Here is a 55,749-nt window from a genome sequence, read left to right on the forward strand (position 1 = left end):
GCGGCGTGGGCGCCGTCCCATGCAGCGCCTCGAACCGGCTTTCGACAGCGCTCTCACGAAACACTTGATAGGGATGGATCGGCTCCGGAAAGCCTTTCACCTCGACGGCGCCAAGATCGCGATATTCGAAAAGATTGCCGACCAGCTGCCGTGTCTGCGGCCCGATCACGACTGCGCCGGGTTCGGCAAGAGCTTGCAGGCGGGCGGCGAGGTTCGGCGTCTCGCCCACGACGCCGCGCTCTTGACCTTCGCCGGCGGTGATCAGATCGCCAACGACGACCTGTCCGGTGCCGATGCCGATACGAACCCGCAATGGCTCGGGCCCTGGGAGTCGCCTAACGGCATCGACGAGAGCAAGGCCAGCGCGCACCGCCTGCTCGGCGGCGTTCTCGTGCGCCTGCGGGTAGCCGAAATACACCAAAACTCCGTCGCCCATATACTTGGCGACAAAGCCGCCCAAGTGGGCGACCGTATCGGCGACACAGCGGTGATACGCTCCGATGATCTCACGCAGGTCCTCGGGATCCAGACGCGTCGCCAGCGCCGTCGAGCCGACGAGATCCACGAACATGACGGTCAGCTGTCGACGCTCCGCGCTTAGCTCCCGGGTGCGGCTCTGAGCCGCGAAGTCGTCGGTGTTCGCGTCGGGATGGCTTGACGACGGCCCGGGCCCCACTACCGCCTTGCGGAATCGCTTGCGATGACCGAGGAGCATACCGAGCTTCTCGAGGTCGGCATCGGTCAGTTCCGGCAGGACTTCCGCGTCGATCGCGTTGTCGCGAAATGCCTGCTCGTATTGCTGGAGACCGAGGCCTCGCAACCAAGCGGCAACGTCCACACAGCCCTCCCAAGGCTGAATTCGGGTCCCTCAGCCACAATATTAACCCAGATGCCAGGGAAATGATGTAGTCAGGTTACCGCAGCGGTGACAGCTTCTGGCAGCAAAGCGGACGATACGCTCCTAGTGATCAATCGTCCGCATCGGGTCAGATCGCCTCGTCCGACGACCGCGACTGAACGATCCACAAAGGGTCGAACTCGATCGGTCACAGTGATCGGGTTTCGCCCGTGGCACCTGTGATCATTGGCACCACGGTTCGCATTTGTTCGCATGCGATAGCCACGGACACGTATCCCCCTCTCCCGAAGCATCAACCAACCGTGTGGGAGCGACCGTCAGTGGGCGAGGTTCGACCGTTGCGACCATTGGGTTACTCACACGGCAGCTGTCATTGACCCGGGTAAGATCCGATCTTTCCGAATATCGCGCGCAAGATCTTTGCCCGCTTCGCGGTTATGGGAGGATCAGTGTTGTCGGACGCTTTGCGAAGCACTTCGATCCAAGACACCTCGTTCTCACTCACTACAGTTCCTAAAATCTGCTTGATCGCGACCAACGCGCTGCTCTCAAAGTATTGCTCGAGGGCCAGGAGGAAAAGTCTCGCAGGGTCGCACTCCAGCGCTTTCGCGAGACCGGGAACGCGGTCGAACGGAATCTTAATAGTGCCCGATTTCATCATTGAGAGGACGTTAACATTGGTGAACCCAGCTTGGACCGCGATGTCTTTCTGGCTCTTCCTCCCTTTTAGATGATCTATGCGACCATCTATGAATTTCGCAATTTCCGTATTCGAATTTGGACGACCCGATTTGTTATTCATACTCATCTCGCTTCTCAAAGTTATAATTTATTTATAGCGAGACGCTGACGGGATATATGTAAAGTATATCTATCCGATAATGGAACCCACCTTACTGTGCGGATAGTTCAATCCTAACCAACCTGCAGCAGTTATCCTGGCTGGTGGATTGTTACGCTAAGTACAATGGCCTTAGCGATCTCGCATTGGGGCTGGTGATGCCTCGGATAAATCACCTGACCGGCACTTCCCATCTCGACAAACAATCGGAAGACCTCCTCAGACCGGATATGGTCGAAGGTTTCCACTGTGTCATCGGCAAGGAATGGAATTGAGGGTATGCAAACTTGTGGTACCCGGCAAATCGCAGGACTAGGTAGAACTGGAACCGGGCGCCATTTGACAGCGCGTTGGAGACATTCGACTGCCCGTCGGCTAGAAAGCGCGCGACAGCGCGTCGTGATTGCCGCGGACCTTGAAAACCCTGATGCCAGGCCGATCTGCAATGCCAGAAAGCGCGCCGTCGTCATCAACGTCCATCGCCGTCATAAAGATCGCCAGCGCTGACAAGCGCATCGAGCACTCTTCAAGGCAGGTATCGACTATTGAGACAAACGCTCTGCTGCTGGCGTCTCCGACCAATTCGGCAAAAAATCGAAGTTTCGCGTCGCCACGAACGCAGCGGCGAGCCGGGATGAATATCGGCCGTGTGTATAAATCGACAAGCCGTTATTTGATGGCCTCTTATCTCGTAGGAGTGTGCATTTCGTTTGGCGCCAAAGCGGCCATGTTTGAACGACCGAAATTGGCCGGAAGCGGCATGTCGGGTTTCGGGCGTCTCGAGCAGAAATCGGACGTTGGCGCAGCTCAATCCGGCACGAACTCACGTCACGCATTGGTAGAGCCGCCTGAGGATCGGGTTGGATGCCTGAGGTGGGTAGGTGTCATACCGGTATGCTGACGGAATACCCGGCTGAAATGCCCGGCATTTTCGAAACCGCATCGGTACGCGATTTCCCCTATCTGCAAGTCGCTGTCCTCCAGCAGCGACTTCGCATAATGCACGCGCAGCGCGAGATACGCCGCCATCGGACTGACGCCCAATTCAGTCCCGAAAAGACGCTTAAGCTGGCGCCTGGAACAATTCAACCGGCCTGCGATCTCGGTGATCGAGACTTTCTCCTGGAGATTGCTTTCCATCAACAGCAGGGCCCGCTTCACCGCGCGGCTCGACGCTTCGGGAAACAGATCCCCGACGGGCTGCACGTCCCTGATGTTTCGAATGCGATCAAGGACAAGGATCTTGGCGGCTTTTTCCGCTGCTTTCTGACCGATGAATTGCGACACGAAATAGCCGGCAAGGTCAGCCGCGCCCGTGCCTCCGGCGCAAGTCGAGCGGCCACGGTCGACGGAAAACAGACTGTCGGCATGCGCGTTCACGTCAGGGAACTCAGTCCGAAAATCCTTGATGTGGAACCAGCTGACGGCGGCGCTATAGCCATCCAGCAAGCCGTAACGGGCAAGCACGAAACTTCCCGTGCAAAGCGCGGTAAGAGGCACTCCCTTCTCGGCGGCCCGCAAAAGGAATGCCTCTTTCTCTGAACTGAGGGCACGGTTGGTGTCGAGCAAGCCGCCGACCACGACGACGTTGTCAAAGTCCTCCGGATTGCCGATCTCCTTCGTCGGAAGCAATTCGACGCCGCAGCTCGCCCTGATCGGCAGGCCGCGTTCGCCAACGATCTGCCAGTCGAATTCGACCCTGCGGCTCCGGTCGCCCTCATCGCCAGCCAGGCGCAGCGTGTCAATGAAGAGCGAGAGCGGCGACAGAGTGAAATCGCGAACCAGGAGAAACGCAAAGCTCTTAGCCATTTTCCCGGGCTGTCCTTGGGCATTGCTCGATCGACAGTGGGACGAATTCGTCTGTCTCCCTCCTGACGGTCGAGCCACCGATGATCGGTCTATATATTGTGTACCAAGAAAATACAATCCGTTGACTCGCATACCAGCGCGTGCGATTCTTCCTGCTGTACAAGATGTCACTGACTATCAGAATCATTCCGAAGGTGCGCAATGAAGGGCAGCAAGGGCAGTCTCTACGACGATCTGAAGCGTCGCATCCTGACTATGGAACTTGATCCCGACGAGGATCTGGATGAGGTGGCGCTAAGCGAGCGCTACGGCCTGTCGCGGACCCCGGTCAGGGAAATCTTCCGCAGATTGGAGGGCGAAGGATACATCGAAATTCGCGCGAACAGGGGAGCCCGGGTTGTCCCGATGAACCATTCGACACTTCGGCATTTTTTCTTAGTCGCGCCCATGATCTACGCCGCCATCGGCCGATTGGCCGTCCAGAATTTCAAGCCCTCGCAGCTTTCGGATCTGAAGGACACACAGGAGCGTTTCCGCAAGGCAAGTATGTCCAGCGACGCCCTTTCCATGGTGCTCGAGAACAACAGATTTCACGAGATCATCGGCGAGATGTCCGGCAATGCCTATCTTCAGCCAAGTCTCGGCAGGCTGCTGATAGATCACGCCCGTATCGGTCACACCTTCTTCCGCCCGCGCAACGCTGACATGCGCAAGCGGCTCCAGATAGCAGTCGAACACCATGACGGCTTCATCTCTGCTATCGGCGCTCACGAAGAGGACGCCGTTGTCGACCTTGTGTTCGAGCACTGGGAACTGTCGCGCGAAAACATGGAGATGTTTATCGCGCCCCAAGGATTAAAGGCGGATGCCCTCGTTGGCGATTCTTGACCGCATCGCGGTAAGCGACCGGGCGAAAATCAGGATTAGCACCTAACCTCCGAGGTTGGGATCACACCCCTTTTTGCTCAAATCCCCTAAGAGGCCCGTCCAAGACGGGCTCGAAAAGCGCCGTGTACTTGGGCCGTCTGCCCATCAATCGGATAGTCGCGGACATACTCAGCCGAACCCAAGCGGTCCCTCGCTCGCCTTCGCGAACAGGCGGTGTGTTATCAAAATATAAAAATTGTGTACGCAGATAATACAATCCATTGACTCCCTCGCGACCGTGTGCAATTTTCCAAGCCATCAAATGCGATCGACGGGTTCGGGGCACTGAGAATTCTCGCGTGAGAAGTTCGCAGACGGCCTCGCGCGTCTTGAAAGGCGCATTCGTTCGCAACGGCCACTCCATCGACGGAGGAATGACTTGAAATTCGAGGGTATCTACACACCCGCGGTGACGCCGCTTGAGCCCGATGGGCAAATTGATCGCTCCGGCTTCGGGGCAGTCCTTGAGTCACTCATCGAAGCCGGGGTGCACGGTATCATCGTCGGCGGTTCGACGGGCGAATACTACGCGCAGAGCGCCCAGGAGCGCTTCGATCTCGCCGCCTATGCCAAGGAAGTGATTGGCACCCGGCTTCCGCTCATCATTGGAACGGGCGCTACCAGGACCGAAGACTCGGTCGAATATGCCAAGGCGGCAAAGGAGATCGGCGCTGACGCTATCCTCGTGTCGTCGCCTCCATACGCTCTGCCGACCGAACGTGAGAATGCGGTTCACGCCCTCACAGTCGACCGTGCGGCGAACCTTCCGATCATGCTCTACAACTATCCGGCCCGCATGGGCGTGACGATGCGAGAGGACTATTTCTCCCGCGTCGGCAAATCCCGCAACGTCGTCGCCATCAAGGAGAGCTCCGGGGAGATGGGCAACGTCCATCTGCTGGCGCGGAAGTTCCCCAATATCGCGCTCTCCTGCGGCTGGGACGACCAAGCTCTCGAATTCTTTGCATGGGGTGCCAGGAGCTGGGTCTGCGCCGGCTCCAATTTTCTGCCGCGCGAGCATGTCGCTCTCTACGAAGCCTGCGTCCTCGAAAGGAATTTCGACAAGGGCCGCGCCATCATGACGGCGATGCTGCCGCTCATGGATTTCCTCGAATGCGGGAAGTTCGTGCAGTCGATCAAGCATGGCTGTGAGCTGATCGGCCTCAAGGCCGGCCCTGTGCGGGCGCCGCTGCGCCCTCTCAACTCGGAAGAAAAGCGGGGTCTCCAGACCGTCGTCGCCACCTTGAAGCGCACGGTCGCCCAGATCACGTCGGGAGCAAACCATGCATGAACCTTTGACCGCCGCCGAATACAAGGCGATTGCCGCAGGCCTTCAATTTCCAACCAATGCCTTCATTGACGGGGCGTTCCGTCCGGCGAATTCGGGCAAGACATTCAAGACGACCAACCCAGCGACGGGCGAGACGCTTGCCGAGATCGCGGCGTGCGATGCTGCCGATGTTGATTTCGCCGTGGCCAAGGCCAGGCAAGCCTTCGACGACGGACGCTGGCATCTCCGCTCGCCCGGCGAGCGCAAGGCCGTGCTGATCAAGTTCGCCAAGCTCATGGAGGACAACCGCCACGAGCTTGCGGTCATGGAGAGCCTCGACAGCGGCAAGCCGGTCCGCGAATGCCAGACCGTGGATGTTCCAGATACGATCCATACCATCCGTTGGCATGCCGAACTGATCGACAAGCTCTATGACAACGTCGCTCCCGCGGGTTCGAACGCGCTGACCATGGTCGTGCGCGAGCCGGTCGGCGTCGTCGGCTGCGTCCTGCCGTGGAATTTTCCGCTGCTGATGCTGGCCTGGAAAATCGGTCCGGCGCTTGCCGCGGGATGCTCGGTGATTGTGAAACCCGCCCAAGAGACGACGCTGACCACGCTCCGTGTCGCCGAGCTGGCACATGATGCAGGTATTCCGGCGGGCGTCTTCAATGTTGTAACGGGCGGCGGCAAGGAGGTCGGCGAACCGATCGGCATGCACATGGACGTCGACATGGTGGCATTCACCGGATCGACGCCGACAGGTCGCCGTTTCCTGCACTACGCAGCGGACTCCAATCTCAAGCGCGTCGTCCTCGAATGCGGGGGCAAGAACCCGGCGGTGGTTCTGGAGGATGCCGAAGATCTCGACCTCGTCGCCGAACAGGTGGTCAACGGCGCGTTCTGGAACATGGGCGAGAACTGCTCGGCAACGTCACGGCTCATCGTCCACGCCAGCATCAAGGACGAGTTGCTGCAGCGGATCGGCGCCTACATGCGCGAATGGAAGACGGGCGATCCGCTCGATCCGGAAAATCGCATCGGCGCGCTCGTCAGCAAGTCCCATTTCGAGAAGGTGAAATCCTTCCTCGCCGACGCGAAGGGCGAAAAGCTCGCCATCGCCCATGGCGGGGCCACGCACAAGGGCATCTATATCGAGCCGACCGTCGTCGACGGAGTTACGCCCGCAAGCCGCCTGTTTCGGGAGGAGATTTTCGGACCGATCCTTTCGGTCACGACGTTCAATTCGCTTGCCGAAGCCGTGGCGCTCGCCAATGACACGAAATATGGCCTGACCGCGTCCGTCTACACCGGCAGCCTGCGCAAGGCGATCAAGCTTGCGCGCGAAATCCGGGCCGGCGTCGTCACCGTGAATTGCTTTGGCGAGGGCGACGCGACGACGCCGTTCGGCGGCTACAAGGAGTCCGGCTTCGGCGGCCGCGACAAGTCGGTCTTCGCGCATGACAACTACTGCGAATTGAAGACGGTCTGGATCGACGTCTCGGATCGTTCGGTCGACGAGACCGTCAGATGAACGAAATCGTCGTCAAGCGGCTTCCGGCGGAATCCGGAACCTCGGGCTGGGAGGCGCTCAGCAGACGCTGCTTCCCCGTCCGGACGCTCGACGGCGATGTGTCCGCCGACTGGCTGATCATCGGTGCAGGCTTCGCCGGCCTCTCCACGGCGCGGCGGCTGTCTCAGCTGCGGCCCGGCGACAGGATAGTCCTTCTGGATGCGGGAGAGATCGCCAAGGGCACCGCGGGCCGGAACTCCGGCTACATGATCGACGTCCCGCACAATATCTCGTCGGGCGAGTATTCCGTCGCCGACGAGGCCGCGACAAAGAGGGAGATCGCCCAGAACCGTTTTGCGATCTCCTTCGCCGCCGACGCTGCGGCCGAGTACGACATGTCGGTGTGGACCTTCGATCCGTCGGGCAAGATCAATGCTGCCGCGACGGAGCGCGGGATAAAACTCAACGCAAATTATGGCCGCTCGCTCGCTAGCATCGGCGAGGAGCACCGCTTTGTGGATGCGGCTGAGATGAGGGAGATCACCGGATCGTCCTACTATCTGGGAGGTCTCTACACGCCAGGCGCGGTGATGATCCAGCCCGCCGACTACATTCGCGGCTTTGCCGCCGGGCTGGCATCGAAGGTCGACATATTCGAGCACTCGCCGGTGCTCAGACTTGAGCGTGTCGGCGGGGCGTGGAAGGCCATATCGCATCGAGGCAGCATCACCGCGCCGAAAGCCATCCTCGGCGTCAACGGCCACATCGAGGACTTCGGTCATTTCCGCGGCCGCTTGATGCACATCTTCACTTACGCATCGATGACCGCGCCCTTCACCGAAAGATCGACGGGCAAGGACAGGTGGGCGTTGCTTCCGGCCGATCCAATGGGCGCGACCGTCAGGAAGATTAGCTCCGATGGAAGCTCGCGGATCGTGATCCGGACCCGGTTCACTTACGACTGGGCCGTCCAGGTCGGTGAGAAGCGCCTGGCCGGGATCGCCGCCGAGCAGCGGACTTCGCTGGACGCCAGGTTTCCCGCCCTCAGGGACGTGGCGTTCGAGCACGTCTGGGCCGGACGGCTTTGCCTCAGCCGCAACCATGTGCCCGCCTTCGGCGAAATCGAAAAGGGCCTCTACTCGGCGTGCTGCGAGAACGGCCTCGGGACCGTGAAAAGCACGCTCGCGGGCGTCATGGCTGCCGATCTGGCGACAGATACCCGCTCGGACATGCTCGACGAATTCTCGGATCAGCCGGAACCCGCGAGGCTCCCCCCGGAGCCGCTCGCATGGCTCGGCGTCAACACCGTGATCCGATTGCAGGAATTGCGTGCAGGCCGCGAGGGATGAGCCCTCGCCGCGCAATATGAGGACTGAGCCCGACTGCAAAGTCTTCAAATGAGAATGGGAACAACAATAAGGAGAGTAGAATGAAGACGTTGTGGAAAGCGGTCTGCGCTGCCGCGATGGTCGGTATGACCATGCTGTCCGCTCAGGCGGAGGAGAAGACCATTACCGTGGGCACGATGTCCTGGGAGGACCTCACCCCCATCACCGGCATTACCAAGAAGGTGCTCGAAGATTCCGGCTACACCGTGAAGGTGGTGGACTTTTCCGAGTGGGGCATTGCCTACGCCGCGCTGACCAAGGGCGACATCCAGATCCTTGCCTCGCAGACGGACTACGTCGCCCAGGACTACTGGGACAAGAACAAGAAGAAGCTGGAGAAGATCTCGCCGGTTTCGCATGGCCTGTTCCAGGGCGTCGCGGTGCCGAAATACGTGACCATCGACTCCATGGACCAGCTGAACGACAACGCCGACAAGTTCGGCGGCAAGATCGTCGGCATCGAGCCTGGTTCGGGTCTCATGCGCGATACGGCAAACTCGGTGAAGGCATACGACCTGAAACTGCAGCTCGTTGAGGGCAGCACCGCAGCCATGACCGCCGCGCTCAAGTCGGCCGTCGACCGCAAGGAATGGATCGCCGTCACCATCTGGGAGCCCTCCTGGATGATGCAGAAATATGACGTCAAGTTCCTCAAGGACCCGAAGGCGATCTTCCCGCCGCCGCAGAGCTATTACTGGATCGGCAAGAAGGGCTTCTCCGCTGACAATCCGCATGCACGCGAAGTGATCGCCAGCGTCTATGTGCCGCTTGCCGACATCACTGCGATCAACTCCGCCGTCAACGAGGGCAAGACCATGGACGAGGCCATCAAGGCCTGGACCGACAGCCATGCCGACCTCCTGAAGCGCTGGGAGAACATCAAGACCCAGTAGTCGTCGAAACGGCGGGTCGCCGACATCGGCGGCCCGTCCCGGAGCAACGAAAACATAAGGCCGCCGCCAAACCGGCCCGTGGGGAACGCGATGAACACTGCGATGAACGACTCCAGCGAAGTGCTGGTCGACTGCCAGTCGGTATGGAAGATCTTCGGCGCGCGCGCCCAGGCGGCGGTCAAGGCCATCTCCGAACATGGACTGTCCAAGAAACAGGTACTGCAGGACTTCGACTGCGTGGTCGGCGTCTCCGACGCCAGCCTGCAGGTCCGCCGCGGCGAGATCTTCTGCATCATGGGGCTGTCGGGGAGCGGCAAGTCGACGCTGATCCGCCTCCTCAACCGCCTGATCGAACCAAGCCTGGGCAAGATCACGGTAAAAGGAAAGGAGATCGCGAAGCTCAATCCGGCGGAGCTGCGCGAAATGCGCTCCCGCAACATCGGCATGGTGTTTCAAAGCGTGGCGCTTCTCCCCAACCGGACGGTTCTCGAGAACGCCGGCTTCGGTCTCGAGGTACGCGGCGTCGCGAAAGACGACCGCAACAGGACCGCCCGCGCGGCCCTCGAAAAAGTTGGACTTGGCGACTGGACCTCGCGCTATCCGAAAGAACTGTCCGGCGGCATGCAGCAGCGTGTCGGTCTCGCCCGGGCGTTGGCGGCAGACCCGGAGATCATCCTCATGGACGAGCCGTTCAGCGCCCTCGATCCGCTCATCCGGCGCCAGTTGCAGGACGAATTCCGACAGCTGACGAAGTCGCTGGGCAAGTCCGCCGTTTTCATCACCCATGATCTTGAGGAAGCCATCCGCATCGGCGACCGCATCGCCATCATGAAGGACGGTGTCATTGTCCAGGTCGGAACGGCGGAGGAGATCGTAACCAGGCCCGCCGACGACTACGTCTCAGATTTCGTAGCGGGAATATCCAGGATCCACCTGGTCAAGGCACACTCCGTCATGCGACCCGTGGCAGAGTTCAAGAGCTCGCAGCCGCAGTGTGATGTGAACGCGCTTCTTCGCACCTCGCCAGAGGCCGATATCGCCGCGCTCATCGATCTCACCATGCAGTCCGATCGCGACGCGATATCGGTCGTCGAGAACGGAGCCGTCATCGGTGTCGTGACCATTCGTGGCTTGCTCCGGGGCGTCGCCGGCACGCCAACCGCCGCCTAGGCTCGGGAGAAGCGAAATGGACATCTCGACCATCACGGATACTTTTGACAGCTGGACGGACAATGCACTTGGCTGGATCAGCGACAACGGCGAGTGGCTGTTTGACTCTGTCAGGGCCGTGCTCGAAGGCACCTATGACGGCGTCCTCTGGCTTCTTCAGCTCGCACCGTTTTACGTGATCGCGATCATTGCAGCCCTGCTTGGATGGCGCTTGATCAACGCCTTCGCGGGCATCCTGGCGGGGCTTGCTATGATCTTCTGCGCGGTCATGGGGCTTTGGAGCGAAACCATGAGCACATTGGCCCTGGTGATCACTGCCACGATCCTCGCTCTTCTTTTCGGCATCCCCATTGGAATCGTGGCTGGCTTCGTCAGGGCGTTTGACCGCTTTCTCGAGCCGATACTCGACCTGATCCAGACCATGCCGCCCTACATCTATCTTCTTCCGGCGATCGCGCTGCTCGGCTACGGGGCTGCGACAGCACTCGTCGCAACCTTCATCGTCGCGATGCCTCCCGCCATCCGGCTCACCTCTCTGGGCATCAGGATGACGCCGCACGAATTCATAGAGCTTGGCCAGGCAAGCGGCCTGACACCCTGGCAGATGTTTATCAAGATCAGGCTCCCTTTCGCCATCCCAAGCATCATGGCCGGGATCAACCAATGCCTGATGATGGCATTCGGCATGGTTGTCATTGCAGGTATCGTCGGGTCTGGCGGCCTGGGAGAGACGATCTATTCGGCGGTGCGCACGCTCGACATCGCCACGTCGATCAACGCCGCTATCGCGATCGTCATCCTGACCATGGTGCTCGACAGGCTCACGCAGAGCGTGGCGCGCCGCGCCAAGGGAGACGCATGATGAATCCTGATCTGCTCCAGTTTTCGCCGGGCGCTTACCTCGCCCCTGCCGTTGATTGGCTGAACAAGAACTTCCATCCGTTCTTCGACGCCGTGACCAAGCTGATCGAGGCGGTGCTGGGCGCCATCGAAACCGCCCTGCTTTACCCGCCGCCCTACGCGACGATCGTCGTGGCTGTCCTTCTCGCTGCGTTCTTCGTCGGCGTCAGAGTCTCGGTGGTGACGGCCATCGCGCTCACGTTCTGCCTGCTCGCGGGTTTCTGGACCGCGTCGATGCAGACGCTGGCGCTGGTGACGGTGGCGGTGATCATTTCCGTGGCGGTCGCCTTCCCGCTTGGCGTTCTAGCATCACGCTACCGCAAGTTCGAGGCCGCGATCCGACCCGTTCTGGACATCATGCAGACAGTGCCGCCATGGGTCTATCTCATTCCCGCCGTGATGATCTTCAGCCTCGGCCGCGTTCCGGCGATCATCGCCACGATCGTCTACGGCATACCGCCGATGCTGCGCCTGACAACGCTCGCCTTCAACCAGGTGCCGAAAGACCTGCTGGAGCTCGGGCAGGCCACCGGCGCCTCGCCGCGGTCGATCCTGTTCAAGATCGAGATTCCCTCGGCCACCCCGACACTCCTGGTCGGTCTGAACCAGTGCATCCTGCTGTCGCTTGCCATGGTCGTCCTGGCCGGGCTCGTCGGGGCTGGAGGTCTCGGAGCCGAGGTGACGCGGGGATTGACGCGGATGGAAATGGGCCTCGGTCTCAGGGCTGGACTGTCGATCGTCGCCGTTGCCATCCTCCTCGACAGAGTCTCCAGGGGCGTGCTGCAGCACAGCCAGGCGCCAGGCGCGGCGAAGCCCGCCTGAACCGCAAAGGAAATACCATGCGCCGCAGTTTCTTCTGCATTGATTCCCACACCTGCGGCAACCCGGTGCGCCTGGTCGCCGGAGGCGGTCCCCTGCTACCTCATATCCCGATCGCCGAGCGACGTGATCTCTTCGTACGCAATCATGACTGGATCCGGCAGGCGCTGATGTTCGAGCCGCGCGGGCACGACATCATGTCGGGCGCGATCATCTATCCGGCATACCGTGAGGACTGTGATCTCGCGGTAATCTTCATCGAAGTCAGCGGTTGTCTGCCGATGTGCGGCGCCGGCACGATGGGCCTCGTGACTGCGGCGATCGAGGAAGGCCTGGTAACGCCTCGGATTCCCGGCAGGCTGTCGATCGAAACTCCGGCTGGCAGGGTTGATATCGAATACGAAAAGCCCGGCGAGTTCGTGGACTCCGTGCGGATGTTCAACGTTGCCAGCTATCTGCATGCCGCGGACGTCGCCGTCGATGTACCCGATCTCGGCCGGCTCGTCGTCGACATCGCCTATGGCGGCAACTATTACGCCGTCGTCGAGCCGCAGGAGTCATGGCCGGGCCTCGACGGCATGTCGGCAAGCGACATCGTCGACCTCAGCCGCGATCTGCGCGAAGCGCTCAAACCTGTCTGCGATCCAGTCCATCCCGAAGACGAAAGGATACGCGGCGTGGACCAAGCCATCTGGTGCGACGGGCCCTCAAGCAGCAACGCCGACGGCCGCGGAGCGGTGTTTTACGGCGACAAGGCGATCGACCGATCGCCGGGCGGCACCGGGACGTCGGCCCGCATGGCGCAACTCGACGGTAAGGGACGACTGAAGGTCGGCGACAGCTTCCGCCAGGAAAGCCTGATCGGCACGGTGTTCGAGGGCCGTGTCGAGGCCGAGACCGACGTAGGGCTTTTCAAAGGCATCAAGCCCAGTGTCGGCGGCTGGGCGCGGATCATCGGCCACAATACGATCTTCGTCGACGACCGCGATCCGTTGGCTCACGGTTTCCAAATCCAGTAACGGGACCGGAAGTTGAAAAACTAGTCCCCGCGCTTGCGCTTTCTTATGGCCAACCTAATCTGCCTCGAGTCAACGACCGGGGTGGCCCAATCCTAAGTCCGCTTTCGGGCGGAGCCAAACTGCACCGCAATGGCCGACATGCGGCGCAAAGCGGCCAATCACCTAGTCTGCTTTCGCTCGTAGCTGGCTCTCGCTCGCCGATCGCACTCTATGATCGTCCGCGTCTCAGATCCGCGCTTGCACGCACGTGCTGTCGAAAGGAAACCGTCCCGAAATGCGCCTCAGTCCTTTGAGTTCGAGGTAATGGCCTATATGAGCTTCGGCATCCAAAATTTCTTCGGCAAATGGGCCGCAGAGTGCTCTCCACGGGAGACCAACAAGTTTGACAATTTGGGAATAAAACCAATGTTATCAATGACAAAGAACCCGCGATTTGACAACCTAACCACTTGAATTACCACGGCTGTTCCAGAACGGCTCAGCGTGGAATAGAATGCCGCCTGCGGCCGGTCGAACGGTTGCGGGCAAACGAAAAGAGCGAATGGCAACCACGGAACTGCAACAGCCGGGCAATAACGGCTTGAGCGCACGCGCCGCGCGCACGCTCAAGGCGGTGCCGCGTGCCTGGAACCGGTTCTGGCGCCTCGTTTCGCTGTATATGCCGAAGCGGCTCTATGCCCGCTCGCTGATCATCGTCATCGCGCCGATGATCCTGCTGCAATCGGTCGTCGCCTTCGTCTTCATGGAACGCCATTGGGCAACCGTGACGCAGCGTCTGTCGCAGGCCACCGTACGCGACATCGCCGCCATCATCGACATGATCGAAACCTATCCGCACGACGCCGACTACGCCAACATCATCCGGATCGCCCAGGACCGCATGCAGTTGAAGGTCGACCTCTTGCCGCCCGACCCGCTGCCCGCACCCGGGCCCAAGCCCTTCTTCTCGATCCTCGACGATGTTCTTTCGGCCGAAATCACCCGCCAGATCAACCGCCCGTTCTGGATCGACACGGTCGGCAATTCCAACATCGTCGAGGTGCGCGTCCAGCTTGAGGGCAAGGTGCTGCGCGTCTTCGTGCGCCGCAGCCAGGCCTATGCCTCGAACACCCACATCTTCTTGATCTGGATGGTCGGCACCTCGCTGGTGCTGTTGATGATCGCCATCCCCTTCCTGCGCAACCAGATCCGGCCCATCCTGACGCTCGCCGAGGCGGCCGAAAGCTTCGGCAAGGGCCGGCCGATGCCGCGCGATTTCCGGCCGCGCGGCGCCGAGGAGGTTCGCCGCGCCGGCTTTGCCTTCATCCAGATGCGCGAGCGCATCGAACGCCAAATCGAGCAACGCACCGCCATGCTGACCGGGGTCAGCCATGACCTGCGAACCATTCTCACCCGCTTCAAGCTGCAACTGGCGCTGGCCGGCGGCAAGGCCGAGACCAAGGCGGCGCTCGACCAGGACATCGACGATATGCAGTCGATGCTCGAAGGCTACCTCGCCTTTGCCCGTGGCGAGGCTTCCGAGGATGCCGGGCGGTTCGATCTCGAGGCCTATTTCCAGAAGCTTGACGAGGAAGCCGGATTGCGCAAGCGCAAGCTGTCGACGACGCTTGTTGGCGACCGTGATGTGCATGTGCGGCCGAACGCCTTTGCCCGGCTGCTGTCCAACGTCATCGGCAACGCCTTCCGCTATGCCAGGACGGTGGAGGTCAACGCCAACCATGGCCGCGGCTCGCTGCTGGTCACCATCGACGACGATGGCCCTGGTATCCCGCTCGACAGGCGCGAAGACGTCTTCAAGCCCTTCGTGCGGCTCGACGAAGCTCGCAACCTCGATGCCAGCGGCACGGGGCTCGGCCTGTCGATTGCCCGCGATATCGCACGCAGCCATGGCGGCGACATCACTCTCGACGACAGCCCGCTCGGCGGCCTGCGCGCCGTCATCAAGGTTCCGGCCTGATCAGAGCATGATTCCGAAAAGTGGAAACCGGTTTTCTCAGACAAACGGAAACTGTTTATCGAGATATCATGCTTAGCTCAACGACTGCTTCATCCGCCCGTCATGAAACCATGGTGAAGAGCGCGCATGAAGCGTGCGACCTCAATTGATTCGGCCTTGCCGCCTCACTTCGATCCCGTGCCCGCCCGGGTGCGCTGGAGCGAAGCGAGAGCCGAAGGCTGGTCGCCGTTCCGGCATCGTCTCAAGGCAACCGTCGACCTTTCGAGCAAAGGGCCGCCATGCGCATATTGATGGTCACCGACGCCTGGCGCCCACAGGTCAATGGCGTCGTCCACACGCTGGAACGGCTGACCGAGACGCTGAAATCCTTCGATGTCGCGGTGGATTTCCTGACACCCAACATCTTTCGCACGCTGCCCTTGCCGACCTACCCCGACATCCGGCTGGCGCTGACCACGCCCGGCCATGTTGCGCGCCTGATCGAAGCCGGCAAGGCGGACCACATCCACATCGTCACCGAGGGACCGCTTGGCATCATGGCGCGGCGCTATTGCCGCAATGCCGGCCGGCCGTTCACCACCAGCTATCACACCCGCTTTCCCGAATATCTGAGCGCCCGCCTGCCGGTGCCTGAAAGCTGGGCCTATCGCTGGCTGCGCGATTTCCACAATTCCGGCCAGGGCACGCTGGTCGCCACGCAGTCGCTCGCCGACGATCTAGCCTCGCGTGGCTTCAACAAGCTGCGCCCCTGGACACGTGGCGTCGACACCGACCATTTCCGGCCGGACAAGAAGAAGGATCTCGGCTTTCCCGGTCCGATCTTCCTCTGCGTCGGCCGCGTCGCCATCGAAAAGAACCTCTCGGCCTTTCTCGACCTCGATCTTCCCGGCAGCAAGGTGATCGTCGGCGAGGGTCCGGAACTGGCCAAGCTGAAGGCGAAATACCCGCAAGCGCATTTCCTCGGCCATCGTCCCAATGACGAACTGGCAGAGATCTACGCCTCGGCCGACGTCTTCGTCTTCCCCAGCCGCACCGACACGTTCGGCAATGTCATCATCGAGGCGCTGGCCAGCGGCACTCCTGTCGCCGCCTATCCGGTGACCGGTCCGATCGACATCGTCGGCGACGGTTTTGGCGGCGCGGTGTCGACCGACCTGCGCGAGGCAGCGCTCGCCGCCCTCAACGTCGACCGCGCCCAGGCGCGCGAACGCGCCATGCGCTACAGCTGGAAAGCCTGCGCCGAACTGTTTCTCGACACGGTCGAGGAAGCGCTGGGCATGCCGCGGAAACTGGCTGCCTGAGAAGTATCGTGGCCTCAGGATGTGTCGAGATTCAGATCAGGCCAAGCTGAGAATGGCGGGCTCCGAGACCCGTTTGGGTGCGTGAGCACCGGAAGCGCTGGAGACCGCCGTTCGCAAGCCGGCCTCACCTGAATATCAGCACGTCCTAAAAGAGCCGCCCGCCATCCGGCACCCTGCGCTCGATCGCGCCGAGCACCACGGCACCCTCCTCGTCGGGAAAGCCGAGCGTCAGCACTTCCGACATGAACGGGCCGATCTGGCGTGGCGGGAAATTGACCACCGCGAACACCTGCCGGCCGATCAGCGTCTCTGGCGTATAGTATTTGGTGATCTGGGCCGAGGATTTCTTGATGCCGATGTCGGCGCCGAAATCGATCTTCAGCTTGAATGCCGGCTTGCGCGCTTCGGGAAACGGCTCGGCCTCGACGATCGTGCCGGCGCGGACGTCGACACGATCGAAGTCGGCAAAACTGATCTCGGACTTGCGCTCGCTGCTCGAACTCATCTCTGTCTTGTCTGCGTTGCCGTCGCTCTAGAGCATGATCTAAGCGTTGCCGTAGGTCTCGAACAGCACGCCGGCCAGCGCGTCCTTGGCCGAGGTTCCCGACCAGACGACGAACTGGAAGGCCTGGAAATAGCATTCGCAGGCTTCCAGCGCCGAAGACAGCAGCACTTCGACCTGCTGGCTCGACGGCTCGACACCGCCGGCCAGGAGCAGCGACTGGCGGAACATGATCGCGCCTTCCTGCTCCCAGAGGTCGAAATGGCCGAACAGCATCTGTTCGTTGATGAGCGACAGCAGCCGCATCACTTCCAGTGCACGGGCCTCCGGCACCTTGATGTCGAAGGCGCAGGCCAGGTGCAGCGCCTCGAAATCCTCCATCCACGAGAAGGAGACGTGATAGTCGGTCCAGCTGCCGGCAACCGAGATCGAAATCTCGTCATCGCCGGCCCGCTCAAAGGACCAGTCGTTGTTGTGGGCCACCTGCTCGATAACATCCACCGGATGGATTTCGCGGGAGAATTCGAGTTCGAGAAGTTCCATGGAATGCTTCCTGTCGTTCTGAGGAGCGCCGCCACACGCTCCGCGGGAGGGCACACACAACGAACAATCTTGTCTAGAACTCGGACGGCCAGGACTTCTCGACGCAAAGACCCCCAGACCGGACCCCACCGCCCGGCCACATGACCCTGCTCCGAATCATGCAACAAATTCAGTCTATTGATCGGGAGTCGCGTGAACAGCCCAATTTTTCGCACTGCGTCATTCGCATGTGGAAAGCCGCTGTCACAAAGATTCATGCAACGCCGTTAAGCGATTCACGGCAAAGCGCTTTTCAGGATCGGGCTATGTGGAAAAGTTTAATGATTATTTTTTTGCGCGGGGCTTTGCCGCCGCCGCTGGTGCGGCCTGTCCGGACAATTCGGCAAGCTTCGCCTCGAGCGCCTCGATACGCTCGGCAAGGCGGGTGTTTTCTTCCCGCGCCTTGGCCGCCATCTCGCGCGCCGCTTCGAACTCTTCGCGCTGCACCACGTCCATGGTGTTGAGGATGCGCTCGGCCTGACCCTTGAAGGCGGTCTCGACCTCACGGCGCACGCCTTGGGCGGCCCCAGCGGCATCGGTCATCAGCTTGGCGAATTCATCGAGAATGCGATTCGGTCCGGTCGACATGGCAAATCCTCGCTTACCGTTATTTGAGTTAGTAGCGCTGCACTTGGAATGCAAGCATGTTGCGCCCTGCTGCGGCATCAAGTCGGACACGTCCGCCTTGCCTTGACCCTGCCAAAACCCTGCCGCATGGTCCGCGCCCAAACGCGATCGCAACCGAGAGTTCCCCGTTGAACGATTATTTCCTGCTGCCGCTGGCCTCCCTGCCCTTCCCCAACATCAACCCGATCCTCATCCAGATCGGGCCGCTGGCGGTGCATTGGTACGGCGTCGGCTACATCGTCGGCATCCTGTTCGCCTGGTGGTACGCCAAGCGCCTCGCCGCCAATGCGAGGCTGTGGCCGAACGGCGTCCTGCCGATGAAACCGGAGGATCTCGACGACTTCATTGTCTGGGCGGCCATCGGTGTCGTGCTGGGCGGCCGCACCGGCTACGTGCTGTTCTACGACCTGCCGCGCTACATCGCCCATCCGCTCGACATCTTCGCAGTCTGGCAGGGCGGCATGTCGTTCCATGGCGGCCTGCTCGGCGTCATCCTCGCCATGACGCTGTTTTCCATCAAGCGCGGCATCCGCACATGGTCGCTGTTCGACGTGGTGGCGGCCGGCGTGCCGGTTGGCCTTGGCCTGGTGCGCGTCGCCAATTTCATCAATTCCGAGCTGTGGGGGCGCCCCACCGACGTGCCGTGGGCGATCGAGTTCCCCAATGGCGGGCCGTTTGCCCGCCATCCGAGCCAGCTCTATGAGGCCTTGCTGGAGGGCGTGGTGCTGTTCCTCGTCCTGCGCATCCTCACCCATTCGCGTCTCAAGCTGAAGACGCCGCGCTTCGTCGGCGGCGCCTTCATCTGCGGCTACGGCCTGTCGCGCATCTTCGTCGAGTTCTTCCGCGAGCCGGACCAGCAGCTCGGCTATCTCCTCGGCACCAACTGGCTGACCATGGGCATGATCCTGTCGTCGCCGATGGTGCTGGTCGGGATCTGGGCGATGGTGACCGCCAAGCCGGTGCCACAACCGCAGCCGGCATGACACGGCTGAAGACCCGCATCGTCGGCCTGATCGAGGCGTTGGGGCCGCTTCCCGTCAACGAATATATGGCGCTGTGCCTGTTCGACCCCGTGGACGGCTACTACACGACGCGCGAACCCTTTGGCGCGGCCGGCGACTTCATCACCGCGCCCGAGATCAGCCAGATGTTCGGCGAACTCGTCGCCATCTGGCTCTACCAGGCCTGGCTGGCGAGCGGCCGGCTGCTGCCGGCCACCGTCGCTGAGATCGGTCCTGGCCGCGGCACGCTGATGAAGGACATGCTGCGCACGCTGTCGCGGCTTGATCCTGATCTGGCCAATGGCGCCGCCTTCGCCATGATCGAGACCAGCCCACGCCTGACCGAAGTCCAGAAACAGACGCTCGGCACCAAGCCCTTCGCGATCGATTGGCACGAAACCATCGACACGCTGCCGCAACAGCCGCTGTTCATCGTCGGCAACGAATTGTTCGATGCCGTGCCCATCCGCCAGTTCGTCCGCGCCGGCGCCGGCTGGCGCGAACGCGTGGTCGGTCTGGACGAGACCAGTGAGCTGCGCTTCTTCGCCGGCGCCGGCTCGGTCGACCCGACGCTGCTGCCTGACGACGCCACCGACGCGCCGCAAGGCGCGATCGTCGAAGTCGCGCCGGCACGGGCGGCCCTGATGGCGGCCATTGCCGAACGCATATCCAGGCATGGCGGCGCCGGCCTGTTCATCGACTATGGCCACCTCAGGCCAGGTGTCGGCGATACCCTGCAGGCTCTGCGCAGGCACGATCACGAAGATGTGCTGGCCAATCCCGGCGAGGCTGACCTGACGACCCATGTCGATTTCGCCGCTCTTGCCGCAACCGTCCGCGCGCATGGGCTCGACGCCCATCTGTCGACGCAAGGCGGCTTCCTGCTCGGCATGGGCATTCTCGAGCGTGCCGGCCGGCTCGGCGCCGATGCCGACCAGACGGCGCGCGACAAGATCGCCGACGACGTCGAACGCCTCGCCGGCGCGCAAGCCATGGGCGAGCTGTTCAAGGTGCTTGCCGTGCTGCCGCGCGACATGGCCGTCCGGCCCTTTGCCACGGCGGATTGACTTTTCACTGCCGCCTCTCCCAATCTCCCGTCCGGCAAGCTGCGTTCGGACCGCCAGCCGAACTCTGCCCCGCCTTCTTGTCGAAAAGCACTTCTTCTTGACGAAACCGCCCACACGGACAACAACGCCCGCATGCTGAATCAGACCAAACCGGATCCCGTTCGGTCGCCCCTGCTGGACAAGGCGCAGGCGCAAGGCATCCGCCACGGCTATTTCACCCGCGTCGGCGGTGTTTCCAGCGGCATCTACCAGGGCCTCAACATCGGCACTGGATCGAATGACGACCAGGCGCTGGTCGCCGAGAACCGCAGCCGTGTCGCCGCCTGGATGGGCGTGCCGGCGAGCCATTTGCTGACCGCCTGGCAGGTGCATTCGCCCGATGTCATCATCGTGCGCGAGCCCTTTGCCGGCGAGCGGCCCAAGGCCGACGCCATCGTCACCGACCGGCCGGGCATCGCCATCGGTGCCTCGACCGCCGATTGCGGCCCAGTGCTGTTCGCCGATGCGCAGGCGCGCATCATTGGCGCCGCGCATGCCGGCTGGAAAGGCGCCTTCACCGGCGTGCTCGAAAACACCATCCTTGCCATGGAAAACCTCGGCGCCAGCCGCGAAAACATCGTCGCCGTGCTTGGCCCTTCGATCGGCCCCGAAAACTATGAGGTCGGGCCGGAATTCGTCGCCCGTTTCGTAGAGGCCGACGCTGAAAACATCCGCTATTTCGCGTCCTCCGCCAACGCCGGCCATGCGATGTTCGACCTCAATCGCTATACAGTCGACCGGCTGGCGAAGGCCGGCGTGACGGCCGAGGGCCTCGGCCGCTGCACTTATGCCGAGGAAGATCTGTTTTACTCCTACCGGCGCACCACGCACCGCAAGGAGCCCGATTACGGCCGGCAGGTTTCGGCAATCGTTTTGGAGAAGCAATAATGGCGCTGCATTTTGAACGTTCGGAATTTGACGCGCGGCGCGACCGGCTGATGATCGAGTTGGCCGAGAAGAAGCTCGACGCCATCCTGCTGTTCGCCCAGGAAAGCATGTACTGGCTGACCGGCTACGACACGTTTGGCTTCTGCTTCTTCCAGTGCCTGGTGGTGAAGGCCGACGGTTCGATGGTGCTGTTGACCCGCTCGGCCGACCTGCGCCAGGCGCGCCAGACCTCGATCATCGACAACATCGTCCTGTGGACCGATCGCAATGGGGCCAATCCGGCGGTCGACCTGCGCAATCTGCTCAACGAACTCGACCTGCTCGGCGCCCGCATCGGCGTCGAATACGACACCCACGGGCTGACCGCCTACAATGGCCGGCGGCTGGACGAACAGCTGCAGACCTTTGGCCAGATCGCCGACGCGTCCGGCATCGTCGGGCGGCTGCGCCTGTTCAAGAGCCCGGCCGAAATCGCCAAGGCCGAGAAGGCCGCCAACCTTTCCGACGACGCGCTCGACGCGGCCTTGCCGCTGATCAAGCAGGGCGGCGACGAAGCACTGATCCTGGCGGCCATGCAGGGCGCGATCTTTGCCGGTGGCGGCGACTATCCGGCCAACGAATTCATCATCGGCTCCGGCGTCGATGCGCTGCTGTGCCGCTACAAGTCCGGCCGCCGCAAGCTCACCAAGAACGACCAGCTGACGCTCGAATGGGCTGGCGTCTTCAATCACTACCATGCGCCGATGATGCGCACGGTGCTCACCGGCAAGGTCTCGAAGCGCCATCAGGAGCTGTTCGACGCCGCCCGCGCGGCACTTCTGGCCGTCGAGAAGGCGATGGCGCCGGGCAACAGCTTCGGCGACGTCTTCGATGCCCATGCCCGCACCATGGAGGCGCACGGCCTGACCAAGCACCGGCTGAACGCTTGCGGCTATTCGGTCGGCGCCCGCTTCACGCCGTCCTGGATGGACATGCCGATGTTCTACCAGGGCAACCCCGAGCCGGTTGCGCCGAACATGACGCTGTTCGCCCACATGATCATCATGGATTCCGACACCGAGACCGCGATGACGCTTGGCCGCACATATCTGACCACCGAATCCCAGCCGAAGCCGCTGTCCCGCCATGATCTCGACTTGATCGTACAGTGAATCCACAATGGGAGGCGTTCTTCGCCAAGGAGTTAGAAGGCAAATGAGACGATCGCATGTGACGACCGTGTCATTGCTTGTGGCATTGGCTCTTGCCGCCTGCACCAACGCAAAGGACGTCCTCGAACCCTCCGCCATCACCCCGCCGGGGACCTCGACGCCGTCGACGCCAAGCACCCAGGGCAGCGCCGTCCCCGCCCCGTCGCCCGCCGACCCCGCCATTGCGGGCAATCCCTCAACCACCGCGCCGATCTCGCCAGCCCAAAGCGCTGCCATCCTGTCGAAGACCCGCCTGCAGATCGCGCCGATCGTCGGTGCTTCAGTGGAGGCCGCCACGCCGCTGACCGCGGAATTGCAGACACGCGCCAGGCAACGTGGCATCACGCTTGCCGGCAGCACCGACCAGACCGCGACCCATGTGCTCAAGGGTTATTTCTCGGCGATATCGGAAGGCAAGGACACCACCGTCATCTATGTCTGGGACGTCTACGACCCGGCCGGCAACCGGCTGCACCGCATCAACGGCCAGCAGAAGTCGGCTTCGGTCAATTCCGGCAACAGTGGGGGCGGCGACAGCTGGAAAGGGGTCTCACCGGCGACAATGCAGGCAATCGCCGACCAGACCATCGACCAGTTCGCCGCCTGGCTTGGCGGCAAGGCGGGCTGAGGTGTTGCCCGCTGGCGATGGCGCGAGGCTTTCTTGAGATTAGCCGGCGGATTCCCGATCTCGGCGCTTGCAATACCGGCGCGGGCCGCTAAAAGCCCGGTTAAAAGGTGCAGGAGAGTCTGTCTGATCTCTCCATCCTCCACCAGGAACGGTGTATGAAACTCTTCGCGGGCAATTCCAACAGGGTGCTGGCCGAAGCGGTCGCCCGCTATCTCAACATCCCGCTGGGCAAGGCCAGTGTCAGGCGCTTCGCCGACCAGGAAATCTTCGTCGAAATCCAGGAAAATGTGCGCGGCGAGGATGTCTTCATCCTGCAGTCGACCTCGTTCCCGACCAACGATCACCTGATGGAACTGCTCATCATGATCGATGCCTTCATGCGCTCGTCGGCCAAGCGCATCACGGCGGTGATTCCCTATTTCGGCTACGCCAGGCAGGACCGCCGCGCCTCCGGCCGCACGCCGATCTCGGCCAAGCTGGTCGCCAACATGATCACCCGCGCCGGCGTCGACCGTGTTCTGACGCTCGACCTGCATGCCGGCCAGATCCAGGGCTTTTTCGACATCCCGACTGACAATCTGTTTTCGGTGCCGGTCATGGCCCGCGACGTGAAGGCGAAGTACAAGCAGCTCGGCAATGTCGTGGTGGTGTCGCCCGATATCGGCGGCGTGGTGCGCGCCCGTGCGCTGGCCAAGCGCTTCGACGCGCAGCTGGCCATCGTCGACAAGCGCCGCGAGCGTCCGGGCGAATCGGAAGTGATGAACATCATCGGCGCCGTTGCCGGCAAGGATTGCCTGCTGATCGACGACATCGTCGATTCCGGCGGCACGCTGTGCAATGCCGCCGATGCGCTGCTGGCCAACGGCGCCACCAGCGTCACCGCCTACATCACCCACGGTGTCCTGTCGGGCGGCGCCGTCGCCCGCATCAGCGGCTCGAAGCTGCAGGAACTGGTGATCACCGATTCCATCCAGCCGACCCAAGGCGTGCTTGACGCTCCCAACATCCGCGTCATCTCGATCGCCGACCTGATGGGCGAGGCCATCTCGCGCACGGCGACCGAGGAATCGGTGTCGAGCCTGTTCGACTAGGCCCGGCCCGAAACAGCCTCAACCTTCGAAATAGCTCGGGCCGTCGAGATCGGCGATCAACCCCGGCTGCATCGGCTGCCATCCAAGCGCCTGCCTGGTCCGCTCGCTGGAAGCCGGCCAATCCATGCCGAAGAAGTGGCCGAGGAAGCCGAAATGGTCGGCTGCTTCCTCGCGGGTTTTGGAGACCACAGGCAGCTTCAGCCGGTGGCCGATGATCTCGGCGATCTCGCGCGTCGGTACACCCTGGTCGGCAACGCCGTGATACCTGGCTCCCCCGGTCCCCTTCTCGAGTGCCAGCCTGAAGAGCCTGGCGGCGTCCAGCCGGTGCACTGCAGGCCAGCGGTTCGTCCCGTCGCCAATATAGGCCGAAACGCCTTTTTGACGCGCGATGCCGATCAGCATCGGTACGAAGCCATGATCGCCGTCGCCGTGGACCGAGGGCGAAAGACGCACCGCCGAGGCGCGCACGCCGCGCGCCGCCAGCGCTTCGGCCGTCACTTCCGAGGCACGGGGATAGGAAGCGGATGGGGGAACAGGCGCGTCGCCCTCGCTCGCCATGCTGCCGGCCGGCGTCAGCAGCGCCAGGCCGGAGGTGACGAGCAAGGGCCGCTCGGAGCCTTCGAGTTCCGCCCCGAGCGTCTCGATGGCGCGCCGGTCCGCCTCGCAATTCGCCGCGAATTTCGAGAAGTCATGGTTGAAGGCGGTGTGGATGACGCCATCCGAAAGGGCCGCTCCACTGCGCAGGCTCTCCAGGTCCTCGATATCGCCGCGATGCGCCTCGGCGCCCGCAGCGACAATCGACCTCGCACCTGCATCCGAACGGGCGAGGCCAAGCACCTGATGGCCCGCTCCAATGAGCTCCCGCACAACCGCCGAACCGACAAAACCGGTGGCACCGCTGACAAATACACGCATCGCGATTTCTCCTTTGTTTGGTCGAGGGCCGCACTGGCAGCCCGTTGCCGAGGAGATACGGAATTGAGGAAATACGATCTATGCTGTAAAGTCCGTATTATCTTCGCAATCGTCCGGAATGCTCATGGATCCGCTCTCAGATGTGCTGTCGCTGCTGAAGCCGCGCAATTACCTGTCCGCCGGGCTGGAGGCCGGTGGCGACTGGTCGATCCAGTTCCCCGACCAGCAGGCCGCCATCAAATGCGGTGCCGTGGTGTCCGGCCGATGCTGGCTGTCCGTGGACGGCGTCGCCGATGCGGTGCGGCTTGAGACGGGCGACTGTTTCCTGCTGCCGCGCGGGCGTCCTTTCCGCCTTGCCAGCGACATGGACCTGTCGTCGGTCGATGCCCGCACCATCTTTTCCCCAGCCCGCACCGGTGGCGTCACCTCGCATAATGGCGGCGGCGATTTCCTTCTCGTCAGCAGCCGCTTTGCCCTATCCGGGGACCACGCCGGCATCCTGTTGCGGATGTTGCCGCCGATCGTCCACATTCGCAGCGACTCCGATCATTCGGCGCTGCGCTGGCCGGTGGAGCGAATGATGCAGGAATTGCGCGAGCGGCGGCCGGGTGGCTTTCTCATCGTCGAGCATCTCGCCCACATGATCCTGATCGAGGCCTTGCGCCTGCATATGGCGGAGGGCTTGCGGGGCGGCGTCGGCTGGCTGTTTGCGCTGGCCGACAAACAGATCGGCGCGGCGATCGGCGCCATGCACGAAGACCCGTCGCATGGCTGGACATTGCAGGCGCTGGGCGAACGCGCCGGCATGTCGCGGTCGACCTTTGCCCTGAAATTCAAGGCGATGGTCGGCGCTTCCCCCATAGACTACCTGACGCGCTGGCGCATGCTCTTGGCCGGCGACAGGCTGGCGAGTTCTAGCGATCCTGTTTCCGTCATTGCACTGTCGCTCGGCTACGAATCCGAAAGCGCCTTTAGCACCGCCTTCAAGCGGGTGATGGGCTGTTCGCCACGCCAACACAGCCGTGGCCGGGCGCCGGCTTCCGCCTCGCATGGCGAGGAGGTCATCCGCACCAGCCAGCCCGAGGCGGTCGCGGGCTGAAGGGCCGCGCATCATGCCGAAATCATGGACTTTCCAGTCGAAGCGAAGCGCTTGGCCGACGTATGCCTTCGCCGTTGTCGCGCGCACCGCGCATGTAGCCGCGCGGCGACGCGCCCAGCATGCGCTTGAACATGGTGATGAAGGCCGGCACGCTGTCATAGCCGAGATCGAGCGCCACCCTGGTGATCGGCTCGCCGTCGGCCAGCCGCGGCAGGGCTGCAAACAGGCAGGCCTGCTGACGCCACGTCGACAGCGACAGGCCGGTCTGGCGGTGGAAGGCGCGTGTGAAGGAGCGGCGGCTCATACCGGCGGCGTCCGCCCATTCGTCGATCGTCGCATGCGGCGAAGGTGCCGCCACGAAGCGCCGGCAGAGTGCCGCCAGCCTGGGATCGGACGGGAAAGGTAGGCCGAGCGGCCGTTCCGGCAAGGTAGGGATTTCATGCAGCAGGAGATTCATGATCAGCCCGCCACGCCCTTCCAGCACGCCGCCTTGCGGCAGCTTCTCGGACTCCACGATCAGGCTGTGCATCAGGTCGGTGACGCCGACCACCCGCAAGCCTTCCGGCAGCCCCGGAATAGCCTGCGGCATGACATAGACCGAACGCATCGAGACATCGCCCAGCATCTCGACCGAATGCTCGGTGCCGGCCGGAATCCACATCGCATGATCGGGCGGCACCATCCAGCGCCCATGCCTAGTCGTCACCAACACGACGCCGACCAGCGCGTGCAGCAGCTGGTTGCGGCTGTGGCGGTGTTGCGGCACATGATAGCCATCGGGATATTCGGTCGGCAGCGCCACCGCCGGCCCGACTGCTTGCTCCAGCCACAGCCAGCGGCGCTCGTGCAATTGCTCGAGGTTGGCATTGCCCGCGTGAAAGATTTCCCTGCCGTGCGGCATCGGGTATGGCCCACTTGCGAAACTATTGGACCAAACCACGAAAGAAGTCGCGCCGCAAGCGGCTTATAAGGCAACCGTCCTAGTGCGGTCTGCAGGAGCGTCCGCCAGAGTTGCGTGCGGGCGTGCCCGCCAAAAAGACCACGGAGCCTACCTTGACCGCTACGACAGCCGCCAGCGTCGCGCCACCAGCGACCGTCAGTCACGCTTCAGCCCAGGCGACGGCCTTCACCGTCATCCTGGCGGTGAGCTTCTGCCACTGCATCAACGACATCATGCAGTCGCTGCTATCGGCCATCTATCCCTTGCTGAAAGAGAATTACGGCCTGGACTTCTGGCAGATCGGCCTCCTGACCTTCACCTTCCAGGTGACCGCGTCGCTGCTGCAACCGGTGATCGGCATGGTCACCGACAAGCGGCCAATGCCCTATTCGCTGCCCTACGGCATGGCGTCGTCGCTGATCGGCCTGGTCGTGCTCGCCTATGCCGGGCACTATTCGCTGCTGCTGATCGGCGCCTCGCTGATCGGCATCGGCTCGGCGATCTTCCATCCGGAATCCTCGCGCATCGCCCGCTTTGCGTCGGGCGGCCGCTTCGGCCTTGCGCAGTCACTGTTCCAGGTCGGCGGCAATTTCGGCCAGTCGATGGGGCCGCTGCTGGCTGCCTTCATCGTCGTGCCGTTCGGCCAGACCAGCATCTCGTGGTTCGCCGTCGGATCGCTGATCGGCATCATCGTGCTGTGGCAGGTCGGCGGCTGGTACAGCCGCCTGCGCGCCGCACAGGGCAACCGCAAGACGGCAACCTTCGTCTCGCCCTTCCCGCGCCGCAAGGTCATGAATGCATTGATCGTGCTGACCCTGCTGGTGTTGAGCAAGAACGCCTACATCGCCAGCCTCGCCAGCTACTACACCTTCTATTCCATCCATAAATTCGGCGTTTCCGTGCAGATGTCGCAGGTCATGCTGTTCCTGTTCCTCGGCTCCTCGGCACTCGGCATCCTGCTCGGCGGCCCGTTCGGCGACCGCTATGGGCAGAAAGCGATGATCTGGTTCTCGATCGTCGGCGTGCTGCCCTTCACGCTGGCCCTGCCCTATGCCAACCTCGAATGGACGATGGTGCTGACGGTGCTGATCGGCCTGATCCTGTCTTCGGCCTTCTCCAACATCGTCGTCTTTGCGCAGGAACTGGTGCCGGGACGTGTCGGCATGATTGCCGGCATCTTCTTCGGCTTCGCCTTCGGCATGGGCGGCATCGCGGCCGCCGTGCTTGGCGTCGTCGCCGACATGAAGGGCATCGAGTTCGTCTTCCAGATCTGCTCGTATCTGCCGCTGCTCGGCCTGCTGACGGTGTTCCTGCCGAACATGCGGGAAGCCAGGAAGGCGGCGGCGGCAATCAGCTGATATCAGCCAGTCTTCAGGATTCTGAGTGAGGGCGTGGCAACTGCCACGCCCTCACTGATTCTTTCGTCATGCGCCGGGTAAAAGCCTGTTATTGTTCGAAAAACGTGCAACAAATGGCGCTGACGGCAAGGCTGGGTCAGCGAACGCCTTCAAGTTGAACATAAAGGTACCGGGCTCAGCGCGACTGATCGATGAGCAGCGCTCCACGTCAGGAAAGGCAATCTGTAATGTCTAGGCTGAAAGACAAGGTCGCGCTGATTACGGGTGGCACCAGCGGCATCGGCTTGGTGACGGCGCGACGTTTCATTGAGGAAGGCGCGCGCGTCGCCATCACCGGTACCAATGCGGGCCGTCTCGAGGAAGCGCGCAAAATCTTGGGCGGCGATGTGCTCATCATCGGCTCCGACGCCGGAGATGCCGCCGCCCAAAGCGACATTGCCGGGCGGATCGGCGAAACCTTCGGCAAGCTCGACGCTCTCTTCCTCAACGCCGGCATCGCTGATCTGCGCCCGCTTGGCGACTGGACCGAGGCAGCGTTCGACAGGAGCATCGATGTCGACCTCAAGGGACCGTACTTCCTGGTCAAGGCGCTCGTTCCGCTGTTTTCGAACCCGTCGTCGATCATCCTCAGCGGCTCGGTCAACGCGCATATGGGAATGGCAGGAACGCATGTCTATTCGCTGGCCAAGGCTGGCATGATTTCGCTGGCGCGAACGCTGTCGGGCGAACTGATAGGGCGCGGCATTCGCGCCAATGTAATCAGCCCGGGCCCGATCGACACACCGCTCAATGACAAACTTGGACTGGATCCGGCTGCGGCGAAGGCCCGCGCGAAAGCGGTGGTCGGCCTGGTGCCCGCGGGCCGCTTCGGAACCGCCGAGGAAATTGCCAATGCGGTGGTGTTCCTGGCCTCGGACGAATGCCCGTTCATGGTCGGTGCCGAAATGCTGATCGACGGCGGCTTGAGCATCGCCTGAAATCGGCAGGGCCTTAGCACCCGCCTGATGGCGGGTGCTTTTGTCTGCAACGTCGAAATATCCTATGCCTTGAAGAAGGCAAGCAGGTCGGCGTTGATGATGTCGGCATGGGTCGTGGCCATGCCATGCGGGAAGCCCTTGTAGACCTTGAGCTCGCCCTTCTTCAGCAGCTTGATCGTCAACAGTGCGGAGTCGGCAATGGGGACGATCTGGTCGTCGTCACCGTGCATGACCAGGACCGGCACGTCGATTGTCTTCAGGTCCTCGGTAAAGTCGGTCTCCGAGAAGGCCTTGATGCAATCATAGTGCGCCTTCGTGCCGCCCATCATGCCCTGGCGCCACCAATTGTCGATGACACCTTGCGAGACTTCCGCGCCTGGACGGTTGAACCCGTAGAACGGGCCAGCCGGAACGTCGCGGAAGAACTGGGCGCGGTTGGCTGCCTGGGCGGAGCGGAAACCGTCGAAAACCTCGATCGGCAGGCCGCCGGGATTGGCCGGGGTCTTGAGCATGATCGGCGGCACGGCGCCGATCAGCACCGCCTTGGCGACACGACCACCCGAACCATACTGGGCGACGTAGCGCGCCACCTCGCCGCCGCCGGTCGAGTGGCCGACATGGATCGCGCCCTTGAGGTCCAGATGCGCCGCGAGTGCCGCGACATCGGCGGCGTAGGTGTCCATCTCGTTGCCGATATCCGTCTGGGTCGAACGGCCGTGACCACGGCGATCATGGGCAATGACGCGATAGCCCTTGGACAGGAAGAACAGCATCTGGGCGTCCCAGTCGTCGCTGCTCAATGGCCAGCCGTGATGGAAGACGATCGGCTGACCGGTCCCCCAGTCCTTGTAGTAGATCTGCGTTCCGTCCTTGGTGGTGATCGTGCCGCTGCCTGAGCTGGGCTTGGATTGCGAAGCTTGGGTCATCTCAATCTTCCTTTGATTGTTGTCGCGATAAACAATATCGCGATGTCGACATGCCTAGCGTAGCTCAAACCGGTTGTCCATGGAAATATGTATCGCGATATCATTTTTCGTGGTATGGACTTGGCGCCTGTATTGGCAAGAAGGAATCCGCCGTGCCTCTCCCGTTGGACAATCAGCTCTGTTTCACGCTCTACGCCACCAGTATGGCGATCAATCGCACCTACAAGCCGATGCTGGACGAGATGGGCATCACCTATCCGCAATATCTCGTGCTCAACGCGCTGGCAGAGGCCGACGGCATGTCGGTCGGCACCATCGCGCACCGGCTTGCGTTGGAATCGAGCACTGTGACGCCGCTGGTGAAGCGGATGGAACAGGCAGGGCTGGTGAGGCGCCAGCGCAGCCAGGTCGACGAGCGCCAGGTGCAGGTCGACCTGACCGCAACCGGGCGCGCGGTGCTTGTGCGATGCAACTGCCTGAATGAGGCCTTGATCGAGCGCTCGGGCATGACGCTGGCACAGCTTGATGCCTTGAACCGGCAGATCCAGGCGTTGCGCAATGCGCTGACCGGCGACCGGTAGCCAGACGCGCCATGCCCGTCTGGGCCTATCCTGCGCTGATGGAAGCAGGCGCTGTGATCAGGTGAAGTCGGCCAAACTTCGGCTTTTGACCGACAGCGGCCAAACAGCGGTCCTGAGCCAAAGGCCACAGCGCCGCCGCCCGCACGACTATCATGCGGACTTGAGCACGGTGAATGAGCGTTTGCGGAGGGTCCGCTTTGCCTGAAAACTGGCGGCTGGAGCGGGACGGCCGACATGGAAGCCCTGGACTTTGTCGATGCCGAATTCGCGCATAAGGGCCATCTGCTCGTCCGTTTCCACCCCTTCGACCAGGATTTTGTGGCCGCGATTTCGGACCAGGGTGATAATGTCCTGGAGCATTGCCTTGCCGTTCGGGGCGCTGCAGTCGTGCAGAAACGAGCGGTCGATCTTCACCGTATCGAAATCGATAAGACGAAGCCACGAAAGGCCGGCGAAGCCCGTCCCAAAGTCATCGAGCCATATCTTGATACCGAGCAGCTTCAGGTCGCTGATGCAGCGAAGAATGTCCGAGTGCATCTCCATTTCCAGTCCTTCGGTGATTTCGAAGGCCAGCCTGCTGCCGGCGACGCCGGTCTCGCCCAAAATGGTCGCGACAGACGTTGCGAAGCCCGGTGTCTTGAGCTGAATTGGAGAGACGTTGACACTGACGACGCGGACGTGGTCGTCCGCCAAAAGCTCGGAGCACACCGTCCTTATTGCCCAGCGCCCGAGTTCCAGGATCGCGCCGGTTCGTTCGGCGACGGGAATGAACAGGCTCGGCGGAACCGATGTGCCGTCCAGCATTCTGAGGCGCATCAGAGCCTCGACGGCTTCAACGCGGTCCGATTTGACATCCTGGATAGGTTGATAAACCAGCGAGACGAGATTCTGGCCGATCGCAATCTTCAGCAAAGCCGCGATGTTCTCGCTTTCATCGCTGCTCTGGGGATCGGTCGGATCGAACAGCCGAGCGCAATTTCGACCACCGGCTTTTGCCAGATAGAGCGCGCGATCGGCCTCGTGGATGATCTTCTCCAGCTTGGCGCCAGTCTGCGTCCTGGTGAATGCCGCGCCAACGCTCACTGTCACGATCGAGACACCGTCGCGCCGCAGCTCGTGAGTCAGCGCCAGGCTCTCCACCGTGCTGCAAATGGCTTCGGCCAGATCCATGATCTGTTCTTTTCTCTCCACGCGAGCCAGGACAATGAATTCTTCCCCGCCGTAGCGGCCGATCGAGCCGCTATACTGCTTGATCATTTCGCTAAGGGCATTGGCGACATGGATCAGGCAACGGTCGCCTTCTTGATGGCCGTAGCAGTCATTGAACTTTTTGAAGAAGTCCACGTCGATGAGGATCGCCCCAAAACTGGTGCCAACCCGTTGCCAGTCGCTCCAGTAGTCCCGCAGCTTTTCGTCGATCGCCCGCCGATTTTCGAGACCCGTAAGCGGATCGGTCCGCGACAGCCTCAGCAGGGCCTTGCCCCGTTCGGTCGCCTCGTTGTGCTGAATTTTGGCTTCCAGGGCGTTCAGGAAGACGTTGTAGCGCTCCTCATTCAGTTTCCAGTTCACATATGAGGTGAATGTGAAGCAGGAAATGTAGAAAGTTCCAAACACCAGCTTGTATGTTAGCGTAGAAGGCACAAAGTAGTTTACGACATACAATATGCATAGGATTATAGTTGAGGTTATAATAGAAACTTTGAATCTGAACGTGAAGAATAGATTGGCACTCATCATGAAGATGGTGCCGAAGACCATATAATAAGAGACGCTTTCCTTGTCCGCGCCCATAACCGCCGGGGACAACCAGCCGACATAGCCAAAGATAATCGCCCCGGCGCAAGTTATGTCGAGCCATTCCGTCCCGACGCCATGGCGAAGCTGCATTTCCAGGATCAAAAGCGCGGTCAGTCCGACCGCGAAGCGCGCCGTGATCGTGTAGGCGGCCACATCTGGGATCAGCAGCAGGTCAGTTGCCGAAAACAGCACATAGATGGCAACGGCCATCCAAAGCCCCGGCCTGGCTTCTCCTCTTCGCGTCGTTTGGGCTTCCGTTCGGTAAAGGCTGCGAAGCTCGTCGGACGCCAGTTCGTAACGCGGTTCGTACGGCTCGGCATCAGCCGCTTCGGCCAATACGGATGCCACGCGTTCGTCCATCACAACGAACCCCGTCTGAAGAGGATCCTGTAGTCCGAACTCATCTCTAGCTTCTGCCCTCACGCAGGCCGGCTCCTTGGGGCGCAACAGCGATTGCGACGCCGGGGAAACAAATGCAATCGAGCAAGACAAGTTTCCGTTAACTCGAACGCGGAATCCGACCCAGAATCTGCCTAACGATCGAACATGGTTTGCGGGAAATTAATCATACCGATAAAATGCACCCGACCCGCCATTGGCAAATGGAGCATTCTACGCAATAAGTTAACTGACTGTTAACTATGGAGTGATGGGTTGCAAACCGTGTTTGATGGCAAAAGCCTGATTACTGCCAAGATGATCGCCAGCAGTCTCCGTCGGGGAACGATCGAGCATCATGGCGAAGAGTTCGAAAACGCTCGCGCGGAGCTGGCGCTCATTCTCAGCGCGACACACCAGCAAATCGAACAACGAAAAGACCCCGCCGAGATCATTCGTCGCCTTATGTCTCACCTCAACGCGACGCGTTCCAAGGTTCACCCCGACGTTTGGCAAGCATTGATACCGGTGGTGCAGGGCCACCCGGTCCTGGAGTATTTTCTCGAGGATCCGCTGACGCGGTGGTCCTTCAGCAAGCCCAGGGGGTATTCTGGCGACGCGGAGTTGCTCGATTACATCTATTGTGATCCGCACGTGGCTGAGAGCGTGGAAAACGCCTCGGAGACCGGCAAGGCGCTCTATACCCACACCCAGGACGTGCCGTCGTGCGTTGCGGCACGGGAACGACGCGATCTCTTGACCCGATATGTTGATGAGGCTGCGGCCAAGAACGGACCGCAAACCGAGGTCCTTGCGATCGCAGCCGGCCATTTGCGGGAGGCCAATCGCTCAGTCGCCCTGGCGGAGGGCCGTCTCAAGCGCTGGGTTGCGCTCGATCAGGATCCTCAGAGCGTCGGATTGATCTCGCGCGACTTCCAGGGCACCGCGATCGAGGCCATCGACGGCTCGGTGCGGACGGTGCTCACGAGGGGCCACAAGCTGGGCCAGTTCGACCTGATCTACGCCTCCGGCCTTTACGACTACCTTGCGCACAACGTTGCCGTGAAACTCACGAAGACCTGCCTGCAGATGTTGAAGCCGAACGGGACATTCCTGTTCGCGAACTACGCGGAGGGCAATCCTGACGCCGGGTACCGAGAGACGTTCATGGACTGGGTGTTACTGCTGCGGTCGGAAGTCGACATGTGGAACATCGTCAATGCCAGCGTCGACCGCAACACGGTCGAGGCCAAGGTGTTCTTTGGCGAGAACCGCAACGTGTTGTACGCCGTCATCGAAAAGCGCGGCTAGCCTTTGGCTTGCACCTCCGGCCACCTTCCGCTATAGAGCCGCCACCCGCGTAGACACCCTTGGAGGCAACGCGGCGGAAAGCCGCCTCACCCGGCGGCTTTCGACGTTTACGGCCAAGCACGTTGCCGGCCGCGAACGCTCCAGAACAAACCGAAAGGAAATGCCATGAGCCACGACACTTACGAGCTCAAGGCCGAAGCACGCGAACAGGTCGGTAAGGGGTCCGCCCGTGCAGTTCGCCGCAACGGTAAAGTGCCTGCAGTAATTTATGGTGACAAGCAGCCTCCCCTGGCCATCGCGCTCACCTACAAGGACATCTACTACAAGATCCATGGCGGCGGGTTTCTGACCACGATCGCCACGATCGATGTCGACGGCAAGAAGATCCAGGTCCTGCCGAAGGACTTCCAGCTCGACCCGGTCAAGGATTTCCCTGTCCATGTCGACTTCCTGCGCATCGGCAAGGACACCGAGGTCAATGTCGACGTGCCTGTCCACTTCATCAACGAGGACAAGTCGCCCGGCATCAAGCGCGGCGGCGTGCTCAACATCGTGCGTCACGAAGTCGAGTTCCACTGCCCGGCCAATGCGATCCCGGAATTCATCACCGTCGATCTCACCGGCGCCGACATCGGCGATTCGATCCACATCTCGGCGGTCAAGCTGCCGGCCGGTGTGAAGCCTGTCATCTCCGACCGCGACTTCACCATCGCGACCATTGCCGGTTCGTCGGCGATGAAGCCGGAGACGGAAGTCACGGCTGAAGTGGCGACCCCTGAAGCGGCCCCTGCCGCCGAAGAGAAGTAACTCTTTCACGCCCGGAGCAGGCGATGCTGCTGTTTGCAGGTCTCGGCAATCCGGGCGCGAAATACGCCAACAACCGGCACAATGTCGGCTTCATGGCGGCGGACGCAATCGCCCGCCGCCATTCCTTTTCGCCCTGGTCGAAGAAATTCCAGGGCCTGATTTGCGAAGGCACGCTTGGCGGCGAAAAGATCGTCCTGATCAAGCCGCAGACCTTCATGAACCTGTCCGGCCAGTCGGTCGGCGAAGCGCTGCGCTTCTACAAGCTTGAGCTTTCCGCTCTCACCGTCTTCTATGACGAGATCGACCTTGCCGAGGGCAAGCTGCGCATCAAGACCGGCGGCGGCGCCGGCGGCCATAACGGTATCCGCTCGATCGACGGCCATCTCGGCAACGCCTATCGCCGCGTGCGCATCGGCGTCGGCCATCCCGGCGTCAAGGAAATGGTCCAGCACCATGTGCTCGGCGATTTCGACAAGGTCGACCGCGAATGGCTGGAGCCGCTGCTCGACGCGATCGCCGACAACGCCGCCATGATCGTCAAGGGCGACGAATCCGGCTTCATGAACAAGGCCAGCCTCGCCGTCCAGGGCAAGGCCGCGCCGGAGCCGGAAAAGCCTGCGCCGAAGCAGCCGGCCCCAAAGCAGCAAAGTCACGTCCGCCAGGCTCGCCAGCAGCAGCCGGCGGTCAAGCTGCCGGAAAGCGGCCCGATGGCCGCGATGCTGAAGAAACTCTTCGGCAAGGAGTGAACGCGGCAGGAGCGTGCGGCGTTACAGGGCTTGACGTTGATCACCCCTATCGCCCATAGCCCTGATCAAATTTCGATTTCCCGATAGGACCGGACAAAATGGGTTTCAAATGCGGCATCGTTGGCTTGCCCAATGTGGGCAAGTCGACGCTTTTCAACGCGCTGACCAGGACGGCGGCGGCGCAGGCCGCCAACTATCCGTTCTGCACCATCGAACCGAACACCGGCGAGGTGGCGGTGCCCGATCCGCGCCTGCAGAAGATCGCGGCGATCGCCAAGTCGAAGGAGATCATCCCGACGCGCATCTCCTTCGTCGACATTGCCGGTCTGGTGCGTGGCGCCTCGAAGGGCGAAGGCCTGGGCAACCAGTTCCTCGCCAACATCCGCGAGGTTGACGCCATCGTGCACGTGCTGCGCTGCTTCGAGGATGACGACATCACCCATGTCGAGGGCCGCATCGACCCCGTCGCCGACGCCGAGACGGTTGAGACCGAGCTGATGCTTGCCGACCTCGACAGCCTCGAGCGCCGCATCGTGCAGATCCGCAAGCGCGCCAGCAGCAAGGACAAGGAAGCGACGACCGTGCTGCCGCTGATGGAGGCAGCGCTCGAGCTGCTGCAGGCCGGCAAGCCGACCCGCATCCTGCTCAAGGGCATTTCGGCGGAAGACCTGCGCATCCTGCAGGGGCTGAACCTCCTGACCTCGCATCCCGTGCTCTATGTCTGCAATGTCGCCGAGGCGGACGCCGCCACCGGCAACGAGCACACAAAGGCCGTGGAAAAGATGGCCGCCGCGCAAGGCGCCAGCACCGTGGTGATCTCGGCCGCCATCGAAGCGGAAGTCGCCCAGCTCTCGGACGAAGAGGAGATGGAATTCCTGTCCTCGCTCGGCCTCGACGAGCCCGGCCTGAACAAGGTCATCCGCGCCGGCTACGAGCTGTTGCAGCTGATCACCTATTTCACCGCCGGGCCTAAGGAAACGCGCGCCTGGACCGTGCACAAGGGCGCCAAGGCGCCGCAGGCGGCCGGCGTCATCCACACCGATTTCGAGCGCGGCTTCATCCGCGCCCAGACCATCGCCTACAACGACTTCATCACGCTGGGCGGTGAAGTGGCGGCCAAGGAAGCCGGCAAGGCGCGCGACGAAGGCAAGGAATACGTCGTGCAGGACGGCGACGTCCTGCTGTTCAAGTTCAACACGTGATTTCTTGAGGGTCGCCTGGCGGCAACTCTCTGATACCGACTTCTCGACGAGTTTTTTGAGCCGCCGAGGGTCATTCGCCCGCCAGTTGCTTGTCTTGATTTTGTCACGCCATAGGTCTAAGCGGCAGGCACACGGTCGGCGCATGCGCAGGAGAGCCGTGCAATCCGACACGACGCGTCCATCTGAACGCACCCTTTAGCTCTAGCAAGGGAGACCCGGCGATGATCAAAGCCTTCGTCGTGGACAATGACCGCTTGCGCGTCATCGACGATCTCCTGGCAAACAGCGAGTGCGTCGTCTGGGCCGATCTGCTCAACCCGACCAGGGAAGAGGAAGTGGCGATCGAAAGCTGGCTCGGCGTCGCCATTCCGACGCGCGAGGAGATGGAGGAGATCGAGATTTCGAGCCGCCTCTATGTCGAGGACGGCGCCTACTTCATGACCGCCACCCTGCCCGCCCAGACCGAGGTCGACGATCCCCTGATGTCGCCGGTCACCTTCGTGCTCGCCGGCAGCAAGCTGATCACCGTGCGCTACCACGAACCGAAGGCGTTCAAGACCTTCCCGCAGCGCGCCGAGAAGGTCGCGACAGGCTGCACCAGCGGCGACACCATCCTGATCGGCTTGCTGGAGGCGATCGTCGATCGCCTCGCCGATATCCTTGAGCGCGCAGGCCGCGACATCGAGGCGATATCACGCGATATCTTCGAGGCGCGGTCGACCAAGGTTTCCAAGCGCAACCGCGACTTCCAGGAGCTCCTGAAAGCCATCGGCCGCAAGGAGGACATCGCCTCCTCGATCCGCGACAGCCTGATCTCGCTGCAGCGCCTGGCCGGCTTCTTCGCCCATGCTTCAACCCGGACCAAGATGAGCAAGGACACCAAGGCGCGCATCAAGACGCTGTCGCGCGACGTGCTGTCGCTCGCCGACCACGCCACCTTCCTGTCTCAGAAGATCAGCTTCCTGCTCGACGCCACGCTCGGCATGATCTCGATCGAGCAGAACGCCATCATCAAGATCTTCTCGGTTGCTGCCGTCATCTTCCTGCCGCCGACGCTGGTGGCTTCGATCTACGGCATGAATTTCGAGATCATCCCCGAGCTCAAATGGGAGCTCGGCTATCCCTTCGCGATCGGCCTGATGATCCTGTCGGCGATCCTGCCCTTCTGGTATTTCCGCCGCCGCGGCTGGCTTTGACCCGTCCGCCAAAGGCCATGCGGCCACGACGTGGCGCTATAGAAATCTCTTGACCAAACGACGCCCTGCCTGCATCCGGAAACCCCGATCCGAAATCGTGGCTCTATGAACCGGATTCCAGACCATGACCGCAAAAACCTGGGCCTACGAGGACTTCGTCGAGGGCGCCCTGTTCGACCTCGGCAGCAAGCAAGTGAGCGCCGCCGAAATCATCGAATTCGCCAGCGAATTCGACGCGCAGCCCATGCATCTCGATGAGGAAGCCGGCAAGGCGAGCATCCTCGGCGGCCTCTCCGCTTCGGGCTGGCATACCTCAGCCATGTTCATGCGCATGCTGTGCGATGCTTTCCTGCTCGACTCCACCTGCCAGGGATCGCCCGGCGTCGATCAGGTGAAATGGAAGAAGCCGGTGCTGGCCGGCGACACACTGACAGGAAGCCTGGTGGTTCTCACCAAGCGCCTGTCGCGATCGAAGCCGCAGCTCGGCTTCGTCACCATGCGCAGCGAACTGCTCAACCAGCGCGGCGAAAGCGTCTTCGAGCTTGAGAATTCGGTCATGTTCCTCACGCGCGACGCTGCCGGGAGCGCAGCATGACGCTGGACGAATTCTTCCGCATCGGCACCACCGTTACGCTCGGCTCGCACACATTCGAGCCCGAGGCGATCAAGGCGTTCGCCAGGAAATACGACCCGCAGATCTTCCATATCGACGAGGAAGCGGCCAAGAAGAGCGTGCTCGGCGGGCTCTGCGCGTCCGGCTGGCACACGGCCGCGACCTGGATGAAACTCAATCTGGCAAGCAGCATGGACGCCGAGATCGCCGCGTGGAGCGGCCCCGGACCGGTGCCGGAATTCGGCCCCTCGCCCGGCTTCAAGAACCTGAAATGGCTGAAGCCGGTCTATGCCGGGCAAACGATCACCTTCACGCGTACGGCACTTTCCCACCGGCCGATCGCCTCACGCCCCGGCTGGCGGCTGCTGGCGCTGCGTTGCGAGGCCTTCGATTCGACCGGCGACAAGGTGCTGGAGTTCGAAAGCGCAGTGCTGGTGAAGGTGGAGTAAGCCCACCGCTTCTTCCCTTCTCCCACAAGGGGAGAAGGCAAGAGGTCCCCTCAATGCCCCTCGAATCCGATCAGCGTTCTCACCGGCACGCCGAGCGCTTCGAGCTTGGCGCGGCCGCCAAGATCCGGCAGGTCGATGACGAAGCAGGCGGCAAGGATGTCGGCGCCGATCTGCCGCAGCAGCTTGACCGCCGCTTCCGCGGTGCCGCCCGTGGCGATCAGATCGTCCACCAGGATCACCTTCTCGCCCGGCGAAACGCCGTCCTTGTGCATCTCCATCTCGTCCAGCCCGTATTCAAGGCTGTAGGCGACACGCACAGTCTCGAAAGGCAGCTTGCCCTTCTTGCGGATCGGCACGAAGCCGGCCGAGAGCTGATGGGCGACGGCGCCGCCAAGGATGAAACCCCGCGCCTCGATGCCGGCGATCTTGTCGATCTTCTGGCCGGCATAGGGATGCACCAGCTCGTCAATGGCCCGGCGGAAGGCGCGCGCATTGCCAAGCAGCGTGGTGATGTCGCGAAACAAGATGCCGGGCTTGGGATAATCCGGAATGGTGCGGATCGCGGCAAGCAATGAGTCTTCGAGGGAGGATTTCATCGGTCGAGATTACCTGAAACGGAGATTCTTGCGCGACAATTGTTCGATCGAACTGCAGCCCATCAGCTTCATGCCGCGCTCGATCTCGACCCGCATCTGTTCGAGTGCCCGTTCGACGCCCGGCTGGCCGGCCGCCGCGAGCGGGAACAGATAGTAGCGGCCGACGCCGACCGCCTTGGCGCCGAGCGACAGCGCCTTGAGCACATGCGTGCCGCGCTGCACGCCGCCATCCATGATGACGTCGATCTTGTCGCCGACCGCATCGACGATCTCGGCAAGCTGGTCGAACGCTGCCCGCGAACCATCCAGTTGCCGGCCGCCATGGTTCGACAGCACGATGCCGCTGCAGCCGATCTCGACGGCGCGTTTGGCGTCCTCCACCGACATGACGCCCTTGAGGCAGAACGGACCCGACCACAGCCTGACCATCTCAGCGACATCGTCCCAGGTCATCGACGGGTCGAGCATTTCAGTGAAGTAGCGGCTGATCGACATGGTGCCGCCGCCCATGTCGACATGCTCGTCCAGCTGCGGCAGCTTGAACCCCTCATGGGTGAAATAATTGATTGCCCAGGCCGGCTTGATCGCGAACTGCAGCATTCCGGCCAGGTTGAGCTTGAAGGGGATGGCAAAGCCGGTACGTTTGTCGCGTTCGCGATTTCCCCCGGTGATGCTGTCGACGGTCAGCATCATCACTTCGATGCCAACCTCCTTTGCCCGCTGCATCATCGCCCGGTTGAGGCCGCGATCCCGGTGAAAATAGAACTGGTAGACCTGCGGGCCGCTGCTGATTCCGCGCGCCTCCTCGAGGCTGACGGTGCCAAGCGAGGAGACGCCGAACATCGTGCCGTATTTGGCGGCGGCCTTGGCGACCGCGCGCTCGCCCTGATGATGGAATAGCCGCTGCAAGGCGGTCGGCGAGCAATAGACCGGCATCGCCAGCTTCTGGCCCATCACCGTCACCGACATGTCGATCTCGCTGACGCCACGCAGGACGTTGGGAACCAGATCGCAAGTCTCGAAGCTTTCGGTGTTGCGACGATAGGTGACCTCGTCGTCCGCCGCGCCGTCGATGTAGTCGAAGATCGGCCCCGGCAGCCGCCGCTGCGCCATGCGGCGGAAATCGGAAAAATTGTGACAGTCGCTGAGCAGCATCATTGATTTCCAGACGTCATATCGTGGCAATCGCTTCGCCACCGTTTGGTGCGTCGAATATCAATCGGATGCGTTCGTGCCAACGGCCTAATTGCCGAGCTGCCCCACGAGCTACAACCGCCAGCACAAAAAGGGGCGCCCGAAGCGCCCCTTGCGTCGAAAACCGGCTGCTGACGAAAGATTACATGCCGAGATCGGAACGAAGCTCGGCCTTGGCCACGTCGTATTCGGCCTTGAAGTCGTCCCGGTTGAGCAGGACGGCGGCGATCACGCTGCCGGAAATCTTGCCCATCTCGACGTCGGACGCATAGTGGATACCGCCGACCTCACGATTGTGGGCGTATTCAGCCGCACGCGCCATGATCTCGGCGCGCTTTTCCGGAACCATGTCGGACAGGATGATGCCCATCATGGTGCCGACGGTGGCATGGCCGGAAGGCCACGAACCCGAGCTGGACAGCTTGACCGCGGGCTTGACGAGGTCGCTGAGCTGGTGCGGACGCGGACGCTTCCAGACATCCTTGGCCGGATCGACGACAGCGCCTTCGGTGGCCACCACGCGATCGAAGAAAGCACTGAATTTCGGCAGCGTTTCCTTGTTGAACTTCGGCCCCATGACATTGGCGAAGCGCCAGACATTCTCCTCGGCGTCGGCAACAGCGCTGGCCACCATCTCTGGCGTGCGCGTCACCTGCAGCGTCAGCACCTCGCCAAGTTCGGCCTTGGTCTGCGCCGAATCGTTCGCCGGCGGCGGCGGCAGGATCATCGTCAGGTCGACATCCTTGTTTGTGACGAAGGGCTGGGCGTCTTCGGCTTGCGCGGCCGAGCCGACGATGAGCAGCAGCAAGCCTGCCGCGAGCGATGCGTATCTTTTCATGAGTGCGATCCTTTGATGAAAGCGGCACAGGATCGCCAGATGCGGTGACGGCCATGTGACACCACGGGCCCCCCAAATACAAAAGGGCGCCTTTCGGCGCCCTTTTGTATCTTATGCGCGGTTTAGTGCGCCACGCCTTCCCACACCTTGCGCTTGGTGAGATAGACCAGCGCGCCGAACAGGAGCAGGAACACCAGCACGCGGAAGCCAGTCTTCTTGCGGTCTTCCATGTGCGGCTCGGCCGCCCACATCAGGAAGGCCGACACGTCGCGGGCATACTGATCGACCGTCTGCGGCGAGCCGTCATCATAAGTCACCTGTCCGTCGGAGAGCGGCTTGGGCATCTTCAGCGACACGCCCGACACGAAGTATGGGTTGTAATGGGTGCCCTCCGTAATGACCATGCCGGCAGGCGGCGTCTGGTCGTAGCCGGTCAGCAGCGAATGGATGTAGTCCGGCCCGCCCGCGGCATACTGGGTGAAGATGTCGAAGACGAACTGCGGGAAGCCGCGCTCGACGCCGCGCGCTTTGGCTAGCAGCGACATGTCGGGCGGAGCAGCACCACCATTGGCGGATGCAGCTGCCTGCTCGTTGGGGAAAGGCGGCGGGAAATAATCGGACGGCTTGCCGGGGCGATCGAACATGTCGCCGGCATCGTTGGGGCCGTCATGGATCGTGTACCCGGCCGACAGCGACTTGATCTGCGCGTCGGAATAGCCGAGGTCCGACAGCGTACGGAATGCCACCAGATTCATCGAGTGACAGGCCGAGCAGACTTCCTTGTAAACCTTCAGGCCGCGCTGCAACTGCGCTTTGTCATAGGTGCCGAACGGGCCGGCAAAGCTCCAGCTGATTTCCTTCGGCTCATCAATCGGAAAATGCGTCGGCGCGGCCGCGTTGTGTGCCTCTTCGGCTGCGATCGCCCAAGTGCCTGCGGCCCCAGTGCCGGCGGCCACAAGGCCGATCAGCGCCAGCGAGGTGAGAATCTTTTTCATGCCAAATCCCCTTAGATTCTCTACCGCTCAGCCCTTGGTCTCTGGTGAGGCCGCGGCACCCGCCAGATGTCCGCCGCCGCCCTTGTTCTTCTCGAGCACAGCCTCGGTGATCGAATTCGGCAGCCGCCGCGGTGTCTCGATCAGCCCGAGCACCGGCAGCGCGACCAGGAAGAAGGCGAAGTAGAACAGCGTCGCCATCTGCGCCATGAACACATAGCTGCCCTCGGCAGGCTGCGAGCCCAGCCAGCCAAGCAGGACGGCGTCAGCGACGAACAGCCAGAAGAACAGCTTGTACCAGGGCCGGTAGACAGCCGAACGCACCTTCGAAGTGTCGAGCCACGGCACCAGGAACAGCATGACGATGGCGCCGAACATGCAGATCACGCCGCCGAGCTTGGAATTGATCGGCCCGATGTTGAAAGTGATGGCGCGCAGGATCGCGTAGAACGGCAGGAAGTACCATTCAGGCACAATATGCGCCGGTGTCTTCAACGGATTGGCTACGATGTAATTGTCGGGCGCCATAAGAAAATTCGGAATGTAGAAGACGAAATAGGCAAAGAAGAACAGGAACACGATCGAACCGAACGCATCCTTGATGGTCGCGTAGGGGGTGAAGGCGACGGTGTCGGTCTTCGACTTGACCTCGATGCCGGTCGGATTGCTCTGGCCGGTGACGTGCAATGCCCAGATATGCAGAATGACGACCCCGGCGATCATGAACGGCAAGAGGTAGTGCAGCGAGAAAAAGCGGTTCAGTGTCGGATTGTCGACGGCGAAGCCGCCGAGCAGCAGCTGCTGGATCCATTCGCCGACCAGCGGGATGGCGCTGAAGAAGCCGGTGATGACGGTGGCGCCCCAGAAGCTCATCTGCCCCCAAGGCAGCACGTAGCCCATGAAGGCCGTCGCCATCATCAGGAGGTAGATGATGCAGCCGAGGATCCACAGCAGCTCGCGCGGCGCCTTGTAGGAGCCGTAGTAGAGGCCGCGAAAGATGTGGACATAAACGGCCATAAAGAAGAACGAGGCGCCTGTGGCATGGAGATAGCGCAACAGCCATCCAGAATTCACGTCGCGCATAATCTTCTCGACCGAATCGAAGGCGAGAGTGGTGTCGGCCGCATAGTGCATGGCCAGCACGATGCCGGTGATGATCTGCGACGCCAGCATGATCGCCAGGATGCCGCCGAAGGTCCAGGCATAGTTGAGGTTGCGTGGTACCGGATAGGCGATGAAGCTGTCATAGACCAGCCGCGGCAACGGCAGGCGGGCGTCGAACCAGCGTTCGATACCGGTCTTGGGCGTATAGGTCGAGTGTCCCTCGCTCATCGAAATATCCCCTGCCTCAACCGATAAGGATCTTGGTATCGGAAATGAATTTGAATACCGGCACTGCCATGTTCTCGGGCGCTGGGCCTTTGCGGATGCGGCCGGCCGTGTCGTATTGCGAACCGTGACACGGGCAGAACCAGCCGCCGAAATCGCCTTCCTGTCCGAGCGGAATGCAGCCCAGATGTGTGCAGACCTGGACCATCACCATCCAGGCTTCCTTGCCGGGCGTGGTGCGGTTTGCGTCGGTCGCCGGCGCGTCGGCTGGAAGATTGGCGTTGCGGGCGATCGGGTCCTTGAGGTCTGCCAGCTTGACCGCCTCGCCGTCCTTCATCTCCTGCTCGGTGCGGTTGCGCACCACGACAGGCTTGCCGCGCCATTTGACGATCAGCGACATGCCCGGCGTCAGCGAGGCGACGTCGACCTCGACGGAGGCCAATGCCAGCGTCGAGGCGTCGGGGCGCATCTGGTCGATGAACGGCCATGCGAAAGCGCCCGCGCCGACCACAGCGGCCATGCCGGTGGCGACGTAGAGAAAATCACGACGGTTGGGATCCTGGGTGTAGGTTGCGCTCACGAGTGCCTGATCCTTTCGCCTCTTCCGCGCCGGTGGCTGAGCCTTGTTCCCCGCTCAATTGCGCCAACCCGACAGCGCATGGCGAACAGGCTTGCGAATTCCTCCGGCATTTGGACTTCGGTTTATGCGTGAAGCCCGTTTTTGTCCAGACGGGTGAAGGCACAAGGGCAGATTGTCGCGGGGACAAAATCCGCCGCCTGGCAGCGCGACGCCGAATGGCCACTGAGGATCGCTAAACAACAGGGAAACAACCGCAATTCCGGGGTTCGCGTCTACCTCGACACCGGACACCGGCCCGGTTTATCCTTGGCACATGGCACACGTCATAGACCGCGACACATGGGCTGTTCGCTCGGACGGCTGGAAGGGCGAGCTCCAATGCGGCGCCTACGGCTCCAACTCCTGCCTGATCTTCAACTATCTGCCTGATGTCGGCGGCGGTCCCCGGCTCCACACCCATCCCTACGCAGAGATCTTCATCATCCGCCAGGGCACCGGCCTGTTCACGGTCGGCGACCAGGAGATCGAGGCCTTTGCCGGCCAGATCGTGATCGTTCCGCCCAACACGCCCCACAAATTCACCAATCTCGGCCCGGGCCCGCTGGAAACCACCGACATCCACGAGAACGGCACCTTCATCACCGAATGGCTGGAATGACCATGATCTCGAAAAGCGGGAACCGCTTTTCGCTGGAGATCATGGTCGAACATACGAGCTACTTGGCGCCGAGCCTGACCAGAACCGCCTTCGGGATGTTGTATTCACGGATGACGCCGTCATGCCTTCGCAATCCGCACAGTTCGCGCTGGATGAAATAGCCGTGCACTGCCTCTGCGGCTTCCTTGAGGAGCCGGGTACGCAGTTGCTCATCGCCATTGTCGCGCAGCCTCGCCAGCGCTTCCTCGACCCGCTGGCCGGCTCGGCCGAGCGCTGCCGCCTTCTCGGCCAGGATTTCATGGCCGAGCGCGTCGAAGGCGGCTTCGGCAGCCGAGGCGCCGGCGGATGGCGGACGCAGCGACATTTCAGCCTCCTTTCCCAAAAATCATGCGGTGCGTGACGAATTCTTCGCCTATCACCGGCCGGAAGCCAAGCCGCTCATAGAACGCGAAGGCTTCTTGCGGCGCGCGGGTGTTCAGCGCGCCGAAATAGTGGCGCGCCCTGTCGATGACGATCTCCACCAGCATGCGGCCAAGGCCGGTGCGGCGGTGGCGCGCGCTGACGAACAGGTGCCGGACCCGGCCCTGGTCCCTGCCCTCGAAATAAGGATCGACGTTCAGCCCGCACACGCCGGCAAGGTCCCGGCCATGCCATGTCCCGTACAGCGCCTCGCCCCGCTTCAGGAACTTGTTGCGGCCGCTCGCCCAGCCATCCGCCAGGCGCACAAGCATCCAGTAGCCCTCCAGCCGGCTCTCCTCCTTCAGCGCGTCGAAGGCCGGAGTGGTTGGCCGGAGCCGCTTGAGCACATAGTCGACCTCCGCCGATCCACTCATGATCTCACTCCGCCGCCCCCTATTCCGCCGGGCGTGTCTCTTCGAGCACGCTTTCCTCGTGATAGAGGAAGCCGCCGGACTGCCGCGTCCACAGCCGTGCATAGAGCCCGTCGAGCGCCACCAGTTCGTCATGCGTGCCTTGTTCGACGATGCGGCCGCCGTCGAGCACCACCAGCCGGTCGAGCGCGGCGATGGTCGACAGCCGGTGGGCGATGGCGATGACCGTCTTGTCCTCCATCAGCAGGGCCAGATTTTCCTGGATCGCCGCCTCGATATCCGAGTCCAGCGCCGACGTCGCCTCGTCGAGGATCAGGATCGGCGCGTCCTTGAGGAAGACGCGGGCGATGGCCACGCGCTGGCGCTGGCCACCCGACAGTTTGACGCCGCGCTCGCCGACAAAGGCCTCGTAGCCAGCACGGTCCCGGTTGTCGCGAAGGCCCACGATGAATTCGTGCGCCTCGGCCTTCCTGGCCGCCGCGATCACCTCGGCGTCGGTCGCGTCAGGCATGCCAAGCTTGATGTTGTCGCGTAGCGAACGGTGGAACAGTGCCGTGTCCTGGCTGACGACACCGATATTGGCGCGCAGCGAATTCTGCGTCACACCAGCGACGTCCTGGCCATCGATGGTGATGGACCCGCTCTCCAGATCGTAGAGCCGCAGGATCAGATTGGCGAGCGTCGTCTTGCCGGCGCCGGAGGGTCCGACCAGCCCGACCTTCTCACCCGGCCGCACCACAAGGTCGATGCCGTTGAGCACGCCGAACCCCTTGCCGTAGTGGAACTCGACATTCTTCACCTCGATGCGCCCACCGGCCACCACGAGTTCTTTTGCGCCGGGCGCATCGGTGAGGCCGAGCGGCTGGGAGACCAGCGCCTTGGAGTTTTCCAGCACACCGAGATTTCGCAATATGCCGTTGAGCTGCATCATCACCCGGCCGAGCAGCATGTTGAGGCGCAGCACCAGCGACAGCGTGAAGGCGACCGCGCCGACGGTGATCGAGCCCTCGACCCAGAGATAGACGGCAAAGCAACCGATCGTCGTGATCATGATGCCCGACAGTGTCGTCAGCGCCATACGCACGCCGGTCAGCCGCCGGGTGAAAGGGCGCAGCGCGTCGAGATAGATGTCGAAGCCGTTCTTGATATAGCGGTCGTCGCCATCGGCCGAGAACAGTTTCAGCGTCTGCACGTTGGAATAGGAATCGACGATGCGGCCGGTGATCATCGAGCCGGCTTCGGCGGTTTCCTCGGCGTGCTTGCGGATTGCCGGCAGATAGAGCTTAGCCAGCCAGCCGAAGGCGGAAATCCAGATCACCACCAGCACCGCCAGCCTGAGGTCCAGCCCGGCGACCAGCGCCAGCGTCGTCACCGTATAGACGATCATGAACCAGATGACCTCGATGAAGCTTTCCATCAGGTCGCCGGTGGCTTGGCCCGCCTGCCAGACCTTGGTGGCGATGCGGCCGGCGAAATCGTTCTGGAAGAAGGCGTAGGACTGGCGCGACACGTACCGGTGCGCCTGCCAGCGCACCAGATTGTAGAAGCCGGGCGTGATCGTCTGTTCGTCGACCAGCGCCGACAGGCCGACGACGATGGTGCGGATGACCAACACCACCGCGATCATGAACACCAGTTCGGGGCCGGCGGCATTCCACAGCGCGTGCCAGCTGCGCTCGCCGGGAAGCTGGTCGAGAATGTCGACCAGCCGCCCGACGAAGTAGAACAGGCCGGCTTCGACCAGCGGTGCGATGCCGCCGATGAGCAGCATGGCGAAAAAGGCGAATTTCGCCTGGCCGACATAGTGCCAGAGAAAACCGCCGACGCTGGTCGGTGGCCGAAGATTCGCCGGCTCCCTGAACGGATAGACCCAGTTCTCGAACCAACGATAGACGGCTGTCATCATGCGGCGGCCATCATTCTGCGGCTTGCCCCTTTGCAAGTGCGTCATTGGCGGCATCGGCCGGGCCGTCGTCGAGCAGGAACCCGCCCGACTGACGCTGCCAGAGCTGCGCGTAGAGCCCGCCCTGGGCGACGAGTTCCTCATGCGAACCTTCTTCGATGACGTGGCCCTTGTCCATCACCACCAGCCTGTCCATCGCCGCGATGGTCGACAGCCGGTGCGCGATGGCGATGACGGTCTTGCCTTGCATGAGCTTGTAGAGATTCTCCTGGATGGCCGCTTCAGCCTCGGAATCGAGCGCAGACGTCGCCTCGTCAAGGATAAGTATAGGTGCGTCCTTCAACATAACGCGAGCAATGGCGATGCGTTGCCGCTGGCCGCCGGACAATTTGACGCCGCGATCGCCGACATGGGCGTCGAATCCCTTGCGGTCCTTGGCATCCGAAAGCCCGGAGATGAAGTCCAGCGCCTCGGCGCGCCGTGCCGCCTCGACGAGCAGGTCGTCGCTGGCGTCAGGCCGGCCATAGAGGATGTTTTCGCGCACCGAACGATGCAGCAGCGAGGTGTCCTGCGTGACCATGCCGATCTGGGCGCGCAGCGAATCCTGCGTCACGCCGGCGATCTCCTGGCCGTCGATCAGGATCCGGCCGGCTTCCAGGTCGTAGAAGCGCAGCAGGAGGTTGACCAACGTCGACTTGCCAGCGCCCGAGCGGCCGACAATGCCGACCTTCTCGCCCGGCTTCACCGTCAGCGACAGGCCCTCGATGACACCTTTCTGCTTGCCATAGTGGAAACGGATGTCGTCGAAGCGGATCTCGCCCCTGGTGACGGCGATGTCCTTGGCCCCCGGCCGGTCCTCGACCAGACGCGGCAACGAGATCGAGGCGATACCGTCCTGCACCGTGCCGATGTTCTCGAACAGGCCCGACATTTCCCACATGATCCACTGCGACATGCCCCACATCCGGAGCACCAGCCCGATGACCACGGCGACAGCGCCGATCGTCACGGCCTGTCCCAGCCACAGCCATAGCGACAGCGCGGTGACCGAGAACAGCAGCAGCGCGTTCAGGATATAGAGGACGCCATACAGCACCGTCACCAGCCGCATCGACCGGTAGACCGTCTCGAGGAAGCCGGCCATCCCCTCCTTGGCGAAGGATGCTTCGCGGCGTGCGTGGCTGAAGAGCTTGACTGTCTGGATGTTGCTGTAGCTGTCGACGACGCGGCCGGTCATGGTCGATCGCGCATTGGCCTGTTCTTCGCCGACCTTGCCCAGCCGCGGAATGAAATAGCGCAGCAGCAGGACATAGCCGACGAGCCAGACGACAAGCGGCGTTGCCAACCGCCAGTCGGCCGAGCCGACAATGAACAGCATGCCTAGGAAATAGACGATGACGTAGTTCAGCACATCGATCAGCTTGATGACGCATTCGCGCACGGCGAGCGCCGTCTGCATCAGCTTGGTGGCGATGCGGCCGGCGAACTCGTCCTGGTAGAAGCTCATCGATTGCTTGAGCAGGTAGCGGTGCACCTGCCAGCGGATGCGCATGGGATAGTTACCCATCAGCGTCTGCTGGTTGAGCAGCGAATGGAGCCACACCGTGCCCGGCAGCGCGAACAGCACGATGAACGCCATGCCGGCGAGCTTCCAGGCTTCCGTCTGCAAGAAGGTTTCGCGATTCTGCCCCGACAGCCAGTCGACGATGCGGCCCAGGAAGCCGAACATCCACACTTCGGCGATGGCGATGGCCGTCACCAGCACCGCGTCGAGAAGGATATAGGGCCAGGCCCCGCGTGTGTAATGCACGCAGAAGGCGACCAGCGTCTTGGGCGGCTCGACCGGTTCCGCTGCCGGGAACGGATCGAGCCTTTTTTCAAACCAGCCGAACAACATAAGTCATGCTCACAAATCTGTTTTCCGCTCACGCGGCGTGGGAACGTACGAAGTCGCCAGACCGCTCGGCGTCAAGGACCGATGGCTCGGAATCGTCCGAGCCATCGGTCCTGCTTCGCGCTATATAGGGGCTAGCAGGCTTTTCGCCGACAGCCGAGCTTGTCGATCCTGACGGTGCGGGGTCGACAACCCGGATCTTCGGCCCCGGCCGGATCAGCCGGATGATCCGGCGCACCAGCGACGGCCGGCTCGGGTCGGGAACCGCGTGCGAGAAATCGACATCCGGCAGCATGCCGCGATGCGGCCGGCGGCGGACTTCGGCATGAACGGCTGACGAATAGGTGTCGCCGATCAACAGCGCCCAGGTCGGCATCCGGTGGATATGCAGGCTCCTTGAGCCAGGTATTCTGTAGGGATCGAACATCGGTCCGTCCTCCGTGTGAAAATAGAGATAAAAAGGCGAATCCATATCGTCCGCCGGCATTCGGCCGGAGGCACGGATGGCGTCGGTCTGGACACGACAAGCGTCGGTCTGGACACGTTCAGGCGGGGCGTTCAGCCCCTTTGACAGTTTGAAAAACATCGCAGGATTCCTTCGAGAGCCGAAAAAGCGTCTCGGCGGGAATCGGTGCGATCAAGTCTTAGAGAGTCAGGAGAACCGTCGTACCGAAACCGCCGTTGGGCGTGCAAGCCCACAAGAGGGGCGCTGGATGTGCATGGTCATCATGAATTCCCCCTCCATCGGTTCGGGTTGACAATGGACCTGACATATCCGACTTCGCAGAAAATGGCCACCCGCAGGTCCAGCAATTTCCAAAACCGCGAGCCTGCTGTGGCCGATCTGCCACTTATTAGAAGGATGCGGAAATGAACGACCGTCTCCGCATCGCGCTCTACCAGCCTGATATCGCCGGCAACACCGGCACAATCCTGCGCTTTGCCGCTTGCTTCGGCCTTGGCGTCGATATCATCGAACCGGCCGGCTTTCCGCTCTCCGACCGGGCGCTGAAGCGAGCCGGCATGGATTACCTCGAAATGGCCGACCTGACCCGGCATGTCGATTGGCACGCCTTCGAGGACTGGCGCAGGGCCGGCTCCCGCCGGCTGGTGCTTCTGTCGACCAAGGCCGCGATTCCCTACACGAGCTTTGACTTCGCCAGCGGTGACATTCTTTTGTTCGGCCGCGAATCCGCAGGCGTGCCGGATGCTGTCCATCAAGCGGCGGATGCGCGGCTGACCATCCCCATGCAGGGTGCCGCGCGCAGCATCAACGTCGCGCTGTCCGTCGCCATGGTGGCGGGTGAAGCCATCCGGCAACTCAGCTAGGAGTTCGCTGGCAACCCCCGTCAATTTGACCCAGGCGCACATCGCCCTCTCCTTCATTTGCACATCCTGGGTTTCTTGCTACAAGCTCAACTTAACTTGAGGTCAAGCGATAAAATCGAGGCGGGAAAGCAAGGATGGCACCGGTAACGGAATTAACGGTCGGCCAGGTGGCGATGCGCAGCGGGGTGGCGGTGTCGGCGCTGCATTTCTATGAGGTGCGCGGCCTGATCCGCAGCCACCGCACTTCAGGCAACCAGCGCCGCTACGGCCGCGACGTGCTGCGGCGCGTGGCGATCATCAAGGTCGCGCAGGAGGTCGGCATCTCGCTGGCCGAGATCGGTGCCGCATTGGAATCCCTGCCCGAGGGCCGCACGCCGACGCGCGACGACTGGAACCTTTTGTCGACCGCCTGGCGTGACGGGCTCGATCACAAGATCGCCCAGTTGAAGAAACTGCGCGACGGGCTGACCGACTGTATCGGCTGCGGCTGCATGTCGATCGACAAATGCCCGTTGCGGAACAAGGGAGACCGCCTGGCGAAGGAAGGCACGGGGGCGAGAAGGTTGGTGGCTCCCCCTTCTCCCCGTGAACGGGGGTGAGAAGCGGTTCGCGTAGCGAACGAAAAGCCAACTGCTTGGCTTTTCGAGCTTCGAACGCCCTGAGTCTGCGAAGGGCTGGGCATCCAGCGGCCCTCGCATTTACGCGAACCGACCGCTCACCCTCCGTAAACGGGGCGAGGAAATCCTAATCCGCCGCCGGCAGCCGCCTGATGGTGAATTCGATCAGGTCGCCCGGGCGCTCGAACCAGCTTTCGATCTCGGTCCAGTAGGCCTGCTTGGGAAAGCGCTCGAACCATTCCTTGGCCTTGAGGCGCGCATCGGAGCGCGGCAGCACGAAGGTCTCGCGCAAAAACCCGTCGCGCGGCATGCGCGCGCGCTCGTTCCGGCTTCGGTCGAGCCTTTTCTTCAGGCCATCCAGCGGTGGTCTTGCCGGGGTGCGCACGAAACAACTCCTTGCACCTTAATGACGCTTGGACACTTGACCCTTGCCCCTAAGAGATTAGGGATCGCGCCGGCAAAAGACGAGTCATTTGTAGGGACTCCCCCCGCAACCGGAGACGGCACTTGGAACGACCTGAAATACCGGCAGGCCTGCCCGCCGACATCGAACAGAAGAAGATCAAGGCGCGCCTGTGGTTCGAGGCGCTGCGCGAGCGCATCTGTGGCGCCTTCGAGCAGATCGAGCAGGATCTTGGCGGCCCGCTGGCCTCATGGTCGCCAGGCCGTTTCGAAAAGACGCCATGGGAGCGCGACGAGGGCCGCGGCGGCGGCGGCACCATGTCGATGATGCACGGCCGCGTCTTCGAGAAGGTCGGCGTCCACACCTCGACGGTCTATGGCGAGTTCTCGCCCGAATTCAGGAAGCAGATGCCCGGCGCCGAGGAAGACCCGCGCTTCTGGGCCAGCGGCATTTCGCTGATCGCGCATCCCTGGAACCCCAACGTTCCGGCCGTGCACATGAACACCCGCATGGTCGTCACGTCTAGGCAATGGTTCGGCGGTGGCGCCGATTTGACGCCGGTGCTCGACCGCCGGCGCACCCAGGACGATCCCGACACCATCGCCTTCCACCGAGCCATGCAGTTCGCTTGCGAGAAGAGCCCCGAGGTGGCCGATTATCCGAAATTCAAGGCTTGGTGCGACGAGTATTTCTATCTGCCGCATCGCAACGAGCCGCGCGGCACCGGCGGCATCTTCTTCGACTGGCTGCATTCGGGCGAGGACAAAGGCGGCTGGAACGCCGATTTCAACTTCGTCCAGGATGTCGGACGATCCTTTCTCGTCGTCTACGGCCACCTCGTGCGCGCCAACTTCAATGAGAACTGGACCGATGGCGACCGCGACGAACAGCTCATCCGGCGTGGCCGCTATGTCGAATTCAACCTGCTTCACGATCGCGGCACCATCTTCGGACTGAAGACCGGCGGCAATGTCGCCTCGATCCTCTCCAGCCTGCCGCCCGAGGTCCGCTGGCCGTAACAAAATGGTGAGCGCGATGTGAGCCGCATTGATGTCCCATTTGCTCGAAATGGGCATGGAATGTGGCATGGAGCATCTCGAAAGATTTCTTTTTCGTCTAATAGGCGATTGAAAAGGCTGGCCTATTTGTTGCGCCGGGTCGGGAAGCGCCGGCGGTTCGCCTGAGCGCAATTCTAGGGAAACTGTGGAACTGTTTTCCGTCCGGAATTGCGTCAAAGCAACGCGAGCCGCGACCCGACGCGACCGGACGGCCCAGACGATGCGGGACATCTTCGTCAAAAAGGATACCCGCCTTTTCCAGGAGTACTTCGCAATGCGCAAGATCATTGTTTCGGCGGCCGCCGCTGCCCTTCTCGCTTCCGGTTCGGTGGCATTCGCCGCCGTCAAGCACACCACCGGAACGATCAAGACCTTTGACGCAACGGCCATGAGCCTTGTCCTCGATGACGGATCGTCTTTTACGCTTCCCAAGACCTTCAAGGATCCTGGCCTTCAGGTCGGTGAAAAGGTTCGCGTCTCATGGGAGATGAGCGGCAAGAACAAGGTTGCCGAGGCCGTCAAGATCGCAAAGTGACAGCCTGCCTGCCACAGCAGGACGAGACGATCTCTGGTCCTGTTTCGGGGTAGCGTAAGAGGGCGGAGCAGCGCTGCTCCGCCTTTTCGCCGTTGACTGCGACCAATGCCGCCCCATCTGTGTTATGCTGTTCCCCCGCTCGCGGCCCCAAGTCCCATCCTGGATTTGGACCATGAGCCAAAAAACTATCGGAGCTTCAGGCTCCGCGGAGGAAAAGGAGAAATCCCATGAAACAATTTCACTGCGGGTCGCTCGTGCCCGGCTGTGACTGGCACACGCGTGCCGACGAGGAGGCCGAGGTCATGCGCCGTGCCGTAGAGCACATGCGCGAGACCCATGGCGAGGCGGTCATCCGCGAGACGATGATCGAGGCGATCCGCTCGCGCATCGAGAAGACCCGCGACGCTGCGTGACTTCAGCCTGCTTTCAAGGCTTCCGCGGCGCGTTCAAGCAGCGCGCCGCGATCGGGCGAAAAGCCCGCTTCGACCCATTCCGTCTCAAGGTTCTTGAGGATTTCCCCAAGCTTCGGCCCTTGAGTTGCGCCGAGCCGCGTCAGATCGGCACCCTTTAGCGGAAACAACGGCTTTTCCCATTTCAGGGCGAAGGCAAGCAGGCGCGAAAAGCCGCCGGCTTCGAGCAGCGCGTCATTGTCGTCGACGGCGCGCATCCGCGCGCCCGCAAGCGACAGCCGCAGGCGGTCGACGAACCCTTGCCGGTCGCCACGATAGAGCCGCTTTGCCAACTCGCCCTCCGTCGTCTTCGGCTCGGCGGCGGTGGCCAACGCCCAGTGGCGCAGGCGATCCGCTTCGGCGGTCGAAAATTTGAGCCGCTCGGCGAGCGTCTTCATGCGCGCGGCATCCGGCGGCACGATCGCTTCCAGCCTGAGCAGCGGGTCAGGTGCCCAGTCCAGATCCTTCTCGGCCTTGGTCAGCGCATGGATCGCGTCGATGCCCCATTTCTCGCTTTCCGGCAGCGCGGCGGTCAACACGCCGGCCTGCCGCATCCAGAGCAACGCCCGCGAAGGATCGGGCGCCGACAGAAGCTTCTTCAGTTCCGACCAGATGCGCTCGGCCGAAAGCTGGGCCAGCCCTTCCTTCAGCCGGGCACAGGCTTTCAGCCCCTCGGCATCCGGCCGGCCATCGCCATACCAGGCGAAGAAGCGGAAGAAGCGCAGGATGCGCAGATAATCCTCGCGGATGCGCGCCTCCGGATCGCCGATGAAGCGCAACCGGCGCGCCTCGATGTCGGCGATGCCGCCGACCAGGTCGATCACCGTGCCATCGGCCTCGGCATAGAGCGCGTTGATGGTGAAGTCGCGCCGTTCGGCGTCAAGCTTCCAGTCGCGCCCGAACGACACCTTGGCGCGGCGGCCATCGGTCTCGACATCGGCGCGCAAGGTGGTGATCTCATAGGGCTTGCC

General features: G+C 62.1%; 57 protein-coding genes (1 of these 57 only partly in view). 34 read left to right on the plus strand and 23 right to left on the minus strand.

Going from position 1 to position 55,749, the window contains the following annotated elements:
• The 3 genes from AC1DZU_RS25550 to AC1DZU_RS25560 all read right to left on the minus strand — a co-directional run.
• On the minus strand, window positions 1-838 hold an 838-nt coding region (locus AC1DZU_RS25550), incomplete at its 3' end, for an adenylate/guanylate cyclase domain-containing protein (RefSeq protein WP_477289477.1).
• A gap of 391 nt (window positions 839-1,229) precedes the next feature.
• Complete coding sequence (locus AC1DZU_RS25555) at window positions 1,230-1,661, minus strand: XRE family transcriptional regulator (RefSeq protein WP_477289479.1); 432 nt, start codon at window positions 1,659-1,661, stop codon at window positions 1,230-1,232.
• Between the two features lie 867 nt (window positions 1,662-2,528).
• The gene (locus AC1DZU_RS25560; protein ID WP_477289481.1) at window positions 2,529-3,626 is read right to left on the minus strand and encodes a GlxA family transcriptional regulator; all 1,098 of its coding nucleotides are present in this window, start codon (window positions 3,624-3,626) and stop codon (window positions 2,529-2,531) included.
• A gap of 84 nt (window positions 3,627-3,710) precedes the next feature.
• On the opposite strand from AC1DZU_RS25560, the gene AC1DZU_RS25565 reads away from it, so the two are divergent.
• The 11 genes from AC1DZU_RS25565 to AC1DZU_RS25615 all read left to right on the plus strand — a co-directional run bounded on the left by AC1DZU_RS25565 (window position 3,711) and on the right by AC1DZU_RS25615 (window position 16,663).
• The gene (locus tag AC1DZU_RS25565; protein WP_477289483.1) at window positions 3,711-4,397 is read left to right on the plus strand and encodes a GntR family transcriptional regulator; all 687 of its coding nucleotides are present in this window, start codon (window positions 3,711-3,713) and stop codon (window positions 4,395-4,397) included.
• A gap of 418 nt (window positions 4,398-4,815) precedes the next feature.
• Window positions 4,816-5,727: a dihydrodipicolinate synthase family protein gene (locus AC1DZU_RS25570; protein ID WP_477289485.1), complete on the plus strand. Its 912-nt coding sequence runs from the start codon at window positions 4,816-4,818 to the stop codon at window positions 5,725-5,727.
• On the plus strand, window positions 5,720-7,237 hold the full coding sequence (locus tag AC1DZU_RS25575) for an aldehyde dehydrogenase (protein ID WP_477289487.1): 1,518 nt from the start codon (window positions 5,720-5,722) through the stop codon (window positions 7,235-7,237). The genes AC1DZU_RS25570 and AC1DZU_RS25575 overlap by 8 nt, the downstream gene beginning before the upstream one ends.
• Window positions 7,234-8,565 (plus strand): NAD(P)/FAD-dependent oxidoreductase, encoded by a 1,332-nt coding sequence (locus AC1DZU_RS25580; protein ID WP_477289488.1) that lies wholly within the window; start codon window positions 7,234-7,236, stop codon window positions 8,563-8,565. Before AC1DZU_RS25575 ends, AC1DZU_RS25580 begins: the two co-directional genes overlap by 4 nt.
• A gap of 80 nt (window positions 8,566-8,645) precedes the next feature.
• A complete protein-coding gene (locus AC1DZU_RS25585) occupies window positions 8,646-9,497 on the plus strand; it encodes a glycine betaine ABC transporter substrate-binding protein (RefSeq protein ID WP_477289490.1) in 852 nt (283 codons plus the stop codon).
• Between the two features lie 90 nt (window positions 9,498-9,587).
• On the plus strand, window positions 9,588-10,667 hold the full coding sequence (locus AC1DZU_RS25590; protein WP_477289492.1) for a quaternary amine ABC transporter ATP-binding protein: 1,080 nt from the start codon (window positions 9,588-9,590) through the stop codon (window positions 10,665-10,667).
• Between the two features lie 16 nt (window positions 10,668-10,683).
• Window positions 10,684-11,529, plus strand: coding sequence for an ABC transporter permease (locus AC1DZU_RS25595; protein ID WP_477289494.1), 846 nt, complete (start codon window positions 10,684-10,686; stop codon window positions 11,527-11,529).
• Complete coding sequence (locus AC1DZU_RS25600) at window positions 11,529-12,389, plus strand: ABC transporter permease (RefSeq protein WP_477289496.1); 861 nt, start codon at window positions 11,529-11,531, stop codon at window positions 12,387-12,389. Before AC1DZU_RS25595 ends, AC1DZU_RS25600 begins: the two co-directional genes overlap by 1 nt.
• Before the next feature lie 17 nt (window positions 12,390-12,406).
• Window positions 12,407-13,405 (plus strand): 4-hydroxyproline epimerase, encoded by a 999-nt coding sequence (locus tag AC1DZU_RS25605; protein WP_477289498.1) that lies wholly within the window; start codon window positions 12,407-12,409, stop codon window positions 13,403-13,405.
• A 541-nt stretch (window positions 13,406-13,946) separates the two neighbouring features.
• Entirely contained in the window at window positions 13,947-15,362 is a 1,416-nt protein-coding gene (locus AC1DZU_RS25610) for an ATP-binding protein (RefSeq protein ID WP_095090872.1), read from the plus strand.
• Window positions 15,363-15,640: 278 nt separating this feature from the next.
• A complete protein-coding gene (locus AC1DZU_RS25615; protein ID WP_477289500.1) occupies window positions 15,641-16,663 on the plus strand; it encodes a glycosyltransferase family 4 protein in 1,023 nt (340 codons plus the stop codon).
• Between the two features lie 145 nt (window positions 16,664-16,808).
• On the opposite strand, the gene AC1DZU_RS25620 is transcribed toward AC1DZU_RS25615, so the two are convergent.
• The 3 genes from AC1DZU_RS25620 to AC1DZU_RS25630 form a co-directional block, all read right to left on the minus strand.
• Complete coding sequence (locus AC1DZU_RS25620) at window positions 16,809-17,168, minus strand: tRNA-binding protein (RefSeq protein WP_477289502.1); 360 nt, start codon at window positions 17,166-17,168, stop codon at window positions 16,809-16,811.
• Window positions 17,169-17,207: 39 nt separating this feature from the next.
• On the minus strand, window positions 17,208-17,708 hold the full coding sequence (locus AC1DZU_RS25625; protein WP_006202532.1) for a type III secretion system chaperone family protein: 501 nt from the start codon (window positions 17,706-17,708) through the stop codon (window positions 17,208-17,210).
• A 324-nt stretch (window positions 17,709-18,032) separates the two neighbouring features.
• On the minus strand, window positions 18,033-18,335 hold the full coding sequence (locus AC1DZU_RS25630) for an accessory factor UbiK family protein (protein WP_184874869.1): 303 nt from the start codon (window positions 18,333-18,335) through the stop codon (window positions 18,033-18,035).
• 167 nt (window positions 18,336-18,502) lie between these two features.
• Here AC1DZU_RS25630 and lgt point away from each other — a divergent pair, with 167 nt between their 5' ends.
• The 6 genes from lgt (at window position 18,503) to AC1DZU_RS25660 (ending at window position 24,278) form a co-directional block, all read left to right on the plus strand.
• A complete protein-coding gene (gene lgt / locus AC1DZU_RS25635) occupies window positions 18,503-19,357 on the plus strand; it encodes a prolipoprotein diacylglyceryl transferase (RefSeq protein WP_095090868.1) in 855 nt (284 codons plus the stop codon).
• Entirely contained in the window at window positions 19,354-20,442 is a 1,089-nt protein-coding gene (locus AC1DZU_RS25640) for a class I SAM-dependent methyltransferase (RefSeq protein WP_477289505.1), read from the plus strand. The genes lgt and AC1DZU_RS25640 overlap by 4 nt, the downstream gene beginning before the upstream one ends.
• 132 nt (window positions 20,443-20,574) lie before the next feature.
• Window positions 20,575-21,369 (plus strand): peptidoglycan editing factor PgeF, encoded by a 795-nt coding sequence (gene pgeF / locus AC1DZU_RS25645; protein ID WP_477289506.1) that lies wholly within the window; start codon window positions 20,575-20,577, stop codon window positions 21,367-21,369.
• On the plus strand, window positions 21,369-22,520 hold the full coding sequence (locus AC1DZU_RS25650) for a M24 family metallopeptidase (RefSeq protein ID WP_477289507.1): 1,152 nt from the start codon (window positions 21,369-21,371) through the stop codon (window positions 22,518-22,520). Before pgeF ends, AC1DZU_RS25650 begins: the two co-directional genes overlap by 1 nt.
• Window positions 22,521-22,563: 43 nt before the next feature.
• Window positions 22,564-23,187, plus strand: coding sequence for a hypothetical protein (locus AC1DZU_RS25655; protein ID WP_477289508.1), 624 nt, complete (start codon window positions 22,564-22,566; stop codon window positions 23,185-23,187).
• A 155-nt stretch (window positions 23,188-23,342) separates the two neighbouring features.
• Complete coding sequence (locus tag AC1DZU_RS25660; protein ID WP_019860650.1) at window positions 23,343-24,278, plus strand: ribose-phosphate pyrophosphokinase; 936 nt, start codon at window positions 23,343-23,345, stop codon at window positions 24,276-24,278.
• Window positions 24,279-24,296: 18 nt separating this feature from the next.
• Here the strand turns inward: AC1DZU_RS25660 and AC1DZU_RS25665 are convergent, their stop codons facing one another.
• Complete coding sequence (locus AC1DZU_RS25665) at window positions 24,297-25,193, minus strand: SDR family oxidoreductase (RefSeq protein WP_477289509.1); 897 nt, start codon at window positions 25,191-25,193, stop codon at window positions 24,297-24,299.
• A 124-nt stretch (window positions 25,194-25,317) separates the two neighbouring features.
• Between AC1DZU_RS25665 and AC1DZU_RS25670 the strand changes: the two genes are divergently transcribed.
• A complete protein-coding gene (locus tag AC1DZU_RS25670) occupies window positions 25,318-26,292 on the plus strand; it encodes an AraC family transcriptional regulator (RefSeq protein ID WP_477289510.1) in 975 nt (324 codons plus the stop codon).
• Between the two features lie 22 nt (window positions 26,293-26,314).
• Here AC1DZU_RS25670 and AC1DZU_RS25675 read toward each other — a convergent pair whose 3' ends face one another.
• The gene (locus AC1DZU_RS25675; RefSeq protein ID WP_477289511.1) at window positions 26,315-27,193 is read right to left on the minus strand and encodes an AraC family transcriptional regulator; all 879 of its coding nucleotides are present in this window, start codon (window positions 27,191-27,193) and stop codon (window positions 26,315-26,317) included.
• Window positions 27,194-27,345: 152 nt separating this feature from the next.
• Between AC1DZU_RS25675 and AC1DZU_RS25680 the strand changes: the two genes are divergently transcribed.
• Entirely contained in the window at window positions 27,346-28,590 is a 1,245-nt protein-coding gene (locus AC1DZU_RS25680) for an MFS transporter (RefSeq protein ID WP_477289512.1), read from the plus strand.
• Between the two features lie 227 nt (window positions 28,591-28,817).
• On the plus strand, window positions 28,818-29,567 hold the full coding sequence (locus tag AC1DZU_RS25685) for an SDR family oxidoreductase (RefSeq protein WP_477289513.1): 750 nt from the start codon (window positions 28,818-28,820) through the stop codon (window positions 29,565-29,567).
• Between the two features lie 62 nt (window positions 29,568-29,629).
• On the opposite strand, the gene AC1DZU_RS25690 is transcribed toward AC1DZU_RS25685, so the two are convergent.
• A complete protein-coding gene (locus AC1DZU_RS25690; protein WP_477289514.1) occupies window positions 29,630-30,493 on the minus strand; it encodes an alpha/beta fold hydrolase in 864 nt (287 codons plus the stop codon).
• A 152-nt stretch (window positions 30,494-30,645) separates the two neighbouring features.
• Between AC1DZU_RS25690 and AC1DZU_RS25695 the strand changes: the two genes are divergently transcribed.
• A complete protein-coding gene (locus AC1DZU_RS25695; protein ID WP_477289515.1) occupies window positions 30,646-31,074 on the plus strand; it encodes a MarR family winged helix-turn-helix transcriptional regulator in 429 nt (142 codons plus the stop codon).
• A 150-nt stretch (window positions 31,075-31,224) separates the two neighbouring features.
• Here AC1DZU_RS25695 and AC1DZU_RS25700 read toward each other — a convergent pair whose 3' ends face one another.
• A complete protein-coding gene (locus tag AC1DZU_RS25700) occupies window positions 31,225-33,219 on the minus strand; it encodes a putative bifunctional diguanylate cyclase/phosphodiesterase (RefSeq protein ID WP_477289592.1) in 1,995 nt (664 codons plus the stop codon).
• Window positions 33,220-33,525: 306 nt separating this feature from the next.
• Here AC1DZU_RS25700 and AC1DZU_RS25705 point away from each other — a divergent pair, with 306 nt between their 5' ends.
• The 7 genes from AC1DZU_RS25705 to AC1DZU_RS25735 all read left to right on the plus strand — a co-directional run bounded on the left by AC1DZU_RS25705 (window position 33,526) and on the right by AC1DZU_RS25735 (window position 39,573).
• Window positions 33,526-34,560, plus strand: a complete 1,035-nt coding sequence (locus tag AC1DZU_RS25705; RefSeq protein ID WP_477289516.1) for a class I SAM-dependent methyltransferase — start codon at window positions 33,526-33,528, stop codon at window positions 34,558-34,560.
• Between the two features lie 165 nt (window positions 34,561-34,725).
• Complete coding sequence (locus AC1DZU_RS25710; RefSeq protein WP_184874668.1) at window positions 34,726-35,367, plus strand: 50S ribosomal protein L25/general stress protein Ctc; 642 nt, start codon at window positions 34,726-34,728, stop codon at window positions 35,365-35,367.
• A gap of 23 nt (window positions 35,368-35,390) precedes the next feature.
• Window positions 35,391-36,113, plus strand: coding sequence for an aminoacyl-tRNA hydrolase (pth, locus tag AC1DZU_RS25715; RefSeq protein ID WP_477289517.1), 723 nt, complete (start codon window positions 35,391-35,393; stop codon window positions 36,111-36,113).
• A gap of 98 nt (window positions 36,114-36,211) precedes the next feature.
• Window positions 36,212-37,315: a redox-regulated ATPase YchF gene (gene ychF, locus AC1DZU_RS25720; RefSeq protein WP_477289518.1), complete on the plus strand. Its 1,104-nt coding sequence runs from the start codon at window positions 36,212-36,214 to the stop codon at window positions 37,313-37,315.
• Between the two features lie 221 nt (window positions 37,316-37,536).
• A complete protein-coding gene (gene corA / locus AC1DZU_RS25725; protein WP_477289519.1) occupies window positions 37,537-38,511 on the plus strand; it encodes a magnesium/cobalt transporter CorA in 975 nt (324 codons plus the stop codon).
• A gap of 124 nt (window positions 38,512-38,635) precedes the next feature.
• On the plus strand, window positions 38,636-39,106 hold the full coding sequence (locus AC1DZU_RS25730; RefSeq protein WP_477289520.1) for a MaoC family dehydratase: 471 nt from the start codon (window positions 38,636-38,638) through the stop codon (window positions 39,104-39,106).
• Window positions 39,103-39,573 carry a MaoC family dehydratase gene (locus AC1DZU_RS25735; protein ID WP_477289521.1) on the plus strand — a complete coding sequence of 157 codons (471 nt, stop codon included), beginning with the start codon at window positions 39,103-39,105 and terminating at the stop codon, window positions 39,571-39,573. The genes AC1DZU_RS25730 and AC1DZU_RS25735 overlap by 4 nt, the downstream gene beginning before the upstream one ends.
• A gap of 50 nt (window positions 39,574-39,623) precedes the next feature.
• Here the strand turns inward: AC1DZU_RS25735 and AC1DZU_RS25740 are convergent, their stop codons facing one another.
• From AC1DZU_RS25740 to petA, 6 genes are all read right to left on the minus strand, one after another.
• Window positions 39,624-40,169, minus strand: coding sequence for an adenine phosphoribosyltransferase (locus AC1DZU_RS25740; protein WP_095090850.1), 546 nt, complete (start codon window positions 40,167-40,169; stop codon window positions 39,624-39,626).
• A gap of 9 nt (window positions 40,170-40,178) precedes the next feature.
• Complete coding sequence (locus AC1DZU_RS25745) at window positions 40,179-41,324, minus strand: alpha-hydroxy acid oxidase (RefSeq protein ID WP_477289522.1); 1,146 nt, start codon at window positions 41,322-41,324, stop codon at window positions 40,179-40,181.
• A gap of 181 nt (window positions 41,325-41,505) precedes the next feature.
• Entirely contained in the window at window positions 41,506-42,201 is a 696-nt protein-coding gene (locus AC1DZU_RS25750) for an acid phosphatase (protein ID WP_184874675.1), read from the minus strand.
• 122 nt (window positions 42,202-42,323) lie between these two features.
• Complete coding sequence (locus AC1DZU_RS25755) at window positions 42,324-43,196, minus strand: cytochrome c1 (RefSeq protein WP_477289523.1); 873 nt, start codon at window positions 43,194-43,196, stop codon at window positions 42,324-42,326.
• 27 nt (window positions 43,197-43,223) lie between these two features.
• Window positions 43,224-44,525, minus strand: coding sequence for a cytochrome b (locus AC1DZU_RS25760; protein ID WP_477289524.1), 1,302 nt, complete (start codon window positions 44,523-44,525; stop codon window positions 43,224-43,226).
• A 16-nt stretch (window positions 44,526-44,541) separates the two neighbouring features.
• Entirely contained in the window at window positions 44,542-45,102 is a 561-nt protein-coding gene (gene petA / locus AC1DZU_RS25765; RefSeq protein WP_477289525.1) for a ubiquinol-cytochrome c reductase iron-sulfur subunit, read from the minus strand.
• Between the two features lie 313 nt (window positions 45,103-45,415).
• Between petA and AC1DZU_RS25770 the strand changes: the two genes are divergently transcribed.
• Window positions 45,416-45,760 (plus strand): cupin domain-containing protein, encoded by a 345-nt coding sequence (locus AC1DZU_RS25770; RefSeq protein WP_477289526.1) that lies wholly within the window; start codon window positions 45,416-45,418, stop codon window positions 45,758-45,760.
• A gap of 58 nt (window positions 45,761-45,818) precedes the next feature.
• Here the strand turns inward: AC1DZU_RS25770 and AC1DZU_RS25775 are convergent, their stop codons facing one another.
• The 5 genes from AC1DZU_RS25775 to AC1DZU_RS25795 are packed head-to-tail and all read right to left on the minus strand — an operon-like array spanning window position 45,819 to window position 50,973.
• Window positions 45,819-46,124: a DUF6665 family protein gene (locus AC1DZU_RS25775; protein WP_477289527.1), complete on the minus strand. Its 306-nt coding sequence runs from the start codon at window positions 46,122-46,124 to the stop codon at window positions 45,819-45,821.
• Window position 46,125: 1 nt separating this feature from the next.
• Window positions 46,126-46,593 (minus strand): GNAT family N-acetyltransferase, encoded by a 468-nt coding sequence (locus tag AC1DZU_RS25780; protein ID WP_477289528.1) that lies wholly within the window; start codon window positions 46,591-46,593, stop codon window positions 46,126-46,128.
• A gap of 19 nt (window positions 46,594-46,612) precedes the next feature.
• Window positions 46,613-48,496, minus strand: coding sequence for an ABC transporter ATP-binding protein (locus AC1DZU_RS25785; protein ID WP_477289593.1), 1,884 nt, complete (start codon window positions 48,494-48,496; stop codon window positions 46,613-46,615).
• A gap of 10 nt (window positions 48,497-48,506) precedes the next feature.
• On the minus strand, window positions 48,507-50,390 hold the full coding sequence (locus AC1DZU_RS25790; RefSeq protein ID WP_477289529.1) for an ABC transporter ATP-binding protein: 1,884 nt from the start codon (window positions 50,388-50,390) through the stop codon (window positions 48,507-48,509).
• 28 nt (window positions 50,391-50,418) lie between these two features.
• Complete coding sequence (locus AC1DZU_RS25795) at window positions 50,419-50,973, minus strand: hypothetical protein (protein ID WP_477289530.1); 555 nt, start codon at window positions 50,971-50,973, stop codon at window positions 50,419-50,421.
• A 284-nt stretch (window positions 50,974-51,257) separates the two neighbouring features.
• On the opposite strand from AC1DZU_RS25795, the gene AC1DZU_RS25800 reads away from it, so the two are divergent.
• Window positions 51,258-51,716 (plus strand): tRNA (cytidine(34)-2'-O)-methyltransferase, encoded by a 459-nt coding sequence (locus tag AC1DZU_RS25800; RefSeq protein ID WP_477289531.1) that lies wholly within the window; start codon window positions 51,258-51,260, stop codon window positions 51,714-51,716.
• Between the two features lie 134 nt (window positions 51,717-51,850).
• Entirely contained in the window at window positions 51,851-52,315 is a 465-nt protein-coding gene (gene soxR, locus AC1DZU_RS25805) for a redox-sensitive transcriptional activator SoxR (protein ID WP_477289532.1), read from the plus strand.
• A 145-nt stretch (window positions 52,316-52,460) separates the two neighbouring features.
• Here soxR and AC1DZU_RS25810 read toward each other — a convergent pair whose 3' ends face one another.
• Window positions 52,461-52,718: a hypothetical protein gene (locus tag AC1DZU_RS25810; RefSeq protein WP_477289533.1), complete on the minus strand. Its 258-nt coding sequence runs from the start codon at window positions 52,716-52,718 to the stop codon at window positions 52,461-52,463.
• A gap of 122 nt (window positions 52,719-52,840) precedes the next feature.
• On the opposite strand from AC1DZU_RS25810, the gene hemF reads away from it, so the two are divergent.
• The 3 genes from hemF to AC1DZU_RS25825 all read left to right on the plus strand — a co-directional run bounded on the left by hemF (window position 52,841) and on the right by AC1DZU_RS25825 (window position 54,742).
• Entirely contained in the window at window positions 52,841-53,755 is a 915-nt protein-coding gene (gene hemF, locus AC1DZU_RS25815; protein ID WP_477289534.1) for an oxygen-dependent coproporphyrinogen oxidase, read from the plus strand.
• A 313-nt stretch (window positions 53,756-54,068) separates the two neighbouring features.
• Window positions 54,069-54,329, plus strand: a complete 261-nt coding sequence (locus AC1DZU_RS25820; RefSeq protein WP_095091696.1) for a DUF1344 domain-containing protein — start codon at window positions 54,069-54,071, stop codon at window positions 54,327-54,329.
• A 227-nt stretch (window positions 54,330-54,556) separates the two neighbouring features.
• Window positions 54,557-54,742: a DUF1059 domain-containing protein gene (locus AC1DZU_RS25825; RefSeq protein WP_095090837.1), complete on the plus strand. Its 186-nt coding sequence runs from the start codon at window positions 54,557-54,559 to the stop codon at window positions 54,740-54,742.
• 2 nt (window positions 54,743-54,744) lie between these two features.
• On the opposite strand, the gene AC1DZU_RS25830 is transcribed toward AC1DZU_RS25825, so the two are convergent.
• Window positions 54,745-55,749 carry the 3' portion of a CCA tRNA nucleotidyltransferase gene (locus AC1DZU_RS25830; RefSeq protein WP_477289535.1) on the minus strand. Its footprint extends 261 nt past the window's final position, so the window shows 1,005 of its 1,266 coding nt (coding positions 262-1,266); its start codon lies off the right edge, out of view; it ends in the stop codon at window positions 54,745-54,747.

It is taken from the genome of Mesorhizobium sp. P2_A12 (assembly GCF_056405075.1).

Excerpts from the sequence above, each read along its gene's own strand:
- AC1DZU_RS25555 (WP_477289479.1), bottom strand. The coding sequence starts at position 1,661 with ATGAATAACAAATCGGGTCGTCCAAATTCGAATACGGAAATTGCGAAA.
- AC1DZU_RS25565 (WP_477289483.1), top strand. The coding sequence starts at position 3,711 with ATGAAGGGCAGCAAGGGCAGTCTCTACGACGATCTGAAGCGTCGCATC.
- AC1DZU_RS25575 (WP_477289487.1), top strand. The coding sequence starts at position 5,720 with ATGCATGAACCTTTGACCGCCGCCGAATACAAGGCGATTGCCGCAGGC.
- AC1DZU_RS25580 (WP_477289488.1), top strand. The coding sequence starts at position 7,234 with ATGAACGAAATCGTCGTCAAGCGGCTTCCGGCGGAATCCGGAACCTCG.
- AC1DZU_RS25585 (WP_477289490.1), top strand. The coding sequence starts at position 8,646 with ATGAAGACGTTGTGGAAAGCGGTCTGCGCTGCCGCGATGGTCGGTATG.
- AC1DZU_RS25590 (WP_477289492.1), top strand. The coding sequence starts at position 9,588 with ATGAACACTGCGATGAACGACTCCAGCGAAGTGCTGGTCGACTGCCAG.
- AC1DZU_RS25595 (WP_477289494.1), top strand. The coding sequence starts at position 10,684 with ATGGACATCTCGACCATCACGGATACTTTTGACAGCTGGACGGACAAT.
- AC1DZU_RS25600 (WP_477289496.1), top strand. The coding sequence starts at position 11,529 with ATGAATCCTGATCTGCTCCAGTTTTCGCCGGGCGCTTACCTCGCCCCT.
- AC1DZU_RS25605 (WP_477289498.1), top strand. The coding sequence starts at position 12,407 with ATGCGCCGCAGTTTCTTCTGCATTGATTCCCACACCTGCGGCAACCCG.
- AC1DZU_RS25610 (WP_095090872.1), top strand. The coding sequence starts at position 13,947 with ATGGCAACCACGGAACTGCAACAGCCGGGCAATAACGGCTTGAGCGCA.
- AC1DZU_RS25615 (WP_477289500.1), top strand. The coding sequence starts at position 15,641 with ATGCGCATATTGATGGTCACCGACGCCTGGCGCCCACAGGTCAATGGC.
- AC1DZU_RS25620 (WP_477289502.1), bottom strand. The coding sequence starts at position 17,168 with ATGAGTTCGAGCAGCGAGCGCAAGTCCGAGATCAGTTTTGCCGACTTC.
- AC1DZU_RS25625 (WP_006202532.1), bottom strand. The coding sequence starts at position 17,708 with ATGGAACTTCTCGAACTCGAATTCTCCCGCGAAATCCATCCGGTGGAT.
- AC1DZU_RS25630 (WP_184874869.1), bottom strand. The coding sequence starts at position 18,335 with ATGTCGACCGGACCGAATCGCATTCTCGATGAATTCGCCAAGCTGATG.
- AC1DZU_RS25640 (WP_477289505.1), top strand. The coding sequence starts at position 19,354 with ATGACACGGCTGAAGACCCGCATCGTCGGCCTGATCGAGGCGTTGGGG.
- pgeF (WP_477289506.1), top strand. The coding sequence starts at position 20,575 with ATGCTGAATCAGACCAAACCGGATCCCGTTCGGTCGCCCCTGCTGGAC.
- AC1DZU_RS25650 (WP_477289507.1), top strand. The coding sequence starts at position 21,369 with ATGGCGCTGCATTTTGAACGTTCGGAATTTGACGCGCGGCGCGACCGG.
- AC1DZU_RS25655 (WP_477289508.1), top strand. The coding sequence starts at position 22,564 with ATGAGACGATCGCATGTGACGACCGTGTCATTGCTTGTGGCATTGGCT.
- AC1DZU_RS25660 (WP_019860650.1), top strand. The coding sequence starts at position 23,343 with ATGAAACTCTTCGCGGGCAATTCCAACAGGGTGCTGGCCGAAGCGGTC.
- AC1DZU_RS25665 (WP_477289509.1), bottom strand. The coding sequence starts at position 25,193 with ATGCGTGTATTTGTCAGCGGTGCCACCGGTTTTGTCGGTTCGGCGGTT.
- AC1DZU_RS25670 (WP_477289510.1), top strand. The coding sequence starts at position 25,318 with ATGGATCCGCTCTCAGATGTGCTGTCGCTGCTGAAGCCGCGCAATTAC.
- AC1DZU_RS25675 (WP_477289511.1), bottom strand. The coding sequence starts at position 27,193 with ATGCCGCACGGCAGGGAAATCTTTCACGCGGGCAATGCCAACCTCGAG.
- AC1DZU_RS25685 (WP_477289513.1), top strand. The coding sequence starts at position 28,818 with ATGTCTAGGCTGAAAGACAAGGTCGCGCTGATTACGGGTGGCACCAGC.
- AC1DZU_RS25690 (WP_477289514.1), bottom strand. The coding sequence starts at position 30,493 with ATGACCCAAGCTTCGCAATCCAAGCCCAGCTCAGGCAGCGGCACGATC.
- AC1DZU_RS25710 (WP_184874668.1), top strand. The coding sequence starts at position 34,726 with ATGAGCCACGACACTTACGAGCTCAAGGCCGAAGCACGCGAACAGGTC.
- pth (WP_477289517.1), top strand. The coding sequence starts at position 35,391 with ATGCTGCTGTTTGCAGGTCTCGGCAATCCGGGCGCGAAATACGCCAAC.
- ychF (WP_477289518.1), top strand. The coding sequence starts at position 36,212 with ATGGGTTTCAAATGCGGCATCGTTGGCTTGCCCAATGTGGGCAAGTCG.
- corA (WP_477289519.1), top strand. The coding sequence starts at position 37,537 with ATGATCAAAGCCTTCGTCGTGGACAATGACCGCTTGCGCGTCATCGAC.
- AC1DZU_RS25730 (WP_477289520.1), top strand. The coding sequence starts at position 38,636 with ATGACCGCAAAAACCTGGGCCTACGAGGACTTCGTCGAGGGCGCCCTG.
- AC1DZU_RS25735 (WP_477289521.1), top strand. The coding sequence starts at position 39,103 with ATGACGCTGGACGAATTCTTCCGCATCGGCACCACCGTTACGCTCGGC.
- AC1DZU_RS25740 (WP_095090850.1), bottom strand. The coding sequence starts at position 40,169 with ATGAAATCCTCCCTCGAAGACTCATTGCTTGCCGCGATCCGCACCATT.
- AC1DZU_RS25745 (WP_477289522.1), bottom strand. The coding sequence starts at position 41,324 with ATGCTGCTCAGCGACTGTCACAATTTTTCCGATTTCCGCCGCATGGCG.
- AC1DZU_RS25750 (WP_184874675.1), bottom strand. The coding sequence starts at position 42,201 with ATGAAAAGATACGCATCGCTCGCGGCAGGCTTGCTGCTGCTCATCGTC.
- AC1DZU_RS25755 (WP_477289523.1), bottom strand. The coding sequence starts at position 43,196 with ATGAAAAAGATTCTCACCTCGCTGGCGCTGATCGGCCTTGTGGCCGCC.
- AC1DZU_RS25760 (WP_477289524.1), bottom strand. The coding sequence starts at position 44,525 with ATGAGCGAGGGACACTCGACCTATACGCCCAAGACCGGTATCGAACGC.
- AC1DZU_RS25770 (WP_477289526.1), top strand. The coding sequence starts at position 45,416 with ATGGCACACGTCATAGACCGCGACACATGGGCTGTTCGCTCGGACGGC.
- AC1DZU_RS25775 (WP_477289527.1), bottom strand. The coding sequence starts at position 46,124 with ATGTCGCTGCGTCCGCCATCCGCCGGCGCCTCGGCTGCCGAAGCCGCC.
- AC1DZU_RS25780 (WP_477289528.1), bottom strand. The coding sequence starts at position 46,593 with ATGAGTGGATCGGCGGAGGTCGACTATGTGCTCAAGCGGCTCCGGCCA.
- AC1DZU_RS25785 (WP_477289593.1), bottom strand. The coding sequence starts at position 48,496 with ATGATGACAGCCGTCTATCGTTGGTTCGAGAACTGGGTCTATCCGTTC.
- AC1DZU_RS25790 (WP_477289529.1), bottom strand. The coding sequence starts at position 50,390 with ATGTTGTTCGGCTGGTTTGAAAAAAGGCTCGATCCGTTCCCGGCAGCG.
- AC1DZU_RS25795 (WP_477289530.1), bottom strand. The coding sequence starts at position 50,973 with ATGTTTTTCAAACTGTCAAAGGGGCTGAACGCCCCGCCTGAACGTGTC.
- AC1DZU_RS25800 (WP_477289531.1), top strand. The coding sequence starts at position 51,258 with ATGAACGACCGTCTCCGCATCGCGCTCTACCAGCCTGATATCGCCGGC.
- soxR (WP_477289532.1), top strand. The coding sequence starts at position 51,851 with ATGGCACCGGTAACGGAATTAACGGTCGGCCAGGTGGCGATGCGCAGC.
- AC1DZU_RS25820 (WP_095091696.1), top strand. The coding sequence starts at position 54,069 with ATGCGCAAGATCATTGTTTCGGCGGCCGCCGCTGCCCTTCTCGCTTCC.
- AC1DZU_RS25825 (WP_095090837.1), top strand. The coding sequence starts at position 54,557 with ATGAAACAATTTCACTGCGGGTCGCTCGTGCCCGGCTGTGACTGGCAC.